Below are 56,265 nucleotides of genomic sequence, written 5' to 3'. Positions count from 1 at the left end.
GACGATTCAAAAACATATTGCAGTGGTAGAGAAATACCCAGCAAATATTCGCAGTTATTTAGAGAAGGAATTAGGACCTGTATCTGCATTTGTACCAGAATAATTATGCTTATAAGATCCCCAGAGAATGCCTTTTGGGGGTCTTATATTGTATGTGAGGGAGAAGGGTGAAGCATGGGGGAAGCACGTACGACGAAAGATGAAATTGTGCAGTTGTTGAAAGTAAAGGGAGAGCACACCGTAGCGGAACTAGCTGAAATTTTAGAGATTACAGAAATGGCAATTCGAAGACATTTAAGTAATCTTGAGAAAGATGGTTTCATCTATTCCAAGATGGTAAGGCAACATGTCGGAAGACCAACTTATTTGTATGGATTAAGCGAAAAGGGAGAAGATACATTTCCGAAAGAGTATAAGCAATTTGCGATTGATATGCTAGAAGATTTAGCTCGAATGGGCGATGAAAAAATACTTCGTTACGTTTTAAAAGAGAGAACGAAGCGTATGGAAGAACAGTTGCAAAAGCGAGTGAGTAATCAAAAGAATTTAGCATATAAAGTGCAAGAGATAGCAGCTATGCAAGAGAAAAATGGTTATATGGTTCAAATCAAGAGAGATGGAGAGAACTCTTTCGTAATTGAAAAACAAAATTGTCCGTTAAAGGAAATTGCAGAGAGATTCCCGCAAGTGTGTGAAGATGAAAAAGAGATGTATAATCGTTTATTTGCGAACGCAGATGTGAAAACGCTAGCAAACATGTGCGAGGGCGATTGTAGTTGTTCTTACCAAATAAAAGAGAAAAAATGAACGTTATGGGGCGCTTTAAGGTAAAGCGTTTTTTTCTTTTGGAAAAGCGGGTAATATAAGAGTGGTATGATAAGGTGAGAACGTTAGCATAGAAGGAGAGACATAATCGATGTATAAAGGTTACTTAATTGACTTAGACGGTACAATGTATCGCGGAGAAGAACAAATTGAAGAAGCGAGCGACTTCGTCAAAGCGTTAGGAGAGCGCGGCATTCCGTATTTATTCGTTACGAATAACTCAACTCGTAAACCAGAACAAGTGGCAGAAAAACTTGTTCGTTTCGATATTCCAGCGAAAGCAGAGCAAGTATTCACAACGAGTATGGCAACAGCAAACTTCATTTATGAACGTAAACAAGACGCAACTGTATATATGATTGGTGAAGAAGGTTTACACGATGCGCTTGTGGAAAAAGGATTTGAACTTGTAGATGAAAATCCTGATTTCGTTGTTGTTGGTTTAGATCGTGACATCACATATGAAAAATTAGCAAAAGCTTGTCTTGCTGTGCGTAACGGCGCAACGTTTATTTCTACAAATGGTGACATTGCCATTCCGACTGAGCGCGGATTATTACCAGGTAACGGTTCATTAACATCAGTTGTAGCAGTATCAACAGGTGTGGATCCAATCTTTATCGGAAAACCAGAATCAATCATTATGGAACAAGCCTTGAAAGTGCTTGGCATAGAAAAGAATGAAGCATTAATGGTTGGGGATAACTACGACACAGACATTTTAGCAGGAATAAATGCTGGCATGCATACGCTTCTTGTCCACACTGGAGTTACAACTGTGGAGAAGTTAACAGAATACGAAGTTCAACCGACGCAAGTTGTGCATAACTTGACGGAGTGGATTGAGAAGATGTAATGAAGAAAGCTGTTCCAAACGTTGGAGCAGCTTTTTTTCTAATATTTGCGGGTAGCCCGATTGGTGTGGGCTAATATTCAGTTGTAATTAGTGTCGTTTTTTGTCGATAAGTCGATATATTTAGAAAATCGCCGATATAATTTGAGTTGCGCTGATATATTTAGAAAATCGCTGATATAATGTTATTTAAAACGCACGATTCACAACATCTTTAACCTCTTCAAGATATTGTTTACGCACACTGTCATCCACAGAAGGAACACTCGTATAGAATGTATGCTCAATTGTTTCAATACCTGTAAATTCAAAGATACCAACATCTGTTGTTTTCTTCATTGCTTCAAACATACCGCCTGCTGTGTATGCCTCTTTTGTATTTCCCATTGTAGATAATAATAAGCCTTTTTTACCACTTAATAACTTCTCAATCCCATTTTCACCGTAAGCATAAGCGAAGCCGTGGCTAAATACACGGTCAACGTATCCTTTTAAAATAGCAGGAAGTCCCGCCCACCAAACTGGATAAATGAATGTAATGCTATCAGCCCAAGAGATATGCTCTTGCTCTTCTTTAATATCTTCTGGTGTGTTTCCTTGAGAAAATGAGATGAAATCGGAAGCGCCTAATACTGGATTGAAGTTTAACTCGTATAGATCGCGAACGCGTACTTCATGACCTTTTTCTTCTAATTCACTTTTTACCGTTTCTAAAATCGCATGGTTGAAGCTTTCTGTATTTGGGTGTGCATAAACGATTACATGTTTCATTGTTCTTCCTCCTATTTGTGGATATGTGAATGGTTTCACTGTAACCATTATTGTTACTTCTTTTGCGAAAGTCAAGTAATACATATGTATAAAAAGACGCCTCAAATCGTCTTTCTACACTCCGCTCATACAAAGAACAAAGAAAACAAATAAAATGATGACAATACCAATGCCGAAGTTAAATACGAGAGTACTATCCATATTATGTAACCTCCTAATTTGAAAGTAAAAAGCACTCTAGACAAGAGTGCTTTTTTATTTTGAGTCTACTTAAAAACTTTGAAAAAAGGACTCATGCATGTAAAGAGTTATATCATTTTATGTGTTTATGCTTTGAAATGAGTAAGTCCTTGTAAGGTATAGAAAAAAAGACACTCTGTCGAGTGTCTTTCAAGATGACAAAATGTGCCAATTGCTTGAGTTTGATAAGGCGCTAATATCCGTTTTAACGCCTTTTCTTTGATCAAGAAGTGTAGCAACAGCGATTCGAATAAATTGTACCATTTGTTCCATGGGCGTGCGTATGCAATTGTGCATATTTCAATTATGAGGTAGGTGATGAACTGTGAATGATTTGAAGTGATTTACTTACGATTTCTTCTGCGGCATATATGCCGATTGCATCTGTTTTTACAATATGGGGTTGTAAATGATTATATGTTGCCCCTAATTCACCATGAAGTGGTGCGAAGGCATAGTTCGCCTTTTCAAGCATGCATAAATCAAGTAAAGAATCCCCAGCTGTAATAATAGTATCCATTTGTAGTATTTCTTGTATATATTGCACGGCGTCCCATTTGTTAATTGGTTTTGGTACAAAGTATAGTTTCCTACCTTGAAGTGAATGATTCCAGCCCTGTTTGTCTAACCAGGAAGTGAAGGATGATAATTCATCATAAGGAATGTTCTCTCGTTTAATGATGCAATAGTGGAATAAATCATCAGCCGTTTTTTGTGATATAACCCAATCTTTATGAGCGATTTGTTCAAATTCCTTTAGTATATCGTTCCTCTCTATACATTCTACTGAAATTCTTTTTTTTATTTCTTTGTTCCAAGTAACATCTTGCTTACCGTTATGAAGGATATTACCGCCGTTACTTGTAATGGCATATTCAGGAATGATTTCATTTTGGAATAAAGTAATACGTTGAAATTGTTCAATCGTTCTTGTTGTAACTGGGATAAAATATGAATGCAGTTGCAATTTTATTAGTAGTGTAATGGTTTTATATGTTATGAAAGAAATTTCTTTTCCATCTAAAGTTTCAATGAGCTGAATTGAATTATCTTCTATATGAGCACGAAATGATTTACGGGAATAAATAAGTGTCTGATCAAGATCACTGGCGAAAATCATATCGTATTCCCCCTAAGAGGCTTAATGAGTCCGCAACATGAATAAGTCATATTCTCATATATTTCAACAGGGACATTCTTTTCTTTAGCAAGAAGTAAAATATGCTTTAAATCAGGAGTGTCTTGCTTTCGTATTAAAATTTTCCACGGTATTCTCCGGAGTAATACGCGAGTTGTTTCACCGACTCCTGGTTTAATTAGATTAATATCATCAATTTCAAAGTGAGTTTGGATAGATTGTATATCTTTTAATCCTTGCCAAGATGGATCGGTGTATGTTGAAGCAATATAATGTAATTGATTATCTATATGAGAATGAACAGAAGGGAATAAATCTGTTATCTCATCGATAAAGAAATTTGATAAATCTTCTTGTTCTAGCTCTTTATAATATTTAACACCATGAAAATCATTTGGGCCAATATAGGTGTCATTTAGTACAGTGCGGCTAATTAGTCCAGAGACGGTCGCATTTAAGCAAGCACTAGGGATAAGAAAATCTTCGCGTGTACCGTAAATTGAAGTACAGTAACCGGGATCAGCAAGTACAGCCATACAATGAGAAAGGTGTGTATTATTTCTCTCGTTAAATGTATGTACTGCCTGTTCCAATTCCTTTTTTATTGCACCCTTTCCAGTCCAGCCATCAATGAATTGAATTGTTTCTGTAGAATGATGTTCTAAAATATAGTGAAGTGCATTTTCATCGATGCCGCGTCCACGAATAATAGAAATACAATAGTGAGGTACATCAAGGTTATATTGATAGCGTATGTAGCGTTTTATAAGAATACCAATAGGTGTACCAGCACGCGCTAATGAGACGAGGACGAGATTCGTTCCTTTAGTCTGTATAATTTGTTCAGCGACAACTCCGACAGCGATGGCTAGTTTGTGTTTGTAATGTTGCAGGGAAGAAAAGAATAAATCCATATATGCTTTAGATGGTTTATATTCCGTTGGTAACATTTCAGAATAATGTATGCCAGCTTGAATGGCTTGTTCTCTCGTTTCTGTGGAACTTTCTTTCATTAAATCGCTAATATCTTTTAATAGAAAAATAGCATCATTTGGATCGTAACTACTAATATGGGAATTTACCTTTACCATAATTATCAACCTTCCTTTTCTATGCTATTTGAAAATGAGACGATATGAATACAAGGAATAACTGTTTGTAACTGCTGTAGAAGAGGCGATAAGGCTTCTTCTCCTACATCACGTTCCATAAACACAAATACTTCATCGTAATCATGAGATGAAATATTATAAAAGTAATTTGTAATAGTAGAATCTTCGGGACTTGGATATGAGAAATGATTATGAATGGCGTAGTTCACATCATTTGAAACAGGGTGGATAGGGCTTCGTGTTGTAGATTGATATAAAATATTTTCACCCATTTCAGCAGCAATTTTCATTGGAATATACATAAACTCACCCGTTCCGAGGCAGAGTGTTCGTTTTCCAATTCTTTTTCTTTGTAACATTTTTCCTGCTTCTTGAGCAAAAGAATGAATGTGCTTTTGTTCATATGATGAAATGCCAAAGCGTCCAGTATATTTTATATAATTTGATGTATAGGATAATGCCGGACAAATAATCGTATGTTTTTTGAAATAAGGTTTTGTTTCTTCAATATGAGTATCTGTTTTTGTAATATTCAATGGCTGGCCAGTTGTGTGAATACGGCCTTCTAATAAAGAAATAACATGAATTTTTATTTGAAGTTCTTCTTCTAGTTGTTTAAATTGTCTTCTATTAGTATTAGAACGCCAGTCTAATAACGAAGCGATGGTATACTCTTCTCGTGGAAATTGCTGTTGAATGGATCTGATAATATTTAGTGCGGTTTTTCCAGTTGTCATCTCATCATCTACGAGAATGATCGGATTGTTGTTTTGAAAAAAGCTCTTATCGACATAACAACGGTGTGAGGTTGCATGGGAATGTTCTTCCTCAAATGTAATGACAGATTCGAGATTGGGTATCGATTCCCTAGTTGTATGTACATACTTTGCATTTTGAAAGCATTGAAACATAGAATGGCCAAGTGCTGTTGCTGTTTCAGCGAATCCGATAAATAACACTTCTTCTTGTAAGGGATATTGATAATGAAATATTTCTTCTGGAATTTCATCAACTTCTAATGAAATAAGATTTAAAACTTCTTTTTGAAATGGATGAAAAGTATTATGTAGTATTTCCATATATCTTGCAGCGAGAGCAAATCCACTTGCTAGAGAGACTGCAGGTTTAATAGGAAGATGCTTTCCAAGAATTGTACTTACAAATAAAAAACTCCGCTTCTTATTGATTCTCGCAGCCATTTGAAAAAGATTGTCTAATTCTAAGTTATATGGATTATCACGTACTTCTACATGAACCTTTATATTATTCAAAACGTTATACGTGTTGTTTTGCGTTTGTAATAAGGAGATCGGTGAATTGTTTGTTTTCATGTAGCACCCCGTAAATATTAGATTTTAAAATGGTTTTGCGAGCCCAGTTATAATGGGGCTTTACTTCATTCATTTTGTTAGCAAAACTGCTTTTTAGCACTCCGTTATATGTATTTGCATGTTGTAAAATTGACCTTGCGTCTAAATAATCTTCTATTGTAACAATGTGCATTGCTTGTACAACTTTAATATGAGATGGGTGAATGACTGTCTTTCCGATTAATCCATTTGCATGGTCAAGCGATACCTCTTGAATGAGCCCTTCTTCGTAATCATTAGAAAAATATTCCCATACACATCCTGAAATAACATATCCATTTGTTGCTCTGGAGAAAATATTAATAATGTCGGAAATACAATCACGAACAACAGTAATATGATAGATAGGGGTGTATTTATTACGCCGAATACCAAATATGCTTGAAAAATCAGTAGCACCAATGCGTACATTTAAGATGTAATCACGATAGGAATCTAGTAGATCTTTTATTTGTAACAATGATTCTACACGTGTTTCTCTATACATAATTTCTGGTGATTCTAAAATCGGCATTCCATAAAGGGATAATGAATATAGCTTGTTTATATAGGCAAGCTGATCGATATAAGACTTTCCATTAACGGGTGTGAATTTTGGAAAGACAAAACCACATAAGCAATGAACCGCACTACCTAATTCAGTAACAATTGTCCTCATTTGACTTGGCTGTCGAACTCTAATAAAAAGAAGGGGGATGTCTGCTTGATTTAGTATGTTAGCACTGACCAAGTTGGCGATTTGCTGTATTTGAAAGACGATATTTTGCTCTGCAAACTTTACTTCCTTATCGCTGATAGAGTCTTCTAGACAAAAAATAATCGAGGTAGCTTCCACATGTTTTTTTCTAATTATATCTTCCGCGATCGTTTCTTTCGTGCCAGGAGTATATAGTGTAGCACCTAATGCGTACGCTAATTGCTCTTTCTCTATATTTTTTGAAAAACTAAGAGGTTCTTTATAGAAAAAATTTTGACGTTCTTCTAAGGAGAGATAAGAAAAATAATTCAAATTGTCACCACCTTATTTCAAATAATTCTGTTTAATCGTAACATAATAAGAAAAATCTTCCATAAAAATAAAGCGAGAAATTAAAAAAACATATTGAGAAAGATGAATTATAAGATGAGTATCGAATATTGTTAGTAGAAATATAATAGGGGGAAGAGAAAGTGGAAATACATGAGCTGACGGTAGAAGAAGCAAATGAGATAAATACGTGGACGTACGAAGAACCCTATAATTTATATAGTTTTTCAGGCGAGAAAGAAGTAATAGAGGAATTATTAGATGGGACGTATTATGGCTGTTGTGACGATAAGGGAGAGTTTATCGGCTATTTTTGTTTTGGGGAAAATGCACAAGTGCCAGGGGGAAGAGATGCTCATTTATATGGTGGAGAAGATGTAATTGATATCGGACTTGGCATGAAGCCGGCGTTAACAGGGAAAGGGCTGGGGAAAATGTTTTTTCAAGCTGGGATAGCCTTTGCTGTTAAAGAATTTAAGCTGAAAACGTTTCGACTTAGTGTAGCGACATTTAATACAAGAGCGATTGCGCTTTATAAAAACATAGGTTTTCAGCAAGGCCCTATTTTTTTGAGCCGAGGAAGAGAATTTATGCTCATGGAATACGAAAGACCGTCAGTATAACACTGACGGTCTTTCATATTTTACTCCGAATGCTCAGCTCTGTGCGCTAAGCGGCTTGAAGCGGCAGCAGCGATTCCGCCAACGATATCATCAAGGAATGTATGCACCTTTCCAGTTGATTTATCATTTAAGTATTCTAAAATACCAGGTTTTAATTTATCGATATATCCAAAGTTCGTGAAACCGATAGAACCGTACACGTTAACGATAGAAAGTGCGATCACTTCATCAATTCCGTATAAGCCTTCATCACGTTTTACGATATCTTGTAACGGCTCACTTAACATTCCTTTTTCAGCAAGGACATCGAGTTCGATACCAGTAATTAGTGCATTCTGTACTTCGCGTTTTGATAATACACGCTCAACGTTATAACGGCATTCTGACATCTCTAAATTTGGATGATATTTTTTTTGAAGAAAATGAACAAGCTCAGCAATATCATCAATTGTTACACCGCGTTCTTGTAATAGTTGCAATGCTCTTTCTTGTAGTTGATTTGATTCTTTCATGTTTATCACCTTTTTTTCTTTTTAGTATTTGTATACGTTTCGTTGCTTTATCATGTGCATAGGAATGAAAGGCGAGCACAAGCTCATATATATAAAGAAAAACCATAGGTGGCGACTGCGATGATTCATCATATTTATGAGCATTATCATATGCATGTTAAAGAATTAATCCCCCTTGGCCCCTATAAAAGCTTTTGGATTCGCAACAAAATTTATGTACTTGTTCCAATTGGAGAGATGGAGGAAGAAGTACTTGTAGAGATGAAAAAGCTCAGTGATTATATGAACCAGCAAGGGGATATAACTGTAGCGACTTTCGTTCCGACTATACACGGCTACTATGTAAGTGAGATAGAAGAACAAAATTACTGCTTATTAAAAGGTATGCGCGCGTTAGAACGACATGCTATGTCATTAGGAAGTGAGCTTTCCATATTCCATAAACGAGGTGCATTCTTTCCAGAAGAAATTGAGCAACTAAGCCGCATTGGTGAATGGAAAGCGTTATGGGAAAAAAGGCTCGATCAGTTAGAAAAGTTTTGGCAGTCACAAGTGATGAACCACCCTACAGACGTATTCGATCAATTGTTTATTGAATCCTTCCCGTATTACTTAGGAGTTGCGGAAAATGCCATTCAATACGTTGTTGATACAGAGATGGATGATACGCCGCAACTAACGGATGCAGCAACAATTTGCCAAGAACGATTCACACCTTTATTATGGCATCAAACGAAGCGTCTCAAACTCCCTTTTGATTGGGTGTATGATCACCCAACTCGAGATATAGCAGAATTAATCCGCTATATGATAATTGAAAAAAAGAAAGACTGGGAGCAAACAATCGTTCAATTTGTTACAGATTATGAACGGAACTATTCGCTATCCTCATTTGGGTGGCGCCTATTATTTGCAAGGCTTCTGTTCCCGCTTCACTATTTTGAAACAGTCGAACGATATTACCAAACTGGAAACGAAGAACAAAAAAGCATATATAGAGATCGCTTAGAAGCCATTTTACACGATGTGAACCGCTCTGAGCAATTTATGAAACATTTTTATGGCTCACTTCGTTTACCAGTTGATAAGCTCGGGATTAGAAAATTAGATTGGCTGTCTTAAAAATATAAAAAAGAGACCGATTGAGGTCTCTTTTTTATATACCACAATTATATGTAATACATTACGCCCCTACCTGTTGATCTGCACATATATTTAAAATGAATTGATGTTGTTCGATTTTTTCATTTACTTTACTCAATAATTCTTGCTGGATTTCTTTAAATAAAAATTGATAGCTCGCATTCCATGTCGGTATAACGGATGAAAGGTCCAATAAATACTCTTTTTTCCTTTCTAGTTCTTGAATTGTTAAAAACGTGTTCCCCATTTTTGGCATGTGTCGTCCCCCTATGTTTTTTACTTTATATGTGTGAACGATTCACTATATAGTATCAATTATCGCATTTTTTGAGAAGGATTTCCAATTTTGTTTTATGATGTTAACGGATAAATGTGATTTGTATAAAAAAAGGAGACCAAATTTGGTCTCCTTTTAGTAAGTGGCTTTGAACGAGCCGCTTTCGCTTTTAATTAAAATACTTGTTCTACTTCGATAACGCCTGGTACTTCTTCAAGTAATGCGCGTTCGATACCAGCTTTTAGTGTGATTGTAGAACTTGGGCAGCTTCCGCATGCACCCATAAGGCGTAATTTTACGATACCTTCTTCAATGTCTACTAATTCAACGTCTCCGCCATCGCGAAGTAAGAATGGACGTAATTTATCTAATACTTCTAGTACTTGTTCTTGCATATGTGGGTTTTCCATTTTTATCGACTCCTTTCATCAGTTTTATTATAATCAAGATAGAGGGGAAAATCTATTTTTTCTGTTCTTGTTTTATTGCCGAAATTTTTTATCATGTTTACAACGTGTTTTTTCAGTATAGGGGTATGGAATGAGTTTGTAAAATGATGTGCTTATGTAATAAGGTATCTGAATATACTGTTAGAACAAGAAGTGGGGGAGAAGAAATGGTTAATGTGCAAGTGTATGGGACGAAAGTAATTTGTGCGAGCTGCGTTGGAATGCCATCTTCAACAGAAACGTTTGAGTGGTTACAAGCGGCGATTGGTCGTAAATATGAAGGACAAGAAAATAAATTTAATTTCGAGTATATTGATTTTCAAGAAGAACAAGAAGATGAAGAGAAAAAAGCATTCGCAGAGCGCGTAGTGGAGGAAGATTTATTTTATCCGGTCGTTCTTGTAAATGGAGAAATTGTTGGAGAAGGAAATCCTCGTTTGAAGGATGTTTACGAAGAAATCGAGAAATATTTATAAAGCAGGAAGCCTTTGCGAATTTGCAAAGGCTTTTTTTATTGGAGGGATAGATGTGGAGAATGTAGTGAAGCATGCGTTACCGAAAGAAGTAGAGCAGTTGATGGAGCAGTACATAGGAGGACTGAAAGAAATTTTTTTAGATGAAAAAATAGTCGGGGTATATATTTACGGATCCATCGCACTCGGTGCATTTCATGCAGAAACGAGCGATGTTGATTTTGTCACGGTAATAAGTGATCCCGTGAATGAAGCTGAAAAACAGCAACTTGTAGAACTTCATAAGAAACTTAGTGATAGTACGTTAGGGAAAAGAATGGATGGTATGTATATTCCGCTTGCTGATTTAGGGAAATACAATGATGAAATGAATGAGTACGTGTATTGTGCAGATGGTAAGGCGAATATAGGACATTGGGATATTAATGCAGTCACATGGTGGACATTGAAAAATCAAGGTATTACAGTTATCGGGAAAGAAGCGGAAGACCTTTCGTTTCAAATAGGGTGGGGTGATGTAGTCAATACGATGAAATACAACGTAGAACGATACTGGAGTGAAAAAGCGAAGCAGCCATATTTATTTTTTATAGAAGAGTGGGTAGAATCAGCTGTCGTTACGATGGGCCGCATTTTATATACTCTAGATCATAAAACAATCGTTTCAAAAGATAGAGGATTGCAATACTTGTCAGAACGTTCAGGGGAAGAATGGGAGATTTTATTAAAAGAAGTAGCAAGAATACGGCAGAATCCAAAAGAAAAGCGAATGCTCTCAAGGTGGAGAAGGGCAGATATGACGAAGAGGTACTTACTGCATTTAATTGAAACATGCAGAGAGAAATGGTAGGGAAGAAAATGGACAATACAGTTGAATGTATTGTCTTTTTTTACGTTTAATTTGGTATATAATGGTTTAAAAGGTTTAATTATACTGGAGGGGATATAATGGACACGGAATTAGTTACATATAAAGAAAAGAATGTACAAATGAGTATGCTCGAAGTAATCAGTATGATAGTAATTATTTTTGGGGTAATGTATGGAATTGGTTATTTGAACTTTTTATATGAATTCTCATTATATCCGTGGTATGTAAATCATCTCATTTCACCCTTCACGTTTTGTATGATTATTGTAATGTATGCACCGGCAAGAAATTACTGTGTGCATTTACTAAAATCAATACAATTCAATAACTCAAAACATTATGTAACAATAATAATGACGATGATCGTACTGCTTATATATCTTGCGGTATTAAATTTAGTTTTACCACATGGGCTTCGTGTGGGTGAATCTAATATAGTAATAGAGCCTACTAAAAATGAAATCATTTTATATGTAGTTGTACTCACGATTTTCGCACCGATTTGGGAAGAGCTTGTATTCCGAGGTATGCTTTTTATGAAATTATCTCAGCGTTTCTCTACACTTAGTAGTGCCGTTATAAGTGCTTTCATATTTACTTTAGGTCATCCCCTTACAGTAGGGAGTGTTTTATATATTTTGGGTATAGGGATAAGTTTAGCCTACACCTATAAGAAAACAAACAATTTACTCGTTCCAATTGGAATTCATGTATTAAACAATGTATTTTTTATATTAGTAAATTTTCAACTGTAAAAAAGACGCCTTTTTGAAAGGGCGTCTTTCGTATTATGTAGAGGAAAGATAATAGAAACAATATGTGTGTGAAGGAAGACGATGAGTAAATATAAATTACATATAGATAGAGAACAATTATGGAAAGGCTGCATCTTAAATTCGATTGCAAATGCAATTTCTGTAGCACATGATCCTGATCTCTCACATGAAAGTTCATGGGATGGATGTAACTATAGTATGCAAGATAGTCAAGGCGGAAGAGGGACAATTACGTTTCATCCGGATTATACGATCGTATGTCTTCAAGATGTGAATAGTGAGAGAATTGATGAGTGGATTGATGCGAAAAATTATTTTGAAGGGGCACCTTCGGAAGTAATAGATATTGCGAAAGAAGAAGCACTTCAATATGTATTAGAAGAAGTAGAAGGTGAAACAGTTCCTTTTATTACAACTGCCATTTTGGATTGAGGATAGCGGTGCGTATTCAATTGATTCATTTGAAGAGATGGAAGAGCACGGCGGATTCTTATTAGAAATTCCATTACTTGATAAGGAATCAGCGATGGAAAGATTGGAAGAAGAGTATGAGCTAACAGAGGAACAAATAGAGCTTTTACAAATCGTGTATGAGAGAAAAATCCAAAGTGAAAATGAGGAAATTATATTGTCTAAAGATGAGGTAGCGATGATTGGAACAGATGATAGTGAAGGACTGAAAGTTAGTAAAGAGTCGTTTGAAGAAATGAATACTACTTGGGCGTTGTAGGGGGAAGGGATATAAAAGTGTGATAAAGCACTAGCAGAAAGCACAATGTGAAGTTACATTGCGTTTTCTACTAGTTTTTTCATATACATGTCAACTTCGTGAAAGAATACGAGCTCTTTTTCCTCGGTACTCAGATGTACAGCACATTGCAAATATTGCTGTAAGTAGTGATTAGCTTGCTCGTACTGTTTTAAATTGTAGAAAGAGAAACAAGTAAGAAGCAAAAACGCTTTTTCCTGTAATATTGGAACGACGGCTAGTACCGGAGTAACGGAATGTATATTTGTTTTTACTAAATTCTCATAAGATGCCCACACTTGAAACCAGTCGAAAATAGTAGAAAGATAATTCAGAATGTCGATAGTTTCATGTGAAACATTATGCAATAACTGGTTCTGTTTCATATGTATAGGCTCTATTCTCGTTCGCAGAATGCAATCGAATATTGAGATGTTTTCTTTAATTAGTAATTGGTCCGTGATAAGCTGCGGGAGACCGATAGGATGAACTCCTATATGTATATAGAAGTCATCTCCAAATTGACTTTTTTGTATGTTAATGAGTTTATAAAATCCGTTTTCAGCTTTGCAAAATGTATGTCTTTTTTTCTTAAATCCAAGCGGTTTTAAAGCAGCATGTAAACTTGCAATGGAATTTTGTACCGCTTTAGAATAAGGCTTACTCTTCGTCATATTCATATGTAGTTAAGTTTTGTAAGAAACTTTCAAAGTTAGGTGCTAATTCAATTATTTGCTCAACTTCATTATCAATAAATATAACTGGAGGATTTTCAGCTACATTTCGATAGTCTAATGCAATCCACGTATGCCCGTCCCCCGATAAAAGTACGAGATTCTCAGGCATTTCCCATTCCTGAATGAAATAATGACTCTCTAAAATACTAGATTCATTTTCATCAAAAGAAATGCCATATAAGCCAGAAACATTAACGTGATCGTCTGCCCAAGAATTTGGCTCTGAAGTAGGGTGAGCATCAAGGCGCAGTGTTCCTCCATTTTGTTCTTTTAGAAGGTTTATGTATGATTCCGGAAGCTTTACGTTCAGTACTTCTTCTGCTTTTTTGATTAGTTCGTCGTTAATGGGTGCTAGTTTTAAATAATCATCTTCTGTCCAAATTGTAGTCTTCATATTGGATCACCTCAAATAATAGTTTTAAGAATCTTATGTCATATATTATAGTTAGTTTGAATAACGAGCAATAGAGGGAGGAAATAATGAAAAAGTTTCAAATCGAACTAAATAAACTGCCGACAGAAAATGCCGGAGAAATAGTAATTAGTATAGATGAGAGAATTGTGTTGCAAGAAAAAACAGACATAATCGACCCGATTTGTCAGTTGTTTGACGCATGGGGTGAATGTTTTAAAGATGATGGTGCTGTGATTTTTTTAGATGGATATGAAAAAAAGGTAGAGTTTAAGAAGAAGGATGGGGACTTTCTCATTATTAATCAAAGAGGAAAAAAGTTAGCTAGTGTTGATAGCGAGCAATTTTTACGAGCAATCTTTTCGTTTCTTAAAAAGGAGATAGAGCAGATTTACATAAGTGGAGTTGATTCTTTCCGAATAAAAGATGCGTATCATAGAATTTTAGAAATTGAGCCATTTCTTTCTGAACTTGTAAATGGAAATAACGCAATTATGTACCGAACATATCATTCTACAAGTGGTAAGTATGAATTAAACTGGAATTATTTAAAGGGGATAGAGGTTGACCCGATATTTACTCCGGTACTATCTCATAATGAGAAGAGTATCTTTTATGTGGAGGAAAACAACCACGAAATTCGTAAACTCGATAGTGAAACGAAAGAAGAGGTTTGGCAGTGTCATCTTCCACTAGTAGAAGATTGTAATTGCATAACTGTGAATGATGTCACAATTATTTGGCATGCGAATAGATTTGGAGAAAATATTGCGAAATTGTACGCTATTTCATCAAGTTCTGGGGAGTTTCTATGGAATTTAGAAATAGAAGGGCATATTATACAAGATGTAAAAACTACGAGGGAAGAATTACCACGTTTATTAGTTATTACACAGGAAGGCTACAATGTTTTATTAGAGCTTGAAAGTGGAGTGAAAGTATGGGAAAAGAATGTCCGAGTTGGAGGAGAGAAGTTGCAGTGCCATTTTGGCTCAGATTACTATGTGTTAGCAGGAAATCCTTTGGATGAAGATGCGGAAGTTGATGCATATAGTAACGTTGCAATTGCCATTCAATTATTAGATGCTTCTACACGATGGAAACAAATGATGGAAGATTGTAATCCAAATGAACCAGTTACTTTAACTAATGAACATTTTATATGTGTAGCAATAGATTTATTACAAAAGTGGGAATATGGAAAAGAAGGTTGTAACTTAATTTTTGAAAAAGCCTTTGATGAGGTACAGTACTCTTACATTGCATCACAGGAATCAAAAATATTATTAACAAGAACTGAGTATGATTATGAAGAGGTAAGTAAACAAATACAATGTTATGACCATAAGAGCGCTCAAAAGTTATATGAAGTAAATATGCCTTTTGAAATTGAATTGCCTCCATTTCTTATCGGAGAGATGATGGTATTGTCCTTAGGAGAAGGAAGAATTTGTGGTATTAATATTCAAACAGGTAAAGTGATTTGGAACAATACGACTCTACATGATATTACAGAGGTTCTGTTATATAAAGATCGAGAAATTTATATTGCAACTTCAAATTTAGAATTGATAATACTTGATGCTGCATGTGGCGAGGTAAAAGATATAATTAAACTGCCTAAAAATGTTGTAGCAATAGATTTTATTGTATCAATTGAGGAAGTTAATAATGCATTATTCATTAGTTGCGTAAGTGGAAATATGTTTGAAATAGTAGAAAGCTAATTTGTGAGTTCTCTTAAATCGAGATGTTTGTTTTAAAATAGTAGTATATATTCACTAAAAAAGATGTATAAAATGATTTTGATGCATCCTTTTTAGTGAATATATAAAATAATTAACTTAGTGTATTAAAGATATCATTCATAAGTATTCTAATATATTTAAAAGTAAAATGGAATAAGAAACGGATAATTGTCGGAATATATTCGGTTTCCGTTCATTTTTATGAAATATATGTACTTTTTGTTAGATTCCTTCTTTTTATTTCTATAAAATACACGTATGTAGATATGAGAAAAGGATGATATAAGTGAAGGACACTGTTTTACAAGAAAAAATTTCTCCGCAAGAGTTGCATAAAGTTGTTCAAAAGAATACAGCTTATTATGACTTTAAGTGGGGCAAAATAGAAAATCCAGCGCAAGGAAATACGTGGAATTGGGTAGCCTTTTTCTTCCCAACTTTTTGGTTAGCTTATCGTAAAATGTATAAGTTGTTTATTATACTTACGTTATTAGCGGTACCTACTTTCATTGTAGCTACTTTTATTGATATACCAATGTGGATAGATTTTATCATATACGCTGGAACGATGCTGTTTATTGGATGGCAAGGAAATCGATTGTATTATAAGCATGTTATCCGTATTTTACATAAAGTAGAAGATGTACCTGAGTATAAGAAAGAGTATTATTTACAATCAAAAGGCGGCGCTCATATCGGGCTTATGATTGGTTTGCAAGCGATAGTATTTGTATTGTTTGCAGGTGCTAGCTTTGGTTTATCGTATGTACCAACTGAACCTAATATTAAAAATGTTGTTCGCCTAAGTCTTGAAGGAGAGGCTTTAGAGTCTATTACAGATAAGTCAAATTGGAAGTATGTAAAGAAAGAAAAGGATTATGACGTAGTAGAATTTACTGGTTATGATTATGAAGAAAAGAAAAATGTAAAAATTAAATTCGCTGTATACTTAAATGATGATTATTTTGAATGGCAAGAAGTGTATGTAAATAATAAAAAGTTAAGTGAAGAAGAAGTAGAAGAATATCAAATGTACGTTGAAGAAAATATGTGGTTTTTCTAGAGGGAAACTCGTCCATTTTGAAAAGAAGAATCTTGTGAGGGTTCTTCTTTTTTATTGTAAAACACCATACGAATTGAAATTTTGTAAAATACAATAAAAAATGAGAATTACAGGTAGGCTTGTCAATAACGTGAGACTATGGCACTATAAAGAAATGCTGTACAAATTTTATTTATCGAGATGTAAACATCAATTTTGATTTTTACGTATAAATAATGAACGGAGGAAATGAATTTATGGCTACTTTACCAAATTGTCCAAAATGTAATTCAGAATATACGTATGAGGATGGCGTTCTTTTCGTATGTCCAGAATGTGCTCATGAGTGGGGCCAAGAAGCAGAAGCTGAAAATAATGATGGTGCAAAAGTTGTAAAAGATGCGAACGGAAACGTTCTTCAAGACGGCGATGCTGTTACTGTCATTAAAGATTTAAAAGTAAAAGGAACTTCTTCAGTTGTGAAGATCGGTACGAAAGTAAAGAGCATCCGTCTAGTTGATGGTGATCACGATATTGATTGCAAAATCGACGGTTTCGGAGCTATGAAGTTAAAATCACAATTCGTTAAGAAGGCGTAAGTAACAAGAGGAGGCGACTAGCCTCCTTTTTTATTGTCATTTTTTGTCGGTAAGTCGATATTCCTTGTCGAATCGTCGATATATTTCAAAAATCGTTGATATATTTTGAGTTATGATAGATATATTCGAAAAATCGTCGATATAATTTCACTCACCGAGAAAGGTGCATCATTTACCGAGCAAAAAGCTAGATTACCGTCCGCCATAGTCAATCTCCTTCAACTGACACCGCTTATTAAAGAAAGTTTTATATCCAAGCTGCAAGAAGATAATAACAGCAAAAGCGGTACTTCCTGAAATACCGAGTATAATTGCGATTTGATATTGAATGGCTGTAAATGGTGATACACCAGATAAGATTTGACCGGTCATCATGCCCGGTAAGCTTATAATTCCCATTCCGAACATAGAATTGATTGTTGGTAAAATAGCGGAGTCAAAAGCGTCGCGTATGAGCGGAGCAGCGGCTTCTTTCGGTGTGGCACCGAGCATAAGTGCCCCCTCGAGTTGACCTCTTTGCGATTTCATATTGTTTAAGAACGTATTTGCACCGAGAGAAACACCTGTCATCGCATTCCCAACTAACATTCCGGTAATCGGAACGATATATTGCGGGGCGTACCACGGATCATGTCCGATAATAACAAAGATAAATAGTAGAAGTGGCCCAATTGATCCGGCTACCATGGAAAGGGCGGCTACTCGTTTTAATTCTTTAGACATTGGGATATTCACTCGTTTATAAATATTAAAAATTGCAAAGGTAGTAATAGAAGTAATGAGAGCAATTGTATAAAATGGATTACTATTTTCAAATACGTATGTAAGGACATAGGCAACGAGTACGAGCTGAATCGTCATACGGAACGTTGCGAGCGCGATTTGTTTTTCGCGAGGTATCCCTTTTAATTTCACGAGCCCGATTAAAATAAGAATAAAAATATATGCAGCGGCAAGTTGCCAAATTTGGAGTTCAATCACGCCCTTCAACTGAGAGCACTTCCTTTCTAGTTGCACCGTTTGCTTTACTAATCTCAATAATATCGTCTGCAATTTCTTCTGGAAGCTGTTGTGAGTGCGTGATGAAGATGACTGTTTTTTTCTTTTCTTTTGCTAGCATAGTGAATTGCTTCATAACGCGTCGTTCTGTATCGCTATCTAACGCCGAAGTTGGTTCATCTAATAAATAGACAGGTGGATTCATAAGTACGATACGTGCAAAAGCAAGTCGTTGTTTTTCGCCACCTGATAATGAATCAGCGTTGTCTTCTAAATTTTTTTCCAAGCTAACAGTCGTTAATGCACTTCGCAAGGCAGCATCATTTGGAAATGGTTTTTCAGAAAGACGAAGTCCCATTAATAGATTGTTTTTAATGGTTCCATCGAAAATAGGTGGCGTTTGCCCAAGCATGACTACGTCACGTCGTAATTGAATAGGGGGATAGTCAGAAATCAATTTTCCGTTATATTCAATTGTTCCAGATGTTGGAGATTGTAGATCATTTAACATACGGAGCAATGTGCTTTTTCCACTCCCACTCTCGCCGATAATACATGTGATTTTTTCTTTTTGAATCTGTAAATAAGGAATGTGCAGTATATCTTTATATGTAACGTCTTTTAATATAAACATAGATGGCTCCTTTCTGATTCTAGTTCTATCGTATCAAAAAAGAGAAGGTAACGGTTATAAAGAGCAACGTTTTTTCTTCGTCTTGATTTCTATTAATAAGTTAAGTAAACGATCTAATTCTTGGCTGAAAGAAATTACTTTATGATGAGTGAATCCGTACTTTTCAACGAGATAGATCAATTCTTTCTTCTTCGCTTCTATGCGATCATTTAATTTTGTTACGTTCATAAGTGAAATGAAATGCCTCCTGTAAAAGTATTTACAACACAAAAAATAAGACCGAATGAATTCGGCCTTAAAGGAAATAAAACAACTTATCAATAGCATACACTGTTTATTGGTAGTTTTTAATATGAAAATGAAAAATAAATCATGATTCATATTGAGAAAGATGTGTCTGATAATTATATTTTAACGAATAAGAGGCTGCCTAATTAGGAGACAGCCTGTAAAGTATTAACCGTTATGATATTTGTACATCCAGAGGATACCGGATTTTAGTAACCTTGGTACACGTCCCATTAATGGTTGGTTTGCTAGCAAACCAAAGCCATGCTTCTTACCAAGAGAGCCGAGAACACCTTTTAATTTAATGACAGGTAGTTCGTCAGGAAGTGGTTCATTATTCCAACGTTTTAATAATATTTGGACAATTTGTTCCCCTTGACCTTCAGCAAGTTGTGCAGATGGTGCGTGTGGAAGTGCTGCACAATCTCCTACAACATATACGTGCTCGTTATTTGGAATATTGTGATATTTTGTTAAAACAGCCCGTCCGCTACCATCTTGTTCAACTGGAAGGTTTCGAACAACTTCATTTGCTTGAATACCAGCTGTCCAGACGATTGCATCACATTCAAGTGGTTCATCGTGGTTGTACACAATATTTGGCTCTACTTTTGTAATGTTAGAGTTTCGTATAATAGTAACTTTATGTTTTACGAACCATTCTTCTACATATCTACTTAATTTCTCTGGATATGGGAATAGAATTCTATCTTTTCGATCAAATAAGTAGATTTTTAAATCAGAACGACTCTCGCGAAGTTCACTTGCAACTTCAACGCCACTTAATCCAGCGCCAACGACAGCTACTGTTGCATTTGGTTCTAGACTATTTAATTGTTCATATGTCTTACGTGTTTGTTCAATCGATTGTAGGCTATGTGTATATTCCTTCGCCCCAGGAACGTTATGGTATTTATCCTCACAGCCAAGTCCAATAATTAAATCATCATATTGGATCGCTTCGCCGCCATCGAGATGAACAGCTTTTTCTTCGAGATCAATATTTGTTACTGTGCCGTATTGAATATTGAGGCGTGGGTGTTCAGGAAACGGTATACGAATATGCGTTTCTGAAATAGTACCCGCAACTAATGCATAATATTCAGTTTTGAAGCAATGATATGGTACTTTGTCGATTAATGTCACTTGTACATCATCTGGAAGTTGGTTGCTTGGAAGTAGCCGCTGCAGAATTCTCATTCCACCGTAGCCGCCACCTAATATTACGAGGTGTTTCATGATGGATTACCCCTTTTCTGTTGAAATATCCCCTAATCATAAAATTTTATATTAATAAAATATTTTGACTTTACTCAATCAAATTATATCGAATTTGTGAACAAATAACAATGCATGAATGAATACTCTGTTGTACAATAAGAAGAAAAGTAGAGTAAACTGTTTTTCTTATTTAGTTACCATTTCATCGCAAGTAGCATGTTATATAGAAGGAATCATCTATTTTGAAGTGAAATAATGAAGTAACTAAATAGTTTAGAAGGTGTAATGAAAACAACAAGAAACAGCTTAGTTTTTTTCTTATAGATGAAGTCAGAAAGTAATTTGTTTTGTAGTACAGGGGGGAGAATTTTGATTAAACCATTAATTGAATTTTGTGTAGGTAACCTTGCAAGTGGTTCACAAGCAGCTTTAGAGAAGTTAGAAAAAGATCCGAATTTAGATGTAATGGAGTATGGTTGTTTAGGATATTGTGGCATTTGTTTTGAAGGACCGTTTGCACTTGTAAATGGTGAAGTAGTACAAGGTGCTACAGTAGAAGAACTTGTTAATAATGTATATGAGTATTTGGATGAAAATCCAATGTTTTAAGGTGTTGCAATCGGCAGCACCTTTTTCTTTTTCTATGAGATAAAATCTTCTTTCGCAGGGAGATAATACTGTATATAAATAAAAAAAGGCCCTTTTAGAAGGGCTTTTTCTTACACAATTTGCGCAAGATTGGCTCATCGCCAAATGTTGTCAAATATGAGAAACGGGGGACATTCATATTGTGTTCTAAAAGCGTGCATTTTATACTTGAAATAACAAATTATTTTTGGAGTGAATACAAATGAGCCAATTTTCTTTTACAAAAATGCATGGTCTTGGCAATAGTTATATATATGTAAATATGTTTGAAGAACAAATTCCTGAAGAAGATTTAGCTCTTGTGGTGGAAAAGGTTTCAAATATTAATACTGGTATTGGAGCAGATGGAATGATTTTAATTTGTCCATCTGACGTAGCGCCGGTGAAAATGCGCATGTTTAATAATGATGGATCAGAAGGAAAGAGCTGTGGTAACGGTTTACGCTGCGTAGCGAAATATGCGTATGAGCATAAACTAGTAGAAGATACAGTTTTCACAATTGAAACGTTAGCTGGCATTGTAACGGCGGAAGTAACGGTAGAAGAAGGGAAAGTTACATTAGCGAAAATCGATATGGGAGCACCTCGTTTAACCCGTGCAGAAATACCGATGCTTGGTGAAGGTGAAACACCATTTATTCGTGAAAACTTCTTATACAATAACCATCGTTATGCATTTACAGCTGTTTCAATGGGAAATCCGCATGCAGTTATTTTTGTTGATGATGTAGACCAAGCACCTCTTACAACGCTTGGTCCAGTCCTTGAGACACATGAAATGTTCCCGGAACGAGTAAATGTTGAATTCATCGAAATCTTAAATGAGGAAGAGATGAACTTCCGCGTTTGGGAACGTGGATCTGGTGTAACACAAGCTTGCGGAACAGGGGCGTGTGCTGCAGTTGTAGCCTCTATTTTAAATGGAAAAATGGAACGTGGTAAGGAAATTACAGTTCATTTAGCTGGCGGCGATTTAATGATTGCATGGACAGAAGAAGGAAACGTGTTAATGAAAGGACCAGCAGAAGTAATTTGCCGCGGAGTGTATGAGTACAAGATAGAAGCGTAAAGATGTATAATAGAACGAGAACAGAAAGGATGGTGTATTTCATGATTGAAGTTACAGAACAAGCAGCTTTTCAAATTAAAGATATGTTAAAAGATGCTGAAGATGGAGAGAAGTACGTGCGCCTTGCTGTACACGGCGGCGGATGTAGTGGTCTTTCTTACGGCTTAGGATTTGAAGTAGAACCAAAAGAAGACGACACAGTTCTTGAGTTTTTCGGTGTTGAATTTGTTATCGATAAAGAAAGTGCTCCCATTGTTAAAGGAGTAAAAATTGATTATAAACAATCTATGCTTGGCGGTGGATTCACAATCGACAATCCAAACGCAATCGCATCATGCGGATGTGGATCATCTTTCCGTACAGCGACGAACGCTGGTAAGCCAGAAGAGTGCTAAGTTTTTAGTTGAAATAGAGAAAGACCTTTTTAGCGATGGAGTGCAATCGTTAAGGAGGTCTTTTCTTTTGCCGTAAAAGTCCAATTGGTGACGGCATGAAGGTTTCTAAAGTGAAGAAATAATTATTATCTTACAAAAGTGTAATGTTCGTGTCATGTTTTTGAATTTCTTCTTTAAGCTTTGGGTTTTAAGATAACAATATAAGAAAAAACATATGAGGTGAAGGAAATGAAAAGATATATTGCACTGTTTAGTATTTTAGTTGTATTCGCAAGCCTGTTAGTTGGTTGTGATATTAACCGTATGGGGAAAGATCAGTACTATGTTCAAATCACAGCTGATGGAATTGAAAAAAATGAGAAGTCTGATAGCGGAGAGCCTTACAAATATTTTGAGTATAAATTAAAAGGATTCGATAAAGATGGAAAAGAAAAAGAATTAGAATTCACAGCTCAAAAAAACTTACGTAAAGATGCATTCCTACGCGTATATCATTCAGATAAAAAAGGTGTTTCGGCTTGGGAAGAAGTAAAGAAAGACGAGCTTCCTGCGAAAGTGAAAGAAAAATTAGGTGCAAAATAAGAAAGAAAAAAGGAATTGACGAACAGGGTCAATTCCTTTTTATATTTTCAAAATCATCTTCTGAAATGACTGTAAATCCGTGTCTTTTGAATAAAGCAGTTGTTACCCCGTAACCAGTTTGTTTATTCCCGTTAAATTCTCCCGTGTAAATGGTAGAACTACCACAAGAGGGACTGCGTTCTTTCAAAATAATATATTCTGGATGCAAATTTTTAATTTGTTCTAGCGCTTTATAAGCGCCACTTACGAAAGATTCTGTGACATCTTCACCGTCTTTTGTCATCACTTTCGCTTTTCCATCTAAAACGTCATCGCCATTCCCGCCAATAATCTCAGCTGAAGGACGAGGCGTTGGCAATCCTCCTAATACTTCAGGACAAATGAGGACTGTATCTTCTTGTTGCAGGAGTTCCTCTATTTTTGAAACGAGATTGTCATTTCCATCATATCGACAAGCAATACCACCTAAACAAGCGCTAATTACAATCATATTTTCATCTCCAATAAAAAATATTAATTACCAAGCCAAATTCCCTTCCGGCTCCTTATTTATAAGTGAGGTGATAAAAATGGGAAGCTTATATAACTTAATGAAACCATATAGTGAATTTCGAAGTAAAGAAGAATTTAATACATATCAAAAACAAGTTTTGAAATATTATCGATTTCAATTAAATAAAACGGATGCTACCATTATTCATTTTTTAGGAAAGTATGCAGTGAATGAGAAACAGAAAACAGTAGGAGTTGCTTGTCCGTTAATGGAGACGATTGCGACGAATGTTGGAAAGAGCATTCGTACAGTACGCCGCTCTATTGCAAAGTTAGAGGAATTAGGAATTATAAAGCGTGTCGCAACAAAAGAAAGACATAAGCGCGGCGGGTATAGTGCGAACTTATATGTTTTTCTTATATCTGCAATTGACCGTATGGATGACCGTATGAAAATGTCCGCTTGTAAAAGTGAGGATTATGCAGCTGGCTGTAGTAAAAATGAGCAAAAAAATGAGGGGGAAACAGTTCTTTTTAAAAACTTTCCACAAATAAAAGAGAATAGAAAAGGAACGTACGAGCTTGATGAGACGTATTGCCGTCATGATATACCGAAGCCTTTTATATATGCACTTCTGCCGATGACGAGTAATCCGAAGAAGATTAATATATTTTGGAGTAAGGTGGAGCTTGCTTATAAAAAGAGTGGATTATTAGAGCAAGGTGTTTTACTGGAGCAAATATTAGCTGATGAAGAAGTGTATGGAAATTTCATTTGGCGAGTAAAGAGTGTTGTGAGAGCGTATAAATACGGAGAAATCCGTAAAAATGTGAAGGCTCTTTTATATAGTACAGTGCGGGATTTATTTTTAGAGGTTGGATTAGAATGGGGAGCAGCCGTGAGAAGAAGTAAGGGGATACCGTTATTTGATCCATTTAAAAAGGAGCCATGCGTATAATACATGACTCCAAATAGTTAATCAAACTTTCTTACAACTGGAACGCGAATCGCTACAAATAGTACGAAGACGATAACGGCGATTGCACCGCTCTTCATAACGGTTACGATTGGAATTCCTATTGCAAGTGCGATTGATGTGAATGCATATGAAAGCGGGATAAAGCCCATTGATGATAGCATAAGCAAACTCATTACGCGTCCCATCATTTCTTCTTTTACTGTCGATTGAATCATCGCCATCAGTGGAACGATAGCCATTGCGATTGTAATACCATAAAACATGCCAGCTAATAATGCTTGCCATAGTACAGTGCTAAAGTTGATGGATAAGAAGAAGACACCAGACAGTAGCATCATGATAATGCAAAATAGACCGCGTCTACGATTAATATTTTTTAAACCGACAATGACAGCGCCTATTGCCATTCCGCCGCCTACAGACGCTTCTAAGTAACTAAACTGAAGCGAATCACCGTGCAGAACATTTTTAATGAAAAGCGGGAAACCGACTTGCATCGGACCGATTAAAAATAAGTTTAGAAAGGCGCTACAAATAAGGAAAGTTGAAAGGAATGGAGATTCCTTTACATATAAAATTCCTTCTTTAATAGAAGTGAACATGCTTTTGTCTGTATTTTGCTGCTCTGGCATCGTAAATTGTATTTTTTGAACGAGTATAGCTGCGACAATGAGTAATAAAATTGTAATCGAGAAAATCGTTTCATAGTTCGTAAATTTAATAAGAATGCCGCCAAGTACAGGCCCTAAAATAACCGATGCTTGGTTCGTCATTTGTGTAAGTGAGTTTGCTTGTGTTAAACGGCTTTTTTCGACAAGTTCAGGCAAGATAGATCCATCAGCTGACCAGAAAAAAGCATCAGCAAGTCCAAAGAATAAAGCGAATAAAGCAAATGTATATAGTGTTACATCACCTACGATGAACCATGTAAGGATAGTTGCGACGAGAATAGCACGAACAATATTAGAATAAAACATAATGTTTTTTTTCGGGAATTTATCAGCTACAGCGCCGCCGATAATCATAAAAATAAGCCTTGGAACACTAAGAGCTACGAAAACAACACCGAGTGATGCCTCAAGGTTTAATGTTTTTGCTATGTACCACGTTTGTGAAAAAGTAAAAAAGGCTAAAGCGAAACTTGAAAAAAGAGTAGCTGCCCAAAGAAAAAGGAAATTCGTATTTTTTAATAACGGTTTTCCGCTTCCTTCTAAAGCAGATTTATTTTGTTGTAGTTCCTCCATATTGCTTCCTTTCTATACGACAAATTTAAACTAAAAAACTTGTTAACAATCACTTTATCCCGCGTTAACGGGCAGTAAAACTCCCACCTCAAAATTTGGCTCGAGCAAAGAAGCTAGGTGGGAGACTAACTGCCCGTAAACGTCCGATTGGTTCAACTAATACTCAGTGGTGGGGGATGAATCCCCCCCCACCACTGAGTATAGTTTCACTTTATACAGTTTCTAATATTTCTATACTGCACTTTCTCATTGTAGACAATTATGTTGGATTTGCACAGTGGCTATTTAACGACAAAAAAGAAGATACCATTTGGTATCTTCTTTTTTGTCGTTTAGGCTAATGCAATATAAATATCCAATTGTACGTTAGTTGGATCTAACGCTCTTTCATCATAAAGCTCAAAGTCTGTTGTAAAAGCACGTTTGTTTTCCTTTGACCATTTCCAAATATATTCCCAAGCCTCGCAAACGACTTCAGCAATTGGTCCCTTTCTCGTTGTAAATACCGCATACGTAGCGGCAGGTATTGTTAAAGTTGTCATATTTTCAGGAACGTCTTCTAATGAAGAAACGGGCATGCCAATTGTGTATTTATATGTACCCGTTTCATCTGATTCGTAATTTGAGTAGAAAGCGAATGTTTCTTTCGTTTGTTGATTTGGAATGTGGTGCATGACTTGTTCTTGGAAGTACCGGTTCCAAAGCCCGGGAATTTTCCCTTCAGTAGATGCCTCTTTTTCGTTGGTCGTCGTAATCGAAATGCCGATTGCTTGGAAAGCTTCTTTTTTTACGATGATAGGTTCTTTCATTTTAAAATATCCCCCTTATTATATAGAACGTTTGTTCTTGTTTAATGTAACATATTTTGGAAGGGAACGATAGCGTAATAAAAAAGAACTCCTTCGCATAAAAGGAGTTCTTTTCATTTCTATATTAAAACATACTAGAGCTATGCATCGGTTGAAGCTTTGCGTTTGGATCGAAGTAAGCTTTCGCATTGTTTACCGCTGTTGGTGCTTCACCGAAGCCGCAAGCAATGAGTTTTACTTTTCCTTCATATGTACAAATGTCACCAGCAGCGTAAATGCCAGGAATATTTGTTTCCATTTTCGAGTTCACGAGAATGCTGTTTTTTTGTATATCTAAGCCCCAGTTTTTTATTGGGCCAAGGGAAGAAACGAAGCCGTAGTTTACGATTACATCATCAACATCGATGATAATTTTTTCTTCCGTTTTTACATGCTGAAGAACGACTTGTTCAATTTTGTCATCACCAATGAGTTCTACTGGAACGTATGGTGTGCTTACTTCTGCACGAGAGTTCATTAAGCTTTCTACGCTATGTTCATGCGCGCGGAATTTATCACGGCGATGAACGATTGTAACTTTATCAGCGATCGGCTCTAACATCATTGTCCAGTCAACAGCTGAATCGCCGCCGCCAAATACTACGACGCGCTTACCAGCAAATTTATTCATATCATCAACGAAATAATGTAAGTTTTTCTTTTCATACTTTGCTGTTCCTTCTAATTCTAAGCGGCGTGGTTGGAAAGCACCATTGCCAGCAGTAATAATTACTGATTTAGAATAGTGAGTTTGCTTATTTGTAACAAGTTTAAATATACCGTCAGCTTGTTTCTCAAGCGTATCAACAGCTTCTTCTAAACAAACGGTTGGATCAAATTTCTTCATTTGCTCTTTTAAGTTATCAACTAATTCTTGTGCACGCACTTTCGGGAATCCGGCTACATCATAAATGTATTTTTCAGGGTAGAGCGCGGATAATTGTCCTCCAAGCTGAGGTAAGCTTTCAATAATTTTTACACTTGCTTGTCTCATACCACCATAAAATGCTGTGAATAGTCCTGTTGGCCCACCACCAATAATTGTTATGTCGTAAACTTTTTGATTTTCTGCCACTTTCATTCCCCCTATAGATGGAATTTTGATATTGATTTCATATATTGTTCATATGTACACGAAAATCCTGCAAATGATGACACTTTCAAATAAATGATAGCATATTTGAGTTCATAATACTTCTGAAAACGACTGAATTGTGTGTAAGTTTTCGCATAGATGTTTTTTACATTGTATAAAATATACAGAAAGGAAAATACATGAAAAAAAGGCTGAAAAACCCTTGAAAACGCTATGTTATTTTAAAATATTGATAATTCTCCAGACGCTTGAATTCTGGAATAAAACCGACTAATATAGGGAAGTATTATGTTAAATTTCTATGACAAAATTCGTACGATTTTTTGACTGCGTTTTGTTATGATATAGAATGTGATAAATTCCACATTCTTGACAAATAGAGTTTTTAGTACTTGGTATTATTTTTCATTACTATTATATAAAGAAAAGGGTTGTGATTTGGTGAAGACTCCAAAAATCGTAGTTTTAGGTGCAGGTTATGGCGGGATGATTACGACTGTTCGTCTGCAAAAAGCATTATCTGTAAATGAAGCTGAAATTACGTTAGTAAACAACAACAGCTATCACTACCAAGCGACTTGGTTACACGAGAGCGCAGCTGGTACATTACAAGATGAAAAAATCTGTCTAGATATTCAAGACGTTATTGATACAAATAAAGTGAACTTTGTACAAGATACAGTAGTAGAAATTAAAGCTGCTGAAAAACGCATTATCTTAAAAGACGGCGAGTTAGAATATGACTACTTAGTAATCGGTCTTGGTTTCGAATCAGAAACATTCGGAATTACAGGATTAAAAGAGCACGCATTCTCAATCGCTAACATTAATGCAACTCGTCAAATTCGTGAGCATATGGAAGCTAGCTTCGCTAAATATGCAGATGAAAAGCGCGATGAGTTAGTAACAATCGTTGTTGGTGGTGCTGGATTTACTGGTATCGAGTACGTAGGTGAGCTTGCAAACCGCGTTCCTGAACTTTGTAAACAGTACAATGTACCACGTGAAAAAGCACGTATTATTTGTGTAGAAGCTGCTCCAACAGCACTTCCAGGTTTCGATCCAGCGTTAGTAGAATACGCTGTGAAACAACTTGAGAAAAAAGGTGTAGAATTCCGCATCGGTACAGCAATTAAAGAAGCAACTGAAGAAGGTATTATCGTTGCGAATGGCGATGACACTGAATTAATTAAGTCTGAAACAGTAGTTTGGGCTGCAGGTGTTCGTGGTAACGGTATTGTGGAAGAGTCTGGTTTTGAAGCAATGCGCGGACGTGTAAAAGTTGATGAGTACATGCACGCTCCAGGATACGAAGATGTATTCATGGTTGGTGACGCAGCGTTAATCATTAACGAAGAAATTAACCGTCCATACCCACCAACAGCACAGATCGCAATTCAACAAGGTTACAACATTGCGCACAACTTAACTGTGTTAGTTCGTGGTAAAGGCGAAATGAAGAAATTCGTATTCGACAATAAAGGATCTGTATGTTCTTTAGGTCATGACGATGCAATGGGCGTTGTTATGGGCAAAAAGTTAACAGGTTGGAAAGCTTCCTTCATGAAGAAAGTTATCGATAACCGTTACCTATTCTTATTAGGTGGACCTTTATTAGTTCTTAAAAAAGGTAAATTAAAGTTCTTTTAATATATAGTAGAAAAAGCAGAAACGGCTAAGAGCTGTTTCTGCTTTTTTCATTTTAAAAATATAGTATAATGTATGAAAAGAAAGAATATTCTGTCCGTTCTAATAGAGGAGGGTACTGCATCATGGAGAAGCGAGGAAAAGTATGGTTAGCTGTCAGTGGGCTAGTAGCTACAAAAGATGGCAGGTGGCTATTTGTTAAGAAGAAATACAGTGGATTAAAGGGGAAATGGTCTTTGCCGGCTGGTTTTGTAAATGAAGGTGAGACCGTTGATGAAGCTGTGAAGCGTGAAGTGTTAGAAGAGACAGGTATTGTCGCTCATGTGAAGGGGATCATTGGTGTTAGATCGGGCGTGATTCGCAATGAGATTAGTGATAATATGATTATTTTCCTTTTGGAGCCTGAAGGGGAAGAGATTATTGTACAGGAGAAGGAATTGTCTGAAGTAGCGTTTCTACATCCGGATACGATTGCGGACGATCCAAATACGTCTGTGCTTATTACATATTTGTTAGAAAGACAATCAGAATTACATCTTGAAATGGACAAAACATTAAATCCAGGAGAGCAATTTGGTTATACAGCCTATCACGTATTTACGGCACGTACGAAGGAGAGGGAGAAAGAGTGAGTATACCGGTATTACTTATTTCAATGATGTTATTTTTCATTTTGTTTTTTGGAATTGGATTTTTACTCAACATGATATTGCGAGCGACATGGGTAATGGTTATTGTATATCCGATTGTTTGTATGCTTATTATTAATAAGGCGAGTGTGTGGGATTATTTTTCAAAGCCAAAAGAAACATTCTCTTCATTTGGGACAAGTGTATCGCATTTAGGACAAGCAGATTTGTTTATTTTATCTACTGGATTGGTTGGTGCTGTTTTAGCAGGAATCGTCATTAAGAAACTTCGGAAAAGCGGATATCAAATGTTTTAATCTCCAATGCAATTGGAGATTATTTTTTTGCATATTCTTTCATCGTATAGGGAATGATTAACGATGAAGGAGTGTGGAATATAAAAATGTTAAAACGATATTGTATTCGCATTATGATGACTTGTTTACTTGTATCCGCATTATGCGTAACATGGAATGCTTTCACAGGAGTTTCTTTATTAGAGATTGTAAAGAAATATGAGGGAACGAGTGCAAAAGAAGTACATGCAGCAGAAGTTAAGAGAAATGTTGCTCCGAGTAAAGAAGTGATAAATGCTTTAGAGCAGGCAAATGACTGGTCTAAATATCGTTCAATTGAAATGACTGCAACAGGTTATACATCGGGAATTGAGTCAACTGGTAAGAGGCCGGGACATCCGGAGTATGGTATTACATATTCAGGTGTTAAGGCGAAACGGGATTTATATTCCACAATCGCAGCGGACTTACGCGTATTCCCGATTGGAACAATTTTATTCATACCAGGTTATGGGTATGGTGTAGTAGCTGATAAGGGCGGTGCAATAAAAGGAAACCGTCTTGATTTGTATTATGATACGGTGAAAGATGTTTATAGCCAATGGGGTAAGAAAAAAGTAAATGTGTATATAGTTAAGCTAGGAAATGGTAAGTTTTCAGAAGAAGAGTTAACGATGTTAAATCAAGACGAAACGATGCAAGTGTTTCGTGGTCAATATTTAAAACAAAGATAGTCTAGTGGTAATTACCCTAGACTTTTTTAATTTTATATCGGATGTAACAGAAGTTAGAATTGTCGCATTTTATCGAAAATAAAGTTATAATAAAGATAGAGTAGAGAAATTTAGGGGGTCTGAACATGTTTCACGTACAAAAAGAATTAGGAAGCCATGAAGCGGTGATTGTTGCCTTATTTGAAGAAGAGAAAACGAGTAGTTTTGTACAAGAACTGGACAAAGCGTTTGAAGGACAATTACAAGTTTTATTAGAAGAGAAAGAACTTTCTACGAAGAAGAAAGCTATTTCAAAAGTACATAGTTTAGGAAAAACAAATGTGAAACGCTATTATTTCGTTGGTTTAGGTAAGAAAGAATCTTATACGACTGAAACATTACGTGCAGCTCTTGGTAAGGCATTTAAAACATTGCAAGCAGCAAAAGTACAAGATGCAGCAGTCTTGCTTGATTCTTTCGTAACAGAGAAATTAGACGCGATTGATGTCGCTCATATCGCAGCAGAAGTACAAGGCCTTGGTACATATGAGTTACAAACGTATAAATCAGATAAAAAGGATCGTGTGGAGCTAGAGAAGTTCACGGCTATTACAGCGGAAGATACACAAGAAATTGAAGCCGCATTAACAGTTGGCTACGTACATGGACGTGCAACAAATTCAGCTCGTACACTTGTAAATATGCCGCCAAACGTATTAACAGCGACAAAGCTTGCTGAGTATGCCGTTGAGTTAGCTGAGAAGTATGATATGGATTATAAAGTTCTTGAGAAAGAAGAGATGGAAGAGCTTGGTATGGGTGCGCTACTTGCAGTAAACCAAGGTAGTGTAGAGCCACCAAAAATGATCGCTCTTATTTATAAAGGAAAAGAAGAGTGGACAGATGTTATTGGATTCGTTGGAAAAGGAATCACATACGATACAGGCGGTTATTCTTTAAAACCACGTGAAGGCATGGTCGGTATGAAAGGTGATATGGGCGGTGCGGCTGCTGTATTAGGTGCGATGGAAATTATCGGTGAACTTCGCCCAGAGCAAAATGTGATCGCTGTTATTCCATCAACAGATAACGTTGTAAGTGGTACAGCATTTAAGCCAGACGATGTAATCACATCTATGAGCGGAAAAACAATTGAAGTATTAAATACAGATGCAGAAGGTCGCTTAGCATTAGCTGACGGTATTACGTATGCTAAAAAATTAGGTGCAAACTACCTTATTGATGTTGCGACATTGACAGGTGGAGTAATTGTTGCACTTGGAAATCATACGACAGGTGCAATGACAAACAATGAAGAGTTATTCGAGCAAGTACTAGAGGCATCTATGGAAACAGATGAATCAATTTGGCAATTACCGATTTTTGATCGTGATAAAGAGCGCGTGAGAAACAGTAAGTTTGCTGATTTAAATAACTCACCAGGCCGCGAAGGACATGCGGTTATGGCAGGTACATTCCTAGGTGAATTCGCTGAAGATACACCTTGGGTACACTTAGACATCGCTGGAACATCTGAATCATCAGGAGCGCATGATTTAGGACCAGCTGGAGCGACAGGTGCAATGGTACGTACACTTGCAACGCTTGTTGAACGTTTCGGAGAAGAATAGGATAATAAGAGAAGGCTGTTCCTACATTTTGGAACAGCCTTTTTTATTGATATATGGTGTTACGGTCGATGTAACTTTACTTTATAGAGAAATTGTATATAAAGTCCCGTTTAAAGCAAAGGAAGTGCGGCCCGTTTCTTCAGAGACAACTAAAATAAGTGCATCGCTTTTTTCTGATAAGCCAATTGCAGCTCTGTGACGTGTTCCGAGTTCAGGATCAACTTCTGTACTTTTCGTTAATGGAAGAATATTAGCAGCAGAAACGATATGGTTATTTTTAACGAGAACGGCTCCGTCATGAAGAGGGTTCCCTGGATAAAAAATTGATTCGAGCAGTGGTGCGGTTAAATGAGCATGTAATGTTGTTCCAGTTTGAATACAAGATTCAAGTGGCTCGTTTCGTTCCACAACAATAAGAGCACCATGTTTTCTGGCACTTAAATGTTGAACAGCTGTTGTAATGAACTGTGAGCTTTCTGTATAAGGTGATAAATACGCTTGAATATAGTATGTAGCTGCCAGTGTTTGTACATTTGCTAACATATGATGAATATCTTCCATCTTGCACAAAATACATTCATCTTCTTTATCAATTGCTTGCCTCATAATTGATAATTCTTTTTCAGCAATTTCAATCATTTGCTTTGTTTGTATTTTGAGCTCTTCTGACAAGCCCCATTCTTGCATAATCCTCATTCCCTTTAGTGGAGTATTTAATCATAGTGTATACAAATATTCCTAGTAAAATCCTGTTAGATTGTAAAAAATATTGAGATACAGGTTGTTTTTTTCATATAATAAAGGTATGACAAGCGAGAGGGGATAGAGGTATGAACTGGAAACAAGAATTTAGTCGCTGGCTTTCATATGCAGAGTTAGATGCAGAACTAAAAGAACAGTTAGAAAACATGAAGCAAGATGAGAAAAAAATCGAGGACAGCTTTTATAAAAATCTAGAATTCGGCACAGGTGGTATGCGTGGTGAACTTGGTGCTGGTACGAACCGTCTGAACGTATACACAGTTCGTAAAGCGACACAAGGATTAGCGAAGTTTATTGAAAAGTTAGGTGAAGAAGCGAAGAAGCGTGGTGTTGTTGTAGCGTATGATTCTCGCCATAAATCACCTGAGTTCGCAATGGAAGTTGCTGCTACACTAGGTGCACACGGCATTACAACATATGTGTTTGAAAGCTTACGTCCAACGCCAGTGCTTTCTTTCGCAGTTCGTCATTTACATACAGTGAGTGGAATCGTTCTTACGGCAAGTCATAATCCGCCTGAATATAACGGTTATAAAGTATACGGTGAAGATGGTGGGCAGTTGCCTCCAAAAGAAGCTGATGAATTAATTAGCTACGTAAACGCAGTAGAAGATGAATTAACAGTTGAGGTTGCTGATGTGGAGCAATTAAAAGCTGACGGTTTATTACATATTATTGGACAAGAAGTCGATGATGCATATGCTGCAGAATTGAACAATGTCATTATTAATAAAGAAATGGTACAAAAGGTTGGGAAAGACTTAAAAATCGTCTTCACACCACTACACGGAACATCAAATATTTCTGTACGCCGTGGTTTAGAAGAAGTTGGATTTACAGATGTAACAGTTGTAAAAGAGCAAGAGTTACCAGATCCGAACTTCTCTACAGTAAAATCACCGAACCCAGAAGAGCATGCAGCATTTGAATATGCAATTCGTGACGGTGAGAAGGTAGGCGCAGATGTGTTAATCGCAACGGATCCTGACGCAGACCGCCTTGGTGTAGCAGTTCGTAATCACGATGGTGAGTTCCAAGTATTAACTGGTAACCAAACAGGTGCATTAATGCTTGATTACTTATTATCTCAAAAGAAAGAAAACGGAACACTACCAGAGAACGGTGTTGTATTAAAAACAATCGTAACGTCTGAAATTGGTCGTACAATCGCGAAAGCATACGGTTTAGATACAGTTGATACGTTAACTGGATTTAAATTTATCGGTGAGAAAATTAAACAGTATGAAGAAAGCGGACAATACGAATTCCAATTCGGTTATGAGGAAAGCTATGGTTATTTAATCCGTCCATTCTGCCGTGATAAAGATGCAGTACAATCTGTTCTATTTGCATGTGAAGTAGCTGCATACTACAAATCACAAGGTAAAACGTTATACGATGGTCTATTAGAAGTGTTTGAGAAGTACGGTTTCTTCCGTGAAGATCTTGTATCGTTAACGCTAAAAGGAAAAGATGGAGCGGAACAAATTCAAGAAATGATGGCAACATTCCGTGAAAATCCTCCGAAAGAAGTAGCGGGCTTAACAGTTGTAGCAGTTGAAGACTATAAAGCGAGCATGATTACATCTTTACAAGATGGACATAAAGAAGAGATTCACTTGCCGAAATCAAATGTGTTAAAATATCAATTAGAAGATGGTTCTTGGTTCTGCCTACGTCCATCTGGAACTGAACCGAAGATTAAGTTCTACTTCGGTGTTCAAGATAATTCTTTACAAAATAGTGAACAAAAGTTACTTACTATTAAAGAAGATATTATGAATCGTTTATAATATAAAGTAATTTTAAGTAGTAAGGAACAAAAGGGAGCGAAACCTCCCTTTTGTTTTATGTAGGAAATGATTGCTATGAATTCCGACAGGAGAGAGGGTATTTTGTGATGAAAAAAGTAAGAAAAGCGATAATCCCAGCAGCTGGATTAGGAACACGTTTTTTACCAGCAACGAAAGCGATGCCGAAAGAAATGTTACCGATTGTTGATAAACCAACTATCCAATACATTGTAGAAGAAGCAGTAAAATCAGGAATCGAAGATATTATTATCGTTACTGGTAAAACGAAGCGTTCTATTGAAGATCATTTTGATAATGCATTTGAGTTAGAGCAAAACTTATTAGAAAAGAAAAAGTATGAGTTACTTGAAAAAGTACAGGCTTCTTCAAAAATGGTGGATATTCACTATATTCGTCAAAAAGAACCAAAAGGATTAGGTCATGCTGTTTGGTGTGCGCGTAAATTCATTGGTGATGAGCCATTCGCTGTTTTATTAGGTGATGATATCGTTCAAGCTGAAAAACCATGTTTACGTCAATTAATTGAAGAATATGATAAAACGCTTTCTTCTGTTATTGGTGTACAAACGGTTCCAGAAGATGAAACACACCGTTACGGAATTATCGATCCGTTAGAGCAGGAAGGACGTCGTTACCAAGTTCGCAATTTCGTTGAGAAACCAGCAGCAGGTACAGCACCTTCAAACTTAGCAATTATGGGACGTTACGTTTTAACACCTGAAATCTTCATGTTCTTAGACCAGCAACATATTGGTGCTGGTGGCGAAATTCAGTTAACAGATGCGATTCAAAGCTTAAACGAAATTCAACGTGTATTCGCTTACGACTTCGAAGGAAAGCGCTACGACGTAGGTGAAAAGTTAGGATTTGTTCAAACAACAATCGAAATGGCACTGCAACACCCAGAATTACGTGATGACATGGTTACGATGATGAAGAAAATTTTAGAAGAACAAGCGAATCAAGAGTCTTAATATAAAAAAGGAGTTGTTCCAGTAGGAACAACTCCTTTTTCTTATGAAATCGTCGAATGAGAATGCTGATAAGCGGAACGACGTACAGCATAGTATATACGAGGTGCGATAATAGCACCGATAATGGTAAATGCAATATCTTTTACTGCGAACCACATCATAATCATCCAAGCCGCTTTATAGCTCATATTACCACCCATGAAGAGATTGACTGCTCCGTACATGTAAGTAGTACCGATAATATACGTTAAAATGATTCCTGTGAACGAAGCAATTGCAAATGTACTGAATGTCGGTCGTTCTTTTTGTTCTACTAGTTTTCCTGATACGTAAGCAACGATAATAAATGCAATAATAAAGCCACCAGTAGGATCTAAAAGTGCTCCAAATCCAGCTTTGAAGTTAGCGAAGATTGGCGCACCTGCTACTCCAACAAGCATGTAAACGGTCATTGATAATGCACCAAGTCTACTTCCAAGAAGAAGCCCTGCTAAAATTGCGAAAAATGGTTGCATAGATAGTGGGACGCCCGCTATTTGTAAGAATGGTGCCCAAGATACAATATTTGCACCAATGGCCATAAGAGCAACGAACATGGCAGCTAATGCTAAATCTAAAACATGAAATCTTCTCATAATGTTAACCTCCTGTTGTTTTTAGGTTAACATTATCGTAGCGAAAAGATTTACTTGTTGTCAATTAAAACATTTTGATAAGAAGGCTTCAAATAGTCTCTTAACAACGTATAAGGAATACGAAATTGCGGAATTCCACTTGAATAAGGGGCAATTTCATATAAAGGGAAATAAATGACGAGATTGTCCGGTTCTAAAAAGAAGTGGAACTTTTTCGTGCTCATGACTTTTTCAGATGCATCAGGAAAATAAATACTTTCATTTTGTTTAATTTGTCTTACAATCTCAGCACGAATTACTTCTTTGTATGCATCTTTTTGTTGAAATAAATCGTCTAAGTGTAGTAACTTTTTTTCGTTTAAATCGAATGTGTTTGCCTTCCACGTATAAAGACCATGTGCTCCGCCTGTATATTGATAGTAATTCAAATATAGGCTAAGAAAAGGTGGTTTATTTAAAGAGACTTTATAATCAACATTCGCCACGTACGGATGAAATGGTGTACTTGATCCTTCTGTTTCTTTATAATATTTTTTTGCGTCTTTTTCTAATTTGGTTTTAAATTTGTCAGTAGATTTTTTGTAATAGAAATTGAGCTTATTTTGAAATTTAGAATCGGAAAAGTTATGAAAAGAAGGTCTGTTAATTTGATATTCTATATAAGGTTTCTTACCTTTTTGTGTGACAGTCTGAACATCGATTGTCAGGTTGGATGCTTTGGCTACTAGTGCACAATTTGGTACAATAGTCAGCAAGGAGCACATAAGCAGTAATATACAAAATTTCTGTTTCATTTAGGTGAAACCTCCTTATATAAGTGTTATAAGTAGTTTGAAAATAAATAGGTAAAATTATACATTTTATTAAAGTAAGAGAAGGGGGAAACGATATGGCAAAAACTTTAATGGATTCACTTGGAATTGAGTTGTTAGAGATGACAGAAGATAAGGTGGTTGCTACGATGCCCGTAGATGAGCGTACGCATCAGCCATTTGGATTTTTACATGGTGGTGCTTCTGTTGCGTTGGCGGAAACAGTAGCAAGTGTCGGTTCATACAATTTAATTGATCAAGAAAAATGCATCTGTTTCGGTCTAGAAATTAATGCAAATCATATTCGCTCAAAGAAAGATGGAATTGTAACAGCGATCGGAACACCGATACATAGAGGAAACTCAACGATGGTTTGGGATGTACGTATCATTGATGAGAATGACGATTTATTATGTATTTCAAGATGTACAGTAGCAATTAAAGAAAAACGTGAAAAGTAAAAAAAGAGGCGCTCATTAGAGCAGCCTCTTTTTCTTATAATTAGAACTGGATTTTCTTCTCTAAGAAACCTTTTAGTTCGCTAATTGGCATACGAACTTGTTCCATTGTGTCACGGTCACGTACTGTAACAGCTTTGTCTTCAACAGAGTCGAAGTCGTATGTGATACAGAATGGAGTACCGATTTCGTCTTGACGACGGTAACGTTTACCGATAGAACCAGTCTCGTCAAAGTCTACCATGAAGTCTTTAGCTAGTTCTGCGAATACTTCAGTAGCACCTTCAGATAGCTTTTTAGATAATGGTAAGATTGCTGCTTTATATGGTGCTAAAGCAGGGTGGAAACGAAGAACTGTACGAGAGTCGTTCTCTAATTGCTCTTCTTCATATGCATCACATAAGAATGCTAATGTTACGCGGTCAGCACCTAAAGATGGCTCGATGCAGTATGGTACGTAACGCTCATTCGTTTGTGGATCGATATAGTTAAAGTCTTCGTTAGAGTGTTCCATGTGACGTTTTAAATCGAAGTCTGTACGAGATGCAACGCCCCATAGTTCGCCCCAACCGAATGGGAATTTGAATTCAATGTCAGTTGTCGCGTTACTGTAGTGAGATAATTCCTCTTCACCGTGGTCACGAAGACGCATGCTTTCTTCAGTCATACCAAGTGAAAGTAACCAGTTCTTACAAGTTTCACGCCAGAATGCGAACCACTCTAAATCTTCACCAGGCTTACAGAAGAATTCAAGTTCCATTTGTTCGAATTCACGTGTACGGAATGTGAAGTTACCAGGCGTGATTTCGTTACGGAAGCTCTTACCGATTTGGCCAATACCAAATGGAAGTTTTTTACGCATAGAGCGTTGTACGTTTTTGAAGTTTACGAAAATACCTTGTGCTGTTTCTGGACGAAGGAAGATTTCGTTTGTGCTAGACTCTGTAACACCTTGGAATGTTTTGAACATTAAGTTGAACTGACGGATTTCAGTGAATTCTTCACTACCGCAATCAGGACATTTTACTTCATGTTCTTTCATTAAGTTAGCCATTTGGTCGAAAGTAAGACCATCAACAACCATTTCGATGCCTTTTGCATCTAATGCATCTTCAATTAATTTGTCAGCACGATGACGCGCTTTACATTTTTTACAGTCGATCATTGGATCGTTGAAGTTACCAACGTGACCAGAAGCGATCCAAGTTTTTGGGTTCATTAAAATAGCTGCGTCTAAACCAACGTTGTATGGAGATTCTTGAATGAATTTTTTCCACCAAGCTTTTTTAACGTTATTTTTTAATTCGATTCCAAGTGGACCGTAATCCCAAGTGTTTGCAAGACCACCGTAAATTTCAGAACCAGGGAAAACGAAACCGCGATGTTTCGCTAAGTTTACTACTTGTTCCATTGAATACATAATAAAATCCTCCTTTTGAAAGTTAACGTATTGGCGATGACGTGCTCAGGTAACTTGTGAAACGAGCAGTATATGCTTTAAAAAACATAAAAAAACGCTCATCCCAAGGCCTTATTGCCTAGGGACGAGCGTTTGCCCGCGGTTCCACCCTAGTTGATACACAAAAGGTGCATCCACTTTATCACGTATTGCTCGAGACTGCCGTTTCCTTGCGGCTTCAGGCTTTCACTATCCCTGAATCGCTTTTTGTGCAAGTACTTATAAGTCCGTCATCGCTACTTATATTAATAATAATGAACATATTCTAACACGTTCTTTTTTAAATCTCAATAGAGGAACGCGTCTATCTATGATAGAGTCTCGCCTATTTTTTCGTTATTTATTCCGTAATTTTCTTTAATGTGCTTAATTGCTTCACGCCTGCTGAGCGGGGCAAGTTCGTTATTTTGCACGTATTCCCAAACGACATCGGGCTTTGTTTTTGCATATTCGCGAAGTACCCATCCAATCGCTTTTTGAATGAAAAATTCTTTCGAAGAATGTAGTTGTCCAATAACCCAAAAAAGAAGTTCTTCATCCATCTTTTGTTTATATTTTAGCTGGAATAAAATAGCGGCGCGTTGTAACCATATGTTATCTGATGCAATCCATTTTGGAATATAGGCAGAAATCAATTCGGGATGTTGTAAAAAGATATTACCTAAAAATGTAGGGACGATGCTATCGACAGTGTCCCACCAAGATTTTGTTACAATGAGTTCTTCTAAGAAGGGGATATGCGTTTCGTTTATATGCTTTTTATATTTTTGCATCATATCGAGTGCGGCTGCCTGAAATTCTCGTTCTGGTAAATCCCAAAGCTCACGTACGATAACTTGGAAGTCTTTTTGGTCTGGGAGAGTATGTATTTGAATGACGTCTTTCAATAATTGTCTTCTCTCGGGAGTTTGAATACCAAGAAACGGGAAGTGATTTTTCATATAACGTGCCATCGGTTCTGCTTTTTCTGGGTTTTGATTTGCTATGAAGTGCTCTTGTAATGTTTTTACAAATGGGTGCATAAGTACATTCTCCTCTCTTATTATCTTGCTTATTTCATTATACAGAGAGTTTGGTTGAATTTTAAAACATAACTTGCCATGTAACGAAATATGTTGAAAGTAGAGAGGAGAGGATAAGATGGAAGATCAAGGCGTACTAGCAGGTTTCTTTGCTCTTAGTTTTGCGTTTATTCTTGTTATCATAATTTGGGCAATTATTTCGTATTTGTTAACGGCTTTTGCACTGTATACGATGGCGAAAAATGATGGTGCAACGGATGGGGTTCTTGCTTTTATTCCTTTTATAAATAGTAAAACGTGGGGCGATTTAGCAAAAGATAAATTACCAGATTTCTTGAAAGAAGAAGCAGGATGGAAAGTATTCGGCATATATGTCGCGTGTTTCATTTTTAATTTCGTACCAATTATAAGTATACTAGCAACAGCTGTATCGATTGTGTTGTCCATTTATCTCATCTACGCTATCTTAGACAGATATGGAACGAACTCTATATTATTTACAATTATTCATGTCATCACATTTTCGGTGTTCTTGCCGATTCACTTGTTCATTATTCGAAATGAGCCGGTGAGGTATAACGAGTAGCATATGTAATATTTGAGATAGAAAAAGCGCCCTGAAAGCAGGGCGCTTTTTGTGCTACATAAGGTAGCGTACATAAATATAAATATGAGAAATGATTAATGAAACGATCATAATTGGGAAACCGACTTTTAAGAAGTCCATGTAGCTAAATTTATGTCCTTCTCGGCTTGCGATACCTGCAACGATTACGTTAGCAGAAGCGCCGATTAATGTTCCGTTTCCGCCTAGACAAGCACCTAATGCTAATGCCCACCATAATACGTCGATTTGTGCGTCAGCAGGTGATAAACCTAATCCGACAGCCATATCGTTAATAAGAGGAATCATTGTTGCAACGAATGGAATGTTATCAATTGTTGCAGAGGCGATACCAGATACCCATAAAATAAGGATAGATGCGTAAGAAATATCTCCGCCTGTTATGCCAATTACTTTTTGAGCTAACATTTTAATAAGACCGATATCGATAAGTCCTCCAACGAGTACGAATAGTCCTGCGAAGAAGAAGATTGTTACCCATTCTACACTTGCGAATACTTCTTCAATTTCATGTTCTTTCACACCGATTAACATAAGTACAGTAGCACCAGTTAAAGCGATGATAGCTGCATCAACGTGGAAAATGGAATGAGTCATGAAACCTACAATTGTAAGTCCAAGTACTGTTAAAGATTTTTTCATTAATACTGGATCTTTAATATATTGCTTTTCATCTAAACTCATTAATTTTTTAACTTGTACAGGATCAGCGATTAATTGTTTGCGGTACATGAAGTAAAGTATTGTCGCTGTCACACCAATGATAATAATTACGATTGGCGCTAAGTTTAGTAAGAAAGCATTGAAATCTAAATGCTTATTGGCAGAACCAATCATAATGTTAGGTGGATCACCAATTAATGTTGCTGTTCCCCCGATGTTTGAAAAAATAATTTCAGAAAGTAAATAGGGGACAGGATTTACTTGCAGTATGCGCGTAATAGATAAAGTAACTGGAACAACAAGAAGTACAGTTGTAACGTTATCTAAAAACGCGGAACCAAGTGCAGTAAGTAAGGAAAGTGAAATTAAAATTTTAATTGGATTTCCTTGCGCTCCTTTTGCTGCTTTAATGGCAACGTATTGGAAGACGCCCGATTTACTCGTAATGTTCACCAAAATCATCATACCGATGAGTAGTGTAATCGTCCCCCATTCAATATGTTTCGTAAAGGCATTGTGTAAATCAACAACCCCCATAATTACCATGAGTGCTGCACCAAGAAGTGCGATGACAGCGCGATTAATTTTTTCAGAAATAATAATAGCATATGTAATTAAAAAGACTGCGATAGCAAAATAATACTGCCAGTTTGCGAGCTCTTGCGTTGTTTCGTGCAAAACTCTCATCTCCTTTCATTCACTTTTCTTAGTGTGTCAAAAATTAACTAGATGAAACACACATAACGTCATTATAAAGTAGAAAAATGTCGGATGTAAATGAAAGGGCTTATTTTGTTATATTTTCTGCAAAGGTTACTTTTTCTTATTTTTAAAAATATTTGCGGGCATTTGACATATATATAAGATACATCCAATCTGAATATTTAAAATGGAATTAGCATTCGAGCTTGTTCGTGTAGGAGTGTCAAATAGAAAGGAATGACAAAGATGATAAGGAAGGGATCGTATGAATGAACAACAATTTTTATTTTTGGATTTTGAGTTTACGATGCCCCAGCACAGAAAAAAACCAAAAGGATTTTTCCCGGAGATTATTGAGGTAGGACTCGTTTCGGTTGTTGGCTGTAAGGTAGAAGATACGTATTCAGCTCATGTTAGGCCGAAAACTTTTCCATCTTTAACCGATCGATGTAAGAAATTTTTAGGGATTAAACAAGAAGTCGTAGATAAAGGAATTTCGTTTCCAGAACTCGTTGAAAAACTTGCAGAATATGAAAAGAGATGTAAACCGACCATTGTTACGTGGGGAAATATGGATATGAAAGTGTTGAAGCATAATTGTGAAAAAGCGGGAGTAGATTTTCCTTTCCAAGGACAGTGTCGTGATTTATCACTTGAGTATAAGAAGTTTTTTGGTGAGAGAAATCAAACAGGACTGTGGAAAGCAATTGAGGCGTATGGAAAAGTAGGGACGGGTAAGCATCATTGTGCGCTAGATGATGCGATGACGACGTATAATATTTTTAAGTTAGTAGAAAAAGATAAAGAGTATTTAGTGAAACCAGCACCTCCAACATTAGGGGAACTCGTTGATTTTTCAAAAGTGTTAAAGAAAGTGAGTACACAGTAACGACCAAATTGCACAGTATGTAATTTGGTCGTTTTGTTTTTTTAAAGTTTGTAGTCTTTTTTTAATTGCTCTAATGTTTCTAGACTACGAACTGCAAAAGGTGAATCATCTTCAGAAAATGAATTCATTTGAGTTTCTAATGCTAATTTGAGTGAATCTGTATAATCTGGAATTTCTCCTTCATACTTCTTTACCATTTGCTCTGGAATGTTCGTCTGTTCACGAAAAGCTAAAGCACGTCTTTCGTGGAAAAATGGTACGTCAGCTTGTTTTACGTTATGTAAGTCACCTTGCACCGGATGTTTTAAAACAGCTAATACTTTTACGACGTAACTGCCAGGGCGGCTATTTGTAACTTCGCCAATGTATTTTCCCGTTTTATAAATACCAGTAACGATTTCGCCAATTTCAAATGTTTCTCTCATATTTTTCACCTCAAGTTTATAGTAAGGAAAGTAGGAGAAGGAGTCAAAGAAATCATTCGCGTTCGGAATGCCCCCTTGAGAATGTGGATAGGTTCCACTATAATTTAAGTTAATATAACAGAAAATTCTGATGTTTTGTGAATCCTATAATAAGGAGTGATTTATATGATGCCATTATATTTTCCGGAAGATAAAACAGAATATATTATTCCAGGGATTGTTTGCGTTCTATTCATCATTGGTGCGGTTGCCACGTGGCGTATGTTCATTCGTGTATCAAAACGAGAAGCAGATCGATTACAGAAAGTTGAAGAAAAGCTGTTAGCTGAAAAGAAACAGTAACTCATTTTTGTATGTTTCCCTCTATGCTCGGACAATCTAAGGGCAGAATGTATTTTGGAGGGAATAAAATGAAAAAACGGCTTTTTTTCAGTTGTTGTTTACTATTTCTGATGGCAGGTTGTGACCAAGGAAAGCCGAAAGAAATTGACGTGAAATTACATAATGCTTCAGGTGATGAAGTGGGGACTGCGAAAGTAGTGCAGCAAACAAGCGGAGTAAAAATTAAGATTAAAGGGGAAGGGTTCACACCTGGCCCACACGGCATACATGTACATGAAATTGGTGAGTGTAAAGCACCGCGTTTTGAATCATCTGGGAATCATTTTAACCCTGATAATAAAAAGCATGGACTCCTTAATCCGAAGGGTGCAGAAAACGGTGATTTACCGAACGTAATTGCAGACGGTTCCGGGAAAATTAAAGCAGAAATTGATGCGCCACATATAACGCTTGAAGAAGGGAAAACGACGATTCATAGAAAAGATGGAGCGTCTATTATTATTACAGAAAATGCTGATGATGGTATGACACAACCGACAGGTAAATCAGGTGATCGAATTGCTTGTGGTGTTATTGTAAAAAAAGCGTCGGATATGAAGAAAAAATAAAAGCTACCGTGCGCGGTAGCTTTTTTGTAGTATAAGTGAAAATATATCGGCGATTATTGGAATATATCGACCGTAACTCAAAATATATCGGCGATTTTTAAAATATATCGACTTACCGACAAAATATGACAAAGGAGGCTGTCCCAAATAGCCTCCTTTCTTATTATGAAAACGTATGGCGCAGCCTATTTAAAATTTCTTCTAAAACAGACCTTGGACAGCCGATGTTAATTCGAATATGTTCTTCGCCGCCTAATCCGTATTTTTCACCAGGTTCAACGATAATTTTTCCTTTTTCCTCAAGCAATGTAGTGCGCTCATCTTGAGAAAGCTGTAGGCGAGAGCAATCAATCCATAATAAAAAGCTACCTTCTGGCTTCGTTACGGAAAGAGCAGGTATGTGATCTTTCATATATTCACAAGCGAACTTAGCGTTATCTTCTATATATAATCGAATTTCATTTAGCCAATCGTTACATTCTGTATAGGCACTTACCATCGCTGTATAGGCAAATGTATTTAATCCGTGAAAGCCTTGTCTATATTGGATAGATGTAAAAGCTTGACGGAGTTTTTCATTTGGAATGATAATAATCGATGCTTGTAATCCAGCGATATTAAATGTTTTACTTGGAGCCATACAAGTTATCGTGCGCGCTGCTAGTTCTTCAGATAAAGAAGCGAACGGTGTATGTGTATGATTTGCATAAATAATATCGGAATGAATTTCATCTGCGACAACGATTACATTATATTTTGTACATAAAGATCCAAGCTTTGTTAATTCCTCTTTCGTCCAAACACGCCCTATCGGGTTGTGAGGACTGCAAAGAAGCATAAGTTTGACGCCTTGTTGAAATTGCTTTTCTAAATGTTCGAAATCTATCGCATATGTATCATTGTGTTTCTGTAATGGACTTACGCATAATTGTCTATTGTTTGTTGTGACCATTTCGAAAAATGGGGGATAAATAGGTGGTTGTACGAGAACGGATTCGTTTTCCTTTGTGAAGGCCTGTATGCTCGCACTAAGAGCTGGAACGATTCCGGCGCTAAAGACAATCCATTCTTTTTGAATATCCCAGTTGTACTGTTTTTTTGTCCAGTTACAAATAATATCGCCAATATTTTCGGGAGGAAGTGTATAGCCGAAAATAGGATGCTCGATACGTTGCTTTAAAGCAGTTTGAATTGGTTGAGGTACTTCAAAATCCATATCAGCAATCCACGCGTGGATAAGTTCTTCGTTTTTATATGTATCCCATTTTGTACTATGAGTTCCACGGCGATTGACTGCTTTATGAAATAGTTGCATAAGTTTGCTCCCTTCTTCTGTAAAACCGTTAAGTTATGAAAGTTCTCTCTCTTCTTATAGAATAGCTGATGTGATAGGATAAAGAAAAGTATTAAAAAGTGAAAAGGCGGGAAGCGAATGGGTACATATGAAAAGATGATAGAGGTTGTGAAGAATTGGGATCCGTTTCAAATGGGACCGGAGTTTTATGAAACAGAAGCGAGCGATGTTGTGAACGTCGCAAGTGTGTTTGATGATTCAAAATACATCGCAAAGAAGATTCAACATATATACTTTATGTCTTTTGAGGAAGTACCTGCGCTTGAAAAATGTGAGAAGTTAGCTGTGGAATTACTTGTAATAAAAGAAGGCGGAAGTTGTTCATTGTAGGCTGTCGGAATTTCCGACAGCCTTTTTGATATTATTGCGCAGAAAAAGCGATAATTTCTTCATAAACATGTTCCGGTTTTTCTTCAGGTAGTAAATGCCCTGTATTTTCATAAGAAATAAATTTCGAATTCGGTAAATCTTTGTGCAGACGATGACCTACATGTACAGGGACGACCCGATCTTTTTCACCCCAAATGAGTAGAGTAGGTGTTTCGATTTTTTGTAATTCAGTTGAAGATAAGTCACCTTCACGATCTCGTATCATACGAGTTAAAGCGGGGAATATACGGTTGTCATAAAAAGGAGCAGAGTAACCTGCCTTCATTTCATCGTCAATTAATGAATGATCATGAACGACATTCATTAAGTTATGAACAATGCCGCGCCGTATAATCCAATTCTTTACGTATAAATGAAAGAACGGTAAATAAGAAGAGTACAGTAAAGGTAAAGTTGCGCGTGCTAAATAGCTCGAGCTACATAGTAAAATTGTCTTTGAAATTAATTCAGGACGTATACGGTTTACGTAAAGTGAAATTTGGCCGCCCATAGAATGTCCAACTAACACAATGTTTGAGAGAGATAAGTGTTCAATTAAATCGATTATAATCGTTGCTAAATTATGATAAGAATACTTAAATAGATGAGACTTATCACTCTTTCCGAACGGTGGTAAATCAAGAGCAATGACTGTTCCTTCTTTCGATAATAAAGGAATAAGACGGCGGTAGCTGAATGAGGAAGATAAAAAACCGTGAACGAGTACGAAAGTAGGACGTTCTGTTTTATTGTCATGTTCATACAATTCGTAATGAACAGTAGTGCCGCGAGTGGAAAAAGTGAAATAAGGACAAGTAGATTCGTGATTCATTTTTTGTCACTCCATTGATTTTTGTTCATATCATTTCCAAGGCAGAAAAAAATATGTTAACAAAAAAAGGCAAGATGACGATGTCATCTTGCCTTTCGTATATTCAGTATTACCCGCGAACAATATTAGGTGGTGTTTTTCCTTGTAACGCTGCAACTAAATTTTCAGCGGCGGTCATAGCCATTTGTTGCCTAGTTTTTAATGTTGCAGATCCGATATGTGGTAAGGTCACAACATTTTGTAATGATAAGAGCGGATTATCTTTTTGAATCGGCTCTTGTGTAAAAGTATCGATGCCTGCTGCAAAGATTTTCTTTTCTGTTAACGCATGAATTAACGCTTCTTCATCTACTGTTTTCCCGCGAGAAGCATTAATGAAGATAGCTGTTTCTTTCATGAATGAAAATTCCTTTTCTCCGATAAGATGGTACGTTTCATCTGTTAATGGAGTAAGAAGAACGATAAAGTCAGACTGTTTGAGTAGCGTCTGTAAATCACAATATGTAGCATCGAATTTTTGTTCAGCTTCTTCTTTTCGGCGACGGTTATAATAAAGAACATCCATATCAAATCCGAATTTCGCTCGTTTTGCAACAGCTTCACCAATTCGGCCCATACCGATAATGCCGATTGTACTATGGTGTACATCTAGCCCAAAGTGCTCTTTTCCAATTTCCGCATTCCATTTACCATTTTTTACGTAGGAGTCGAGTTCACAAACACGACGACCAGCAGATAACATAAGAGCAAAAACGAGGTCAGCTACTGTATCATCTAGTACGTAAGGTGTATTTGTTCCGAGGACATTGCGCTTTTCCATCGCTTGTAAATCAAAATTATCGTAACCGACAGAAATGTTGCTTACTACTTTTAAGTTAGGAGCCGCCTCCAATAATTCTTCATTAATAGCAGATCCGAAATTTAATAAACCATCTTTATCTTGTATTTTCTCTAGTAGAACATCACGAGGTACCTTCTCATTTTGCTCCCATTTTTCATAATCACAGTGTTCTGATAAATAGTTTTCTACAAATGTTGGAACTGGTTCAGCAATATAAACTTTTGGTTTCACGGTTCCATCCCCTTTCGCTTTATCACGCATTTATCCGCTGATTAAAGTTTCACTTTACCCCGCTTTAACGAGCAGTAAGACTCCCACCTAAAAAGAAGGTTGAGACAAAGAAGTGAGGTGGGAGATCAACTGCTCGTAAAAGCCCGATTGGTGCGGGCTAATAATCAGCGGGGTGAAGCATTCCGCTGATTAAAGTTTCACTTTATTTTGACATAATTCACTAAAAAAATCTTCTTTTCAAACTGGAAAGGCTATTTGTATAATTTAGACACAAACGAAAAGGAAGGATGATTTATATGGTGACAGAAAAAGAATTAGAATTATTAGCTTGTCTTGAAAAAAGTAGTCGATTAACTGTAGATACATTAGCGAAGCTGTTAAATATAGAAGTAGAAGAAGTAAAGAAAATGGTTGAAAAATTAGAAGCGGAAAAGATTATCGTGGATTATGTAACACATATCGATTGGACGAAGGTGAAAGAACATACAGGTTTAACGGCAATGATTGATGTGAAAGTTACGCCAAAGCACGGCGTTGGGTTCGATGCGGTTGCTGAGCAAATTTATCGTTATTCAGAAGTGAAGTCTGTGTATTTAATGTCAGGGACATATGACCTTTCTATTACATTAGAAGGAAAGACAATGGGAGAAGTGGCGATGTTTGTTTCTGAGAAATTAGCAACAATTGAATCTGTCGTTTCTACGACAACGCATTTCATTTTGAAGAAGTATAAACATGAAGGAATTATTTATGAAAAAAACGATGATGATAAGCGAATTGTGGTGACACCATGAAGCAATTTGAACTATCTAGAGCAGCGGAATCTTTACAACCATCTGGTATTCGAAAGTTTTTCGATTTAGCAGCAAATATGAAAGGTGTTATTTCGCTTGGAGTAGGAGAGCCTGATTTCGTTACACCTTGGAATGTGAGGCAAGCATGTATCCGTTCTTTAGAACAAGGATATACGTCATATACAGCAAATGCAGGATTATTGGAGCTCCGTCAAGAAATAGCAAAGTATCTAAAAAAACAATTTGCAGTTTCTTATGATCCAAACGATGAAATCATTGTTACAGTTGGAGCAAGTCAGGCGTTAGATGTAGCGATGCGCGCCATTATAAATCCTGATGATGAAGTACTCATTATTGAGCCAAGTTTCGTTTCTTATGCCCCGCTTGTGACATTAGCTGGAGGCGTTCCAGTTCCTGTGGCGACTACTTTAGAAAATGAATTTAAAGTACAACCAGAACAAATTGAGGCAGCTATTACAGCGAAGACAAAGGCAATTTTACTTTGTTCACCAAATAACCCAACAGGTGCAATGTTAAACAAGTCCGAGCTTGAAGAAATAGCAGTGATTGTTGAGAAGTACAATTTAATCGTATTATCTGATGAAATTTATGCAGAACTTGTATACGACGAAGCATATACAAGTTTCGCGAGTATTAAAAATATGCGCGAGCATACGATTTTAATCTCAGGATTTTCAAAAGGATTTGCAATGACAGGATGGCGTCTTGGTATGATTGCAGCTCCTGTTCATTTTTCAGAATTAATGCTCAAAATTCATCAATATTCTATGATGTGTGCACCGACGATGTCTCAGTTCGCAGCACTTGAAGCGTTACGTGCGGGGAATGATGAAGTAATTCGGATGAGAGATAGTTATAAGAAACGCCGTAATTTTATGACGACATCTTTTAATGACATGGGATTAACGTGTCATGTGCCAGGCGGAGCATTTTATGTCTTTCCTTCCATTTCTTCAACCGGACTATCTTCAGCGGAATTTGCAGAACAGTTATTATTAGAAGAAAAAGTGGCTGTTGTACCTGGAAGTGTATTTGGCGAAAGTGGCGAAGGGTTTATTCGTTGTTCGTATGCAACATCGCTTGAACAGCTTATGGAAGCAATGAAGAGAATGGAGCGGTTTATAGAGAATAAAAAAAGGACAAAACACAATACGTTTTGTCCATAAAAGGGGGGGAATACTAGAAAGCCATGTGTTAGTATTCTATCCTAATATTGGAGAATTATACTTACTTAAGGAAATTTTTTCATGAATTTTGAATGAGCTCTGTCATAGTGGTATAATTTACTAATATAAGGTATGCGTATCTTGAGTTGCTTTACTTAGGGTACGTATTAACTAATCGGATATTTAACAATAAATCATCTGCTTTGCTATCTACAATTGTAGAGAAAATGGTAAACGTATGGGAGTGTTTCATATGTCAGAACAATATACAACAGGAGTGGTTGTAACAGGGAAAGTGACTGGGATTCAAGATTACGGTGCATTTGTAGCGTTAGATGCAGAAACACAAGGACTTGTGCATATATCTGAAATTACAAATGGATATGTAAAGGATATTCATGACTTTTTAAAAGTCGGCGATACAGTAGAAGTAAAAGTACTTTCAATTGATGAAGAACACAGAAAAATGAGTTTATCGTTAAAAGCGGCGAAAAGAAAACAAGGACGGATTCTTATACCGAATCCATCTAAGGACGGATTTAATACGCTGCGAGAAAAGCTAACAGAATGGATTGAAGAGTCCGAGTTAACAAAGTAAAAGAGGAGCGCATATGAGCGTTCCTCTTTTACTTTTTCTTATGATATATATTGGCAAATATGATTGCATGCAATCATATTCGTATGTCGAAGGTGAGTAAGGACATACTGACTAGCGAATTTCGTTCGTTTCTGGGTGAGTACCAAGATTTTCTGATGGTTTAAAGAGTAAACCAAGATTGATCAGCCCAGAAATACCGACGATGCCGTAAATAATACGTGCAAGAGCTGAGTTTTGTCCACCGAAAATGGCTGCCACTAAGTCAAACTGGAAGAACCCGATTAATCCCCAGTTCACAGCGCCAATTACAGTAAAGACTAATGCGATACGTTGCAGTGTACTCATGAAAAAGCCCCCCTTAATTGTGAAGCATGAGCAAGCGATGAGTTAATTAACTCTTTTATAGAATGGTGTAGTTATGTTGTTTTTATACATAAAAAATGTTTGAAACAGGATGTATATACATCTATACCGAAAAATGCGAATTTTTATGCAAAAAATGAACTTTTTTTAAAAAATATATATTGGTTACGTTTACAATTGGCTAATCGCTTGATTTACAACTTCAGTTTCGCTAAAGTGAATACAGAAATACATATCCATAATTGGAGGGAAAAAGATGAGTACACATGTAACGTTCGACTATTCTAAAGCGTTATCCTTCATCGGTGAACATGAAATCACTTATTTACGTGATGCAGTGAAAGTAACACATCACGCAATCCACGAAAAAACTGGAGCTGGGAACGATTTCCTTGGGTGGGTAGACCTTCCGCTTCAATATGACAAAGAAGAATTTGCTCGCATTCAAAAATGCGCAGAAAAAATTAAAAATGACTCTGACATTTTACTTGTTGTAGGTATCGGTGGTTCTTACCTAGGAGCACGTGCAGCAATTGAAATGTTAAACCATTCTTTCTACAACACACTTTCTAAAGAACAACGTAAAACTCCACAAGTGCTATTTGTTGGACAAAACATTAGCTCCACTTACATGAAAGATTTAATGGATGTATTAGAAGGTAAAGACTTCTCTATTAACGTTATTTCCAAATCAGGTACAACAACAGAGCCTGCACTAGCATTCCGTATTTTCCGTAAGTTGTTAGAAGAAAAATATGGAAAAGAAGAAGCTCGCAAACGTATTTATGCAACGACAGATAAAGCGCGTGGTGCATTAAAAACATTAGCTGATAATGAAGGTTACGAAACATTCGTTATTCCAGATGATGTTGGAGGACGTTTCTCTGTATTAACGCCAGTTGGTTTATTACCAATCGCAGTGAGTGGCTTAAATATTGAAGAGATGATGAAAGGTGCAGCTGCTGGTCATGATGACTTCGGAACATCAGAACTAGAAGAAAACCCAGCTTACCAATATGCAGTAGTTCGTAACGCTTTATACAATAAAGGAAAAACAATTGAAATGCTTGTTAACTATGAGCCAGCACTTCAATACTTCGCTGAGTGGTGGAAACAGTTATTTGGTGAAAGTGAAGGAAAAGATCAAAAAGGTATTTTCCCATCTTCAGCAAACTTCTCAACTGACTTACACTCATTAGGTCAATACGTTCAAGAAGGTCGTCGTGACTTATTTGAAACAGTTCTAAAAGTAGGTAAACCTACACATGAACTAACAATCGAATCAGAAGAAAACGATTTAGATGGATTAAATTACCTTGCTGGTGAAACTGTAGACTTCGTAAACACGAAAGCATACGAAGGTACATTACTTGCACATAGCGATGGCGGAGTACCAAACTTAATCGTAAATATTCCTGAATTAAATGAGTACACATTTGGTTACCTTGTATACTTCTTCGAAAAAGCATGTGCGATGAGCGGCTACTTATTAGGCGTAAATCCATTTGACCAACCAGGAGTAGAAGCATACAAGAAAAACATGTTTGCTTTACTTGGCAAACCAGGATTTGAAGAATTAAAAGCAGAATTAGAAGAGCGTTTAAAATAATAAAAAGCGGCCGGATCCGGCCGCTTTTTATTATTTCATCGAAAAGTCCATCAGTATATTCAAACTAGAGTGGGTATGCTAAGGAAAAAGTCTAGGAGGGATGGACTTGATTCCGATTCAATCAAATTTAGAAGGACGTACATATGCGTTATATAAGTTAGAAGAAATCATGAAGCCACTCGGATATAGCATTGGTGGCAATTGGGATTATGATAAAGGATGCTTTGATTATAAAATTGATGAAGAAGATGGCTATCAATTTCTGCGAGTGCCCTTTACAGCAGTGAATGGTGAATTAGATGTGCCAGGCGTAATAGTCCGTCTTGAAACGCCGTATATTCTTTCGCACGTATATCAAGACGAACTAGATGATCATGTAAATACGTTAACAGCCGGCACGAGTGGATTGGATCAATTTGCTGAGCCGAAAGATCCAGATGGAGATGTAAAAAGAAAATATATCAATATTGGGAAAGTGCTCATGCAGGAACTAGAGCGTCATTTTACTAATGGTGAATAACAATGAGTATGTCGCTTTCAATGAGAACAAAAGAATGAACTGGGTTAATCATATATTGTTCGTCGCGCTTTATACCTAGTAAGAGAATGTTTTGCTTTAAAAGAGTATAGCTACAATTTGCAAAACTTTGTCCAGTGCAGGATGGGGGAAGCTCCATCAGTTGTAATTTATTATCAGAGATTTCGTCGTAAAGTGAAAATAGTACACCTGAAATGGAAGGGAATAAAAGAGAAGCGGTAAATACATAGCTCGTTAATTTATTTCCTTCTATAATTTCTGACACGCCAGCTCTCGTTGCATTTTGTATTTGTTCAGAAGTGAGAAGTTCAGCGATGCAGTGAATGTTTGGGTTGAGCCCTTTTGCAGTTAAAATATTTAAAATGGACTGTGTATCCGCTAAGCTTTCGTTTTTTTCTTTATCAGCTGTTATTAATATAGTGTGAGCCGTTGTAATATTAGCTTTTAATAGCGTTTGATCGTGATGGGGGCACCCCTTTATAAATTCTAAATGATGAAATGGTTTTGGAAGTAAAGAAAGTGTTTCATCAATTAAAACGATATCAAGGTTCGGCTGTAATACGTGCATTTGTTTTACAACGTGCTTTGCCCGTTCGTTCCAGCCGACGATAATCATATGACCGTTAGAAGTTGCAGCTTCTTCTCCTTTAATCTTCATATATTGTTTACTAATCATTTCAGTAGCGAACAGCACCATATAATAAGAACAAAATCCGGTTCCTAATAAAATAATACCTATACCGATAAGTTTGCCCATTAGTGTATGAGGGGCAAAGTCACCGTAGCCAACAGTGAAAATGGTAACGATTGACCACCAAACTCCATCAAACCACGTAGTGAAGTGGGATGGTTCTAATCTATGTATAAGAAAGCCGGAAAAAGCAGTAAGTACAATAATAAAGCAAATTAAACGAAAAATAATGGAATCACGAAATGTATCTACTAAATTTGGACGGGATTTCAATTGCCTATTCCTCCTTACTTTGCAAGACTACATTCATTGTTACCATTATAGAAAAAAGAAAAACTCTCTAATTGAAAAGAGAGTTTGTTTTACGTTACATACTTTCCACTTCAGTTTGTTGAACACTTTCAAGATGCTGGAGAGCATAGTAAACATCAGCAGTATGTCTTTTTTGATCGATACATAATTTAAGATGCAAATAGTGAGAACCATTTTCTAACGTTTTAAGTTTCATATTCTTCACTTTTATATCCATTTCTTTTATTTCTTCAATTACAACCGGGATATTGTCCATATTTCGCACAACAAGTTTTACTGCGATATCACGTTGACGAAATGACCTAGGCCCTACAAATTTCATTGTTAACGGTATAAGTTCAACGCTAATCATAAGGAAACACATTCCGAAAATTGCTTCGATATAAAATCCAGCTCCAACAGCAATACCAATACCAGATGCGCCCCAGATCATAGCGGCAGTCGTTAGTCCTGCAATACTATCGTTTCCTCTTCTTAAAATAACACCAGCACCTAAAAAACCAATCCCTGATACAATTTGAGCGGCAAGTCGAAGTGGATCCATATTCATATGATCAGTATGTGGTAAATTGTAAGCTGCTTTAATAGAAACAATCGTCAGGAGGCAACTAATGATAGAAATAACTAAGCATGTTTTTAAACCAAGGGGTTTCCGTTTTAATTCGCGCTCTAAACCGATGGCGAATCCTAAAATAGCCGAGAGACCTAGTTTAATTAATAAATCGGTATAGTCCATATGTATTCCTCCTTGTATGATATGGTATATGAATAAAACATTTATTATAGAAAGAAATGTTTTTGGGTAGAGTGACTTTATATAGAATATATGTAGGAATCTCTTAGAAATGAAAGGGATATTTCGTTTAAGTATATGATATGAAAAAAGAAATGTAGTTAATTTGAAAAAAGTTTATAAAAGGTGTTGCATTTCATTTTTCACCATGATATATTAATAACCGTCGCTGATGCGGAAACGCAGAAAACGACAAAAAAGAAATTGAAAAACTTAGTTGACATCGAAAAACGAAGATGTTAACATAAGGGAGTCGCAAACGAGCGACCAAGTAGTTCTTTGAAAACTGAACGAAACAAACAACGTGAAACGTCAATTTTTATTTTATGATGCTAGACAAACTAACTTTATTGGAGAGTTTGATCCTGGCTCAGGATGAACGCTGGCGGCGTGCCTAATACATGC

At 36.5% G+C, this 56,265-nt stretch carries 65 protein-coding genes and 1 pseudogene (1 of these 66 only partly in view); 35 read left to right on the top strand and 31 right to left on the bottom strand.

Features of this window, described 5'->3' with window-relative positions:
• The 3 genes from PDK19_RS19620 to PDK19_RS19610 all read left to right on the top strand — a co-directional run.
• A protein-coding gene (locus PDK19_RS19620; protein ID WP_000274011.1) for a DUF86 domain-containing protein crosses the window boundary here: on the top strand, window positions 1-103 show its 3' portion. It extends 338 nt beyond the left edge of the window; only the last 103 of its 441 coding nucleotides appear in the window; its start codon lies beyond the left edge, outside the window; it ends in the stop codon at window positions 101-103.
• Window positions 104-174: 71 nt separating this feature from the next.
• A complete protein-coding gene (locus tag PDK19_RS19615; protein ID WP_000503352.1) occupies window positions 175-807 on the top strand; it encodes a helix-turn-helix transcriptional regulator in 633 nt (210 codons plus the stop codon).
• A gap of 109 nt (window positions 808-916) precedes the next feature.
• On the top strand, window positions 917-1,681 hold the full coding sequence (locus PDK19_RS19610) for a TIGR01457 family HAD-type hydrolase (RefSeq protein WP_000276467.1): 765 nt from the start codon (window positions 917-919) through the stop codon (window positions 1,679-1,681).
• 186 nt (window positions 1,682-1,867) lie between these two features.
• On the opposite strand, the gene PDK19_RS19605 is transcribed toward PDK19_RS19610, so the two are convergent.
• From PDK19_RS19605 to PDK19_RS19585, 5 genes are all read right to left on the bottom strand, one after another.
• On the bottom strand, window positions 1,868-2,449 hold the full coding sequence (locus tag PDK19_RS19605; RefSeq protein ID WP_270707877.1) for an NAD(P)H-dependent oxidoreductase: 582 nt from the start codon (window positions 2,447-2,449) through the stop codon (window positions 1,868-1,870).
• Between the two features lie 544 nt (window positions 2,450-2,993).
• Window positions 2,994-3,809 carry an HAD family hydrolase gene (locus tag PDK19_RS19600; protein WP_000575371.1) on the bottom strand — a complete coding sequence of 272 codons (816 nt, stop codon included), beginning with the start codon at window positions 3,807-3,809 and terminating at the stop codon, window positions 2,994-2,996.
• Window positions 3,806-4,918: a cysteine protease StiP family protein gene (locus PDK19_RS19595; protein WP_270707875.1), complete on the bottom strand. Its 1,113-nt coding sequence runs from the start codon at window positions 4,916-4,918 to the stop codon at window positions 3,806-3,808. The genes PDK19_RS19600 and PDK19_RS19595 overlap by 4 nt, the downstream gene beginning before the upstream one ends.
• Before the next feature lie 5 nt (window positions 4,919-4,923).
• Window positions 4,924-6,270 carry a phosphoribosyltransferase family protein gene (locus PDK19_RS19590; RefSeq protein ID WP_270707873.1) on the bottom strand — a complete coding sequence of 449 codons (1,347 nt, stop codon included), beginning with the start codon at window positions 6,268-6,270 and terminating at the stop codon, window positions 4,924-4,926.
• Window positions 6,215-7,318: an HpcH/HpaI aldolase/citrate lyase family protein gene (locus PDK19_RS19585; protein WP_270707872.1), complete on the bottom strand. Its 1,104-nt coding sequence runs from the start codon at window positions 7,316-7,318 to the stop codon at window positions 6,215-6,217. Before PDK19_RS19585 ends, PDK19_RS19590 begins: the two co-directional genes overlap by 56 nt.
• 161 nt (window positions 7,319-7,479) lie before the next feature.
• Between PDK19_RS19585 and PDK19_RS19580 the strand changes: the two genes are divergently transcribed.
• Window positions 7,480-7,959 carry a GNAT family N-acetyltransferase gene (locus tag PDK19_RS19580; protein ID WP_270707870.1) on the top strand — a complete coding sequence of 160 codons (480 nt, stop codon included), beginning with the start codon at window positions 7,480-7,482 and terminating at the stop codon, window positions 7,957-7,959.
• A 20-nt stretch (window positions 7,960-7,979) separates the two neighbouring features.
• On the opposite strand, the gene PDK19_RS19575 is transcribed toward PDK19_RS19580, so the two are convergent.
• A complete protein-coding gene (locus PDK19_RS19575; RefSeq protein WP_000665103.1) occupies window positions 7,980-8,471 on the bottom strand; it encodes a phosphatidylglycerophosphatase A family protein in 492 nt (163 codons plus the stop codon).
• A 120-nt stretch (window positions 8,472-8,591) separates the two neighbouring features.
• Between PDK19_RS19575 and yutH the strand changes: the two genes are divergently transcribed.
• Window positions 8,592-9,593, top strand: a complete 1,002-nt coding sequence (yutH, locus tag PDK19_RS19570; protein ID WP_000581269.1) for a spore coat putative kinase YutH — start codon at window positions 8,592-8,594, stop codon at window positions 9,591-9,593.
• 61 nt (window positions 9,594-9,654) lie between these two features.
• On the opposite strand, the gene PDK19_RS19565 is transcribed toward yutH, so the two are convergent.
• Both PDK19_RS19565 and PDK19_RS19560 read right to left on the bottom strand, forming a co-directional pair.
• A complete protein-coding gene (locus tag PDK19_RS19565; protein ID WP_014893439.1) occupies window positions 9,655-9,870 on the bottom strand; it encodes a hypothetical protein in 216 nt (71 codons plus the stop codon).
• Between the two features lie 194 nt (window positions 9,871-10,064).
• The gene (locus PDK19_RS19560; protein WP_000431159.1) at window positions 10,065-10,301 is read right to left on the bottom strand and encodes a NifU family protein; all 237 of its coding nucleotides are present in this window, start codon (window positions 10,299-10,301) and stop codon (window positions 10,065-10,067) included.
• 206 nt (window positions 10,302-10,507) lie between these two features.
• Between PDK19_RS19560 and PDK19_RS19555 the strand changes: the two genes are divergently transcribed.
• The 4 genes and pseudogenes from PDK19_RS19555 (at window position 10,508) to PDK19_RS19540 (ending at window position 13,190) form a co-directional block, all read left to right on the top strand.
• Window positions 10,508-10,816, top strand: coding sequence for a DUF1462 family protein (locus PDK19_RS19555; protein ID WP_000248594.1), 309 nt, complete (start codon window positions 10,508-10,510; stop codon window positions 10,814-10,816).
• Window positions 10,817-10,868: 52 nt separating this feature from the next.
• Window positions 10,869-11,663, top strand: coding sequence for a nucleotidyltransferase domain-containing protein (locus PDK19_RS19550; protein ID WP_270707869.1), 795 nt, complete (start codon window positions 10,869-10,871; stop codon window positions 11,661-11,663).
• Window positions 11,664-11,761: 98 nt separating this feature from the next.
• A complete protein-coding gene (locus PDK19_RS19545) occupies window positions 11,762-12,439 on the top strand; it encodes a CPBP family intramembrane glutamic endopeptidase (protein ID WP_270707868.1) in 678 nt (225 codons plus the stop codon).
• A gap of 81 nt (window positions 12,440-12,520) precedes the next feature.
• Window positions 12,521-13,190 (top strand): annotated as a pseudogene (locus tag PDK19_RS19540) (hypothetical protein).
• Window positions 13,191-13,243: 53 nt separating this feature from the next.
• Here the strand turns inward: PDK19_RS19540 and PDK19_RS19535 are convergent.
• Together PDK19_RS19535 and PDK19_RS19530 are read right to left on the bottom strand one after the other, a co-directional pair.
• On the bottom strand, window positions 13,244-13,882 hold the full coding sequence (locus PDK19_RS19535; RefSeq protein ID WP_140383328.1) for a DUF4304 domain-containing protein: 639 nt from the start codon (window positions 13,880-13,882) through the stop codon (window positions 13,244-13,246).
• Window positions 13,869-14,339, bottom strand: a complete 471-nt coding sequence (locus PDK19_RS19530) for an SMI1/KNR4 family protein (protein ID WP_002028779.1) — start codon at window positions 14,337-14,339, stop codon at window positions 13,869-13,871. The genes PDK19_RS19535 and PDK19_RS19530 overlap by 14 nt, the downstream gene beginning before the upstream one ends.
• Before the next feature lie 86 nt (window positions 14,340-14,425).
• On the opposite strand from PDK19_RS19530, the gene PDK19_RS19525 reads away from it, so the two are divergent.
• The 3 genes from PDK19_RS19525 to phnA all read left to right on the top strand — a co-directional run bounded on the left by PDK19_RS19525 (window position 14,426) and on the right by phnA (window position 17,746).
• On the top strand, window positions 14,426-16,084 hold the full coding sequence (locus PDK19_RS19525) for an outer membrane protein assembly factor BamB family protein (RefSeq protein ID WP_270707867.1): 1,659 nt from the start codon (window positions 14,426-14,428) through the stop codon (window positions 16,082-16,084).
• Between the two features lie 307 nt (window positions 16,085-16,391).
• Window positions 16,392-17,168, top strand: coding sequence for a DUF2628 domain-containing protein (locus tag PDK19_RS19520; RefSeq protein WP_000655762.1), 777 nt, complete (start codon window positions 16,392-16,394; stop codon window positions 17,166-17,168).
• Between the two features lie 236 nt (window positions 17,169-17,404).
• A complete protein-coding gene (gene phnA, locus PDK19_RS19515) occupies window positions 17,405-17,746 on the top strand; it encodes an alkylphosphonate utilization operon protein PhnA (RefSeq protein WP_000212737.1) in 342 nt (113 codons plus the stop codon).
• Window positions 17,747-17,938: 192 nt separating this feature from the next.
• Here the strand turns inward: phnA and PDK19_RS19510 are convergent, their stop codons facing one another.
• From PDK19_RS19510 to PDK19_RS19495, 4 genes are all read right to left on the bottom strand, one after another.
• Window positions 17,939-18,736: an ABC transporter permease gene (locus tag PDK19_RS19510; RefSeq protein ID WP_270707864.1), complete on the bottom strand. Its 798-nt coding sequence runs from the start codon at window positions 18,734-18,736 to the stop codon at window positions 17,939-17,941.
• Window positions 18,720-19,379, bottom strand: coding sequence for an ABC transporter ATP-binding protein (locus PDK19_RS19505; protein ID WP_270707863.1), 660 nt, complete (start codon window positions 19,377-19,379; stop codon window positions 18,720-18,722). Before PDK19_RS19505 ends, PDK19_RS19510 begins: the two co-directional genes overlap by 17 nt.
• A 54-nt stretch (window positions 19,380-19,433) precedes the next feature.
• Window positions 19,434-19,607 carry an aspartyl-phosphate phosphatase Spo0E family protein gene (locus PDK19_RS19500; protein ID WP_001103328.1) on the bottom strand — a complete coding sequence of 58 codons (174 nt, stop codon included), beginning with the start codon at window positions 19,605-19,607 and terminating at the stop codon, window positions 19,434-19,436.
• 228 nt (window positions 19,608-19,835) lie between these two features.
• The gene (locus PDK19_RS19495; protein WP_270707861.1) at window positions 19,836-20,906 is read right to left on the bottom strand and encodes an NAD(P)/FAD-dependent oxidoreductase; all 1,071 of its coding nucleotides are present in this window, start codon (window positions 20,904-20,906) and stop codon (window positions 19,836-19,838) included.
• Window positions 20,907-21,257: 351 nt separating this feature from the next.
• On the opposite strand from PDK19_RS19495, the gene PDK19_RS19490 reads away from it, so the two are divergent.
• From PDK19_RS19490 to PDK19_RS19475, 4 genes are all read left to right on the top strand, one after another.
• Window positions 21,258-21,497: a YuzB family protein gene (locus tag PDK19_RS19490; protein ID WP_000595026.1), complete on the top strand. Its 240-nt coding sequence runs from the start codon at window positions 21,258-21,260 to the stop codon at window positions 21,495-21,497.
• A gap of 241 nt (window positions 21,498-21,738) precedes the next feature.
• Window positions 21,739-22,605 (top strand): diaminopimelate epimerase, encoded by an 867-nt coding sequence (gene dapF / locus PDK19_RS19485; protein WP_270707859.1) that lies wholly within the window; start codon window positions 21,739-21,741, stop codon window positions 22,603-22,605.
• Window positions 22,606-22,646: 41 nt separating this feature from the next.
• Window positions 22,647-23,000 carry a HesB/IscA family protein gene (locus PDK19_RS19480; protein ID WP_000573822.1) on the top strand — a complete coding sequence of 118 codons (354 nt, stop codon included), beginning with the start codon at window positions 22,647-22,649 and terminating at the stop codon, window positions 22,998-23,000.
• 228 nt (window positions 23,001-23,228) lie between these two features.
• Window positions 23,229-23,582, top strand: coding sequence for a YxeA family protein (locus tag PDK19_RS19475; RefSeq protein WP_000833137.1), 354 nt, complete (start codon window positions 23,229-23,231; stop codon window positions 23,580-23,582).
• Between the two features lie 28 nt (window positions 23,583-23,610).
• On the opposite strand, the gene PDK19_RS19470 is transcribed toward PDK19_RS19475, so the two are convergent.
• Window positions 23,611-24,072: a DUF523 domain-containing protein gene (locus PDK19_RS19470; protein ID WP_014893440.1), complete on the bottom strand. Its 462-nt coding sequence runs from the start codon at window positions 24,070-24,072 to the stop codon at window positions 23,611-23,613.
• A gap of 79 nt (window positions 24,073-24,151) precedes the next feature.
• On the opposite strand from PDK19_RS19470, the gene PDK19_RS19465 reads away from it, so the two are divergent.
• Window positions 24,152-25,033, top strand: coding sequence for a helix-turn-helix domain-containing protein (locus PDK19_RS19465; protein ID WP_000535279.1), 882 nt, complete (start codon window positions 24,152-24,154; stop codon window positions 25,031-25,033).
• 17 nt (window positions 25,034-25,050) lie between these two features.
• Here PDK19_RS19465 and PDK19_RS19460 read toward each other — a convergent pair whose 3' ends face one another.
• From PDK19_RS19460 to PDK19_RS19450, 3 genes are all read right to left on the bottom strand, one after another.
• Complete coding sequence (locus PDK19_RS19460; protein ID WP_000391922.1) at window positions 25,051-26,298, bottom strand: MFS transporter; 1,248 nt, start codon at window positions 26,296-26,298, stop codon at window positions 25,051-25,053.
• A gap of 332 nt (window positions 26,299-26,630) precedes the next feature.
• A complete protein-coding gene (locus PDK19_RS19455; RefSeq protein ID WP_270707857.1) occupies window positions 26,631-27,107 on the bottom strand; it encodes a GyrI-like domain-containing protein in 477 nt (158 codons plus the stop codon).
• Window positions 27,108-27,231: 124 nt separating this feature from the next.
• The gene (locus PDK19_RS19450) at window positions 27,232-28,221 is read right to left on the bottom strand and encodes an NAD(P)/FAD-dependent oxidoreductase (RefSeq protein ID WP_000829779.1); all 990 of its coding nucleotides are present in this window, start codon (window positions 28,219-28,221) and stop codon (window positions 27,232-27,234) included.
• A gap of 462 nt (window positions 28,222-28,683) precedes the next feature.
• On the opposite strand from PDK19_RS19450, the gene PDK19_RS19445 reads away from it, so the two are divergent.
• The 5 genes from PDK19_RS19445 (at window position 28,684) to pepA (ending at window position 33,158) form a co-directional block, all read left to right on the top strand.
• On the top strand, window positions 28,684-29,892 hold the full coding sequence (locus PDK19_RS19445) for an NAD(P)/FAD-dependent oxidoreductase (RefSeq protein WP_000856615.1): 1,209 nt from the start codon (window positions 28,684-28,686) through the stop codon (window positions 29,890-29,892).
• Between the two features lie 122 nt (window positions 29,893-30,014).
• The gene (locus PDK19_RS19440) at window positions 30,015-30,521 is read left to right on the top strand and encodes an NUDIX hydrolase (RefSeq protein WP_000415312.1); all 507 of its coding nucleotides are present in this window, start codon (window positions 30,015-30,017) and stop codon (window positions 30,519-30,521) included.
• On the top strand, window positions 30,518-30,835 hold the full coding sequence (locus tag PDK19_RS19435) for a YuiB family protein (protein WP_016718797.1): 318 nt from the start codon (window positions 30,518-30,520) through the stop codon (window positions 30,833-30,835). Before PDK19_RS19440 ends, PDK19_RS19435 begins: the two co-directional genes overlap by 4 nt.
• 86 nt (window positions 30,836-30,921) lie before the next feature.
• A complete protein-coding gene (locus PDK19_RS19430) occupies window positions 30,922-31,548 on the top strand; it encodes a 3D domain-containing protein (protein ID WP_000920108.1) in 627 nt (208 codons plus the stop codon).
• A gap of 125 nt (window positions 31,549-31,673) precedes the next feature.
• A complete protein-coding gene (pepA, locus tag PDK19_RS19425) occupies window positions 31,674-33,158 on the top strand; it encodes a cytosol aminopeptidase (RefSeq protein ID WP_074567890.1) in 1,485 nt (494 codons plus the stop codon).
• Between the two features lie 81 nt (window positions 33,159-33,239).
• Here pepA and cdaS read toward each other — a convergent pair whose 3' ends face one another.
• A complete protein-coding gene (cdaS, locus tag PDK19_RS19420; RefSeq protein WP_001158738.1) occupies window positions 33,240-33,845 on the bottom strand; it encodes a sporulation-specific diadenylate cyclase CdaS in 606 nt (201 codons plus the stop codon).
• Between the two features lie 143 nt (window positions 33,846-33,988).
• Here cdaS and PDK19_RS19415 point away from each other — a divergent pair, with 143 nt between their 5' ends.
• Together PDK19_RS19415 and galU are read left to right on the top strand one after the other, a co-directional pair.
• Window positions 33,989-35,713: a phospho-sugar mutase gene (locus PDK19_RS19415; protein WP_001104185.1), complete on the top strand. Its 1,725-nt coding sequence runs from the start codon at window positions 33,989-33,991 to the stop codon at window positions 35,711-35,713.
• A 107-nt stretch (window positions 35,714-35,820) separates the two neighbouring features.
• Window positions 35,821-36,708, top strand: a complete 888-nt coding sequence (galU, locus tag PDK19_RS19410) for a UTP--glucose-1-phosphate uridylyltransferase GalU (RefSeq protein WP_049111699.1) — start codon at window positions 35,821-35,823, stop codon at window positions 36,706-36,708.
• 41 nt (window positions 36,709-36,749) lie between these two features.
• On the opposite strand, the gene PDK19_RS19405 is transcribed toward galU, so the two are convergent.
• Together PDK19_RS19405 and PDK19_RS19400 are read right to left on the bottom strand one after the other, a co-directional pair.
• Window positions 36,750-37,343 (bottom strand): biotin transporter BioY, encoded by a 594-nt coding sequence (locus tag PDK19_RS19405; RefSeq protein WP_016718792.1) that lies wholly within the window; start codon window positions 37,341-37,343, stop codon window positions 36,750-36,752.
• A 50-nt stretch (window positions 37,344-37,393) separates the two neighbouring features.
• Window positions 37,394-38,137 (bottom strand): DUF3298 and DUF4163 domain-containing protein, encoded by a 744-nt coding sequence (locus tag PDK19_RS19400; RefSeq protein ID WP_270707850.1) that lies wholly within the window; start codon window positions 38,135-38,137, stop codon window positions 37,394-37,396.
• Between the two features lie 95 nt (window positions 38,138-38,232).
• On the opposite strand from PDK19_RS19400, the gene PDK19_RS19395 reads away from it, so the two are divergent.
• Complete coding sequence (locus PDK19_RS19395) at window positions 38,233-38,616, top strand: hotdog fold thioesterase (protein WP_001140611.1); 384 nt, start codon at window positions 38,233-38,235, stop codon at window positions 38,614-38,616.
• 40 nt (window positions 38,617-38,656) lie between these two features.
• On the opposite strand, the gene PDK19_RS19390 is transcribed toward PDK19_RS19395, so the two are convergent.
• Both PDK19_RS19390 and PDK19_RS19385 read right to left on the bottom strand, forming a co-directional pair.
• Window positions 38,657-40,033 (bottom strand): glycine--tRNA ligase, encoded by a 1,377-nt coding sequence (locus tag PDK19_RS19390; protein WP_049111694.1) that lies wholly within the window; start codon window positions 40,031-40,033, stop codon window positions 38,657-38,659.
• A gap of 347 nt (window positions 40,034-40,380) precedes the next feature.
• Window positions 40,381-41,094, bottom strand: coding sequence for a DNA alkylation repair protein (locus PDK19_RS19385; protein WP_014893445.1), 714 nt, complete (start codon window positions 41,092-41,094; stop codon window positions 40,381-40,383).
• Between the two features lie 118 nt (window positions 41,095-41,212).
• Between PDK19_RS19385 and PDK19_RS19380 the strand changes: the two genes are divergently transcribed.
• A complete protein-coding gene (locus PDK19_RS19380; RefSeq protein ID WP_000390059.1) occupies window positions 41,213-41,680 on the top strand; it encodes a hypothetical protein in 468 nt (155 codons plus the stop codon).
• 54 nt (window positions 41,681-41,734) lie between these two features.
• Here PDK19_RS19380 and PDK19_RS19375 read toward each other — a convergent pair whose 3' ends face one another.
• Complete coding sequence (locus PDK19_RS19375) at window positions 41,735-43,060, bottom strand: ArsB/NhaD family transporter (RefSeq protein WP_000545225.1); 1,326 nt, start codon at window positions 43,058-43,060, stop codon at window positions 41,735-41,737.
• Window positions 43,061-43,349: 289 nt separating this feature from the next.
• Here PDK19_RS19375 and kapD point away from each other — a divergent pair, with 289 nt between their 5' ends.
• Window positions 43,350-43,973, top strand: a complete 624-nt coding sequence (gene kapD, locus PDK19_RS19370; protein WP_001005369.1) for a 3'-5' exonuclease KapD — start codon at window positions 43,350-43,352, stop codon at window positions 43,971-43,973.
• Between the two features lie 41 nt (window positions 43,974-44,014).
• On the opposite strand, the gene PDK19_RS19365 is transcribed toward kapD, so the two are convergent.
• A complete protein-coding gene (locus PDK19_RS19365; RefSeq protein WP_001209341.1) occupies window positions 44,015-44,398 on the bottom strand; it encodes a kinase-associated lipoprotein B in 384 nt (127 codons plus the stop codon).
• Window positions 44,399-44,563: 165 nt separating this feature from the next.
• Here PDK19_RS19365 and PDK19_RS19360 point away from each other — a divergent pair, with 165 nt between their 5' ends.
• Window positions 44,564-44,740 (top strand): hypothetical protein, encoded by a 177-nt coding sequence (locus PDK19_RS19360; protein ID WP_000982762.1) that lies wholly within the window; start codon window positions 44,564-44,566, stop codon window positions 44,738-44,740.
• Window positions 44,741-44,808: 68 nt separating this feature from the next.
• Window positions 44,809-45,348 carry a superoxide dismutase [Cu-Zn] gene (gene sodC, locus PDK19_RS19355; RefSeq protein ID WP_000746511.1) on the top strand — a complete coding sequence of 180 codons (540 nt, stop codon included), beginning with the start codon at window positions 44,809-44,811 and terminating at the stop codon, window positions 45,346-45,348.
• Between the two features lie 163 nt (window positions 45,349-45,511).
• On the opposite strand, the gene PDK19_RS19350 is transcribed toward sodC, so the two are convergent.
• A complete protein-coding gene (locus tag PDK19_RS19350) occupies window positions 45,512-46,663 on the bottom strand; it encodes a MalY/PatB family protein (RefSeq protein ID WP_049111695.1) in 1,152 nt (383 codons plus the stop codon).
• 117 nt (window positions 46,664-46,780) lie between these two features.
• Here PDK19_RS19350 and PDK19_RS19345 point away from each other — a divergent pair, with 117 nt between their 5' ends.
• Window positions 46,781-47,032 (top strand): YugE family protein, encoded by a 252-nt coding sequence (locus PDK19_RS19345; RefSeq protein WP_000537636.1) that lies wholly within the window; start codon window positions 46,781-46,783, stop codon window positions 47,030-47,032.
• A 31-nt stretch (window positions 47,033-47,063) separates the two neighbouring features.
• On the opposite strand, the gene PDK19_RS19340 is transcribed toward PDK19_RS19345, so the two are convergent.
• Both PDK19_RS19340 and PDK19_RS19335 read right to left on the bottom strand, forming a co-directional pair.
• Entirely contained in the window at window positions 47,064-47,903 is an 840-nt protein-coding gene (locus tag PDK19_RS19340) for an alpha/beta fold hydrolase (protein ID WP_049111697.1), read from the bottom strand.
• Window positions 47,904-48,012: 109 nt separating this feature from the next.
• Window positions 48,013-49,005 (bottom strand): 2-hydroxyacid dehydrogenase, encoded by a 993-nt coding sequence (locus PDK19_RS19335; RefSeq protein WP_014893446.1) that lies wholly within the window; start codon window positions 49,003-49,005, stop codon window positions 48,013-48,015.
• A gap of 266 nt (window positions 49,006-49,271) precedes the next feature.
• Here PDK19_RS19335 and PDK19_RS19330 point away from each other — a divergent pair, with 266 nt between their 5' ends.
• From PDK19_RS19330 to yugI, 3 genes are all read left to right on the top strand, one after another.
• Window positions 49,272-49,769, top strand: a complete 498-nt coding sequence (locus PDK19_RS19330; protein WP_000255706.1) for an Lrp/AsnC family transcriptional regulator — start codon at window positions 49,272-49,274, stop codon at window positions 49,767-49,769.
• The gene (locus PDK19_RS19325; RefSeq protein ID WP_016718788.1) at window positions 49,766-50,956 is read left to right on the top strand and encodes an aminotransferase; all 1,191 of its coding nucleotides are present in this window, start codon (window positions 49,766-49,768) and stop codon (window positions 50,954-50,956) included. The genes PDK19_RS19330 and PDK19_RS19325 overlap by 4 nt, the downstream gene beginning before the upstream one ends.
• A gap of 253 nt (window positions 50,957-51,209) precedes the next feature.
• A complete protein-coding gene (gene yugI / locus PDK19_RS19320; RefSeq protein WP_000003767.1) occupies window positions 51,210-51,554 on the top strand; it encodes a S1 domain-containing post-transcriptional regulator GSP13 in 345 nt (114 codons plus the stop codon).
• A gap of 111 nt (window positions 51,555-51,665) precedes the next feature.
• Here yugI and PDK19_RS19315 read toward each other — a convergent pair whose 3' ends face one another.
• The gene (locus PDK19_RS19315) at window positions 51,666-51,899 is read right to left on the bottom strand and encodes a DUF378 domain-containing protein (protein ID WP_000105788.1); all 234 of its coding nucleotides are present in this window, start codon (window positions 51,897-51,899) and stop codon (window positions 51,666-51,668) included.
• Between the two features lie 274 nt (window positions 51,900-52,173).
• On the opposite strand from PDK19_RS19315, the gene PDK19_RS19310 reads away from it, so the two are divergent.
• Both PDK19_RS19310 and PDK19_RS19305 read left to right on the top strand, forming a co-directional pair.
• Window positions 52,174-53,526, top strand: a complete 1,353-nt coding sequence (locus PDK19_RS19310) for a glucose-6-phosphate isomerase (RefSeq protein ID WP_000103652.1) — start codon at window positions 52,174-52,176, stop codon at window positions 53,524-53,526.
• Between the two features lie 106 nt (window positions 53,527-53,632).
• On the top strand, window positions 53,633-54,046 hold the full coding sequence (locus PDK19_RS19305; RefSeq protein WP_000612336.1) for a YugN-like family protein: 414 nt from the start codon (window positions 53,633-53,635) through the stop codon (window positions 54,044-54,046).
• Here PDK19_RS19305 and PDK19_RS19300 read toward each other — a convergent pair.
• Together PDK19_RS19300 and PDK19_RS19295 are read right to left on the bottom strand one after the other, a co-directional pair.
• Window positions 54,033-55,028, bottom strand: coding sequence for a potassium channel family protein (locus tag PDK19_RS19300; protein WP_014893447.1), 996 nt, complete (start codon window positions 55,026-55,028; stop codon window positions 54,033-54,035). The two genes, PDK19_RS19305 and PDK19_RS19300, sit on opposite strands and share 14 nt — an antisense overlap.
• Window positions 55,029-55,122: 94 nt before the next feature.
• A complete protein-coding gene (locus tag PDK19_RS19295; RefSeq protein WP_000386681.1) occupies window positions 55,123-55,803 on the bottom strand; it encodes an MgtC/SapB family protein in 681 nt (226 codons plus the stop codon).
• Window positions 55,804-56,265 lie beyond the last annotated feature (462 nt).

The sequence above is a fragment of the Bacillus cereus group sp. BcHK124 genome (genome assembly GCF_027712065.1).
Taxonomy (GTDB): domain Bacteria; phylum Bacillota; class Bacilli; order Bacillales; family Bacillaceae_G; genus Bacillus_A; species Bacillus_A pacificus.
Note: the sequence above shows the minus strand (reverse complement) of the source record. Positions and strands in the feature narration are given on the sequence as shown.

Coding starts and splice junctions, on each gene's coding strand:
- PDK19_RS19605 (WP_270707877.1), bottom strand. CDS start 2,449: ATGAAACATGTAATCGTTTATGCACACCCAAATACAGAAAGCTTCAAC.
- PDK19_RS19330 (WP_000255706.1), top strand. CDS start 49,272: ATGGTGACAGAAAAAGAATTAGAATTATTAGCTTGTCTTGAAAAAAGT.
- kapD (WP_001005369.1), top strand. CDS start 43,350: ATGAATGAACAACAATTTTTATTTTTGGATTTTGAGTTTACGATGCCC.
- PDK19_RS19525 (WP_270707867.1), top strand. CDS start 14,426: ATGAAAAAGTTTCAAATCGAACTAAATAAACTGCCGACAGAAAATGCC.
- yugI (WP_000003767.1), top strand. CDS start 51,210: ATGTCAGAACAATATACAACAGGAGTGGTTGTAACAGGGAAAGTGACT.
- PDK19_RS19565 (WP_014893439.1), bottom strand. CDS start 9,870: ATGCCAAAAATGGGGAACACGTTTTTAACAATTCAAGAACTAGAAAGG.
- dapF (WP_270707859.1), top strand. CDS start 21,739: ATGAGCCAATTTTCTTTTACAAAAATGCATGGTCTTGGCAATAGTTAT.
- PDK19_RS19310 (WP_000103652.1), top strand. CDS start 52,174: ATGAGTACACATGTAACGTTCGACTATTCTAAAGCGTTATCCTTCATC.
- PDK19_RS19610 (WP_000276467.1), top strand. CDS start 917: ATGTATAAAGGTTACTTAATTGACTTAGACGGTACAATGTATCGCGGA.
- cdaS (WP_001158738.1), bottom strand. CDS start 33,845: ATGCAAGAATGGGGCTTGTCAGAAGAGCTCAAAATACAAACAAAGCAA.
- PDK19_RS19405 (WP_016718792.1), bottom strand. CDS start 37,343: ATGAGAAGATTTCATGTTTTAGATTTAGCATTAGCTGCCATGTTCGTT.
- PDK19_RS19365 (WP_001209341.1), bottom strand. CDS start 44,398: ATGAGAGAAACATTTGAAATTGGCGAAATCGTTACTGGTATTTATAAA.
- PDK19_RS19335 (WP_014893446.1), bottom strand. CDS start 49,005: ATGCGTGATAAAGCGAAAGGGGATGGAACCGTGAAACCAAAAGTTTAT.
- PDK19_RS19345 (WP_000537636.1), top strand. CDS start 46,781: ATGGGTACATATGAAAAGATGATAGAGGTTGTGAAGAATTGGGATCCG.
- PDK19_RS19430 (WP_000920108.1), top strand. CDS start 30,922: ATGTTAAAACGATATTGTATTCGCATTATGATGACTTGTTTACTTGTA.
- PDK19_RS19530 (WP_002028779.1), bottom strand. CDS start 14,339: ATGAAGACTACAATTTGGACAGAAGATGATTATTTAAAACTAGCACCC.
- PDK19_RS19325 (WP_016718788.1), top strand. CDS start 49,766: ATGAAGCAATTTGAACTATCTAGAGCAGCGGAATCTTTACAACCATCT.
- PDK19_RS19615 (WP_000503352.1), top strand. CDS start 175: ATGGGGGAAGCACGTACGACGAAAGATGAAATTGTGCAGTTGTTGAAA.
- PDK19_RS19460 (WP_000391922.1), bottom strand. CDS start 26,298: ATGGAGGAACTACAACAAAATAAATCTGCTTTAGAAGGAAGCGGAAAA.
- PDK19_RS19590 (WP_270707873.1), bottom strand. CDS start 6,270: ATGAAAACAAACAATTCACCGATCTCCTTATTACAAACGCAAAACAAC.
- PDK19_RS19600 (WP_000575371.1), bottom strand. CDS start 3,809: ATGATTTTCGCCAGTGATCTTGATCAGACACTTATTTATTCCCGTAAA.
- PDK19_RS19545 (WP_270707868.1), top strand. CDS start 11,762: ATGGACACGGAATTAGTTACATATAAAGAAAAGAATGTACAAATGAGT.
- PDK19_RS19400 (WP_270707850.1), bottom strand. CDS start 38,137: ATGAAACAGAAATTTTGTATATTACTGCTTATGTGCTCCTTGCTGACT.
- PDK19_RS19350 (WP_049111695.1), bottom strand. CDS start 46,663: ATGCAACTATTTCATAAAGCAGTCAATCGCCGTGGAACTCATAGTACA.
- PDK19_RS19500 (WP_001103328.1), bottom strand. CDS start 19,607: ATGAACGTAACAAAATTAAATGATCGCATAGAAGCGAAGAAGAAAGAA.
- PDK19_RS19415 (WP_001104185.1), top strand. CDS start 33,989: ATGAACTGGAAACAAGAATTTAGTCGCTGGCTTTCATATGCAGAGTTA.
- PDK19_RS19440 (WP_000415312.1), top strand. CDS start 30,015: ATGGAGAAGCGAGGAAAAGTATGGTTAGCTGTCAGTGGGCTAGTAGCT.
- phnA (WP_000212737.1), top strand. CDS start 17,405: ATGGCTACTTTACCAAATTGTCCAAAATGTAATTCAGAATATACGTAT.
- PDK19_RS19390 (WP_049111694.1), bottom strand. CDS start 40,033: ATGTATTCAATGGAACAAGTAGTAAACTTAGCGAAACATCGCGGTTTC.
- pepA (WP_074567890.1), top strand. CDS start 31,674: ATGTTTCACGTACAAAAAGAATTAGGAAGCCATGAAGCGGTGATTGTT.
- PDK19_RS19455 (WP_270707857.1), bottom strand. CDS start 27,107: ATGAAAGAACCTATCATCGTAAAAAAAGAAGCTTTCCAAGCAATCGGC.
- PDK19_RS19465 (WP_000535279.1), top strand. CDS start 24,152: ATGGGAAGCTTATATAACTTAATGAAACCATATAGTGAATTTCGAAGT.
- PDK19_RS19480 (WP_000573822.1), top strand. CDS start 22,647: ATGATTGAAGTTACAGAACAAGCAGCTTTTCAAATTAAAGATATGTTA.
- sodC (WP_000746511.1), top strand. CDS start 44,809: ATGAAAAAACGGCTTTTTTTCAGTTGTTGTTTACTATTTCTGATGGCA.
- PDK19_RS19555 (WP_000248594.1), top strand. CDS start 10,508: ATGGTTAATGTGCAAGTGTATGGGACGAAAGTAATTTGTGCGAGCTGC.
- PDK19_RS19470 (WP_014893440.1), bottom strand. CDS start 24,072: ATGATTGTAATTAGCGCTTGTTTAGGTGGTATTGCTTGTCGATATGAT.
- PDK19_RS19395 (WP_001140611.1), top strand. CDS start 38,233: ATGGCAAAAACTTTAATGGATTCACTTGGAATTGAGTTGTTAGAGATG.
- PDK19_RS19535 (WP_140383328.1), bottom strand. CDS start 13,882: ATGACGAAGAGTAAGCCTTATTCTAAAGCGGTACAAAATTCCATTGCA.
- PDK19_RS19595 (WP_270707875.1), bottom strand. CDS start 4,918: ATGGTAAAGGTAAATTCCCATATTAGTAGTTACGATCCAAATGATGCT.
- PDK19_RS19560 (WP_000431159.1), bottom strand. CDS start 10,301: ATGGAAAACCCACATATGCAAGAACAAGTACTAGAAGTATTAGATAAA.
- PDK19_RS19495 (WP_270707861.1), bottom strand. CDS start 20,906: ATGAAACACCTCGTAATATTAGGTGGCGGCTACGGTGGAATGAGAATT.
- galU (WP_049111699.1), top strand. CDS start 35,821: ATGAAAAAAGTAAGAAAAGCGATAATCCCAGCAGCTGGATTAGGAACA.
- PDK19_RS19575 (WP_000665103.1), bottom strand. CDS start 8,471: ATGAAAGAATCAAATCAACTACAAGAAAGAGCATTGCAACTATTACAA.
- PDK19_RS19380 (WP_000390059.1), top strand. CDS start 41,213: ATGGAAGATCAAGGCGTACTAGCAGGTTTCTTTGCTCTTAGTTTTGCG.
- PDK19_RS19475 (WP_000833137.1), top strand. CDS start 23,229: ATGAAAAGATATATTGCACTGTTTAGTATTTTAGTTGTATTCGCAAGC.
- PDK19_RS19385 (WP_014893445.1), bottom strand. CDS start 41,094: ATGCACCCATTTGTAAAAACATTACAAGAGCACTTCATAGCAAATCAA.
- PDK19_RS19315 (WP_000105788.1), bottom strand. CDS start 51,899: ATGAGTACACTGCAACGTATCGCATTAGTCTTTACTGTAATTGGCGCT.
- PDK19_RS19505 (WP_270707863.1), bottom strand. CDS start 19,379: ATGTTTATATTAAAAGACGTTACATATAAAGATATACTGCACATTCCT.
- PDK19_RS19295 (WP_000386681.1), bottom strand. CDS start 55,803: ATGGACTATACCGATTTATTAATTAAACTAGGTCTCTCGGCTATTTTA.
- yutH (WP_000581269.1), top strand. CDS start 8,592: ATGATTCATCATATTTATGAGCATTATCATATGCATGTTAAAGAATTA.
- PDK19_RS19360 (WP_000982762.1), top strand. CDS start 44,564: ATGATGCCATTATATTTTCCGGAAGATAAAACAGAATATATTATTCCA.
- PDK19_RS19340 (WP_049111697.1), bottom strand. CDS start 47,903: ATGAATCACGAATCTACTTGTCCTTATTTCACTTTTTCCACTCGCGGC.